Raw genomic sequence first — 53451 nt, forward strand, 5'->3', positions numbered from 1 at the left:
GCCCCCAGTCCTCCAAGCAGCTCAAGACATATTGGCCGTTGATTTGCACAGCTCCACGCTGCAACTGCTTGGAGGCATTTGCGGCAGTGCCATCAAAGTTCGGGACCTGGACCCCGTGGAGGCTGTCCAGAAACTCGCCAAACTCCACGCGGTCGCGGTACCGGAACGTCACGGGCAACAGTCCCTCCGTCCCGTCCAGCATGGTGATCTTGAGGGAATGAACGATGCCTTTGGGCCGCTGGCCCAGCACGATCTGGCGTGCAATCTGCTCGCTCATGATCAAGCTGCCTTGGCCAGGTTGGTGGGCGCACCGCGCAGCAGCACCGTGGACTTGGTGGTCATCTCGGCACCCTTTTCGGTACTCGGCGTGTCGTCATAGGCCAGCTCGCCCACGTAGTAGCTTGTAGAGCCGTCCTTGAACTGCAAACGGTGCACAGACTCCAGGCCATCGGAGGCCTGCAGTGCCGCGCGGGCCTCGCCGCCCTGCTTCCAGCTGATGGTGTATTCCAGGCGACGGGCATTGCGACCCAGGCTGAATTCCTGGTCATCAGGGACGTCCAGGTAAGAGCTGGTGCCGGTCTTGATGTCGCCGCCAGTCAGGCCAAAGGCAGGGACATAAGGCAGGCGCTGCCATTCGTCAGCCACTAATGGAATCAGCGCTACAGTGCCGCCGGGCGGGAATTTGGAGAGATCGAGGGTGTCGACGCCGTCCAGTGTGACGTTATCAGCGGTCACAGCTTTGGCGCGGGCGACACGACCTTCCAGCTCGGGGTAGTCTTCGCTGGTAATGACCACCACAGCGTTGGCCTCCAAGGTGTTGGCCACCGTCACCACCGCGTGCGCGGCATTGGACAATTCACCGGCGGCCAAGGCCGTCAGCGCTGCGGTGTACAGATAGAGTTTTGCCCCATCGGGCAGAGGAACTTTGCGCATGGTTGTGCCCCTTTCAGGCAAAGAAAAACCCGCCTGGTTTCCCATGGCGGGTGTGGAGCCCTTACGGGCAGATGAAAGCCGCACAAATGGCGGCGGAATCTATCGGTCGTACTTGTCGCGCAGTGCCGTGTAAATGCCACTGGCACCACCATCCAAAATCACATCACATAAGTCATGCTTTGGTCCAGGGTAGGAAGATCCGCAAACGGCTGGCCATTTAGCTACCACTTCGCACTTCTGACGGGTCTTCTCAAGGTCTTTATCGAAATCGTTCAAACGAATTCCAAGCCATATAGACCTGAAGTCGCCATCTTCAACAGGCGCCACGATGGCAACCGTCTGAGTTGCGCCTTCATAGAAGAACGGAGTCTTCCCTACATAGCCGCCCATGCGATTTTTTGCATTGAGGTAGCCGCAGACGTTATCTGGCTCGGACCCCTTGCGCAGGTCCGAAAACTCCGCGCTGCCCGGATCGTTAAGCAATTTCTTCGCTGCATTCTTGGCATCCATTTCGACACCACAACCAGCAAGTGCAGCCAAGCCTAGAACCATGAATATCAGACGCATATCCCTCTCCTGTAATTAAGGGAATGCTATCAAACTGCGCTGTCTAGTAAGACACGCGCAGATCCTGGTCGGCGGAATAGAGATCCATGTCGTGGTCGTAATCGTCGCGGAAGTTGCCTATCGGCCGTATGACCAGATCCGGGTGAGCGCGCAAAGCACTGAGCAGCTGCGGCATCAACTGCTTCGGCTCCAGGACGTTATCACTGAAGATTCGCAGCTGCACCTCAGCCGTCTCCAGCTGAGGATCTTCATTGTCGAGATAGTCGGATGCATCGCCTCCAAAGCGCTGCCAGATGACATAGGGCGTCTGCGTGTCTGGCGGGGCAACCGGGCAATGGCAGCGGGGAATCACTGCCTTGATGGCTGCTTCAAGAATCAGGTCCATCACCTCACCCCCTCCAGGGCTTGCCAAAGCACATCTGCCGAGGCAAGAACAGCGGCAGGTGCCGCTCGCATGGCACCGCGCATGAATGCATGACCAGGGATGTACACCGGGCCATCAGGACGTGGGACATAGTAGGCATCCTTCTCTGCCTGGCTTGCTCTGCGGCGAGGCTTTTTCTTCCCGACCTTATCTGGGCGCACCAACGTGACCCAACCCTTTGCCGTCATCACGACCTGGTAGCGCTGCCAGTGCCCGTACTCCACAAGCCCAGCATGAGGGGCCTTTCTAGCATTCCAACTGATGTGATATTCAGCGAAGCCGGGGCCACTGTTGTCCTGTGAGAACACCTGATAGAGCGCCTGCGACAACGAACCCGAAACCTTGGGAATCTTGGCGATGTTGGAGCTGGCTGCATCATAAAAAGCCTGCGCTGCCGCCTGAGCTGCTGGACGCGCAGCATCCTCTGCTGCATCGCCCAAGTCATCAAACAGCGATTGAAGGCCAGAGAGATCCACCGGCGCGATTAAGGAATTAGCTGCGACCGCCATTGATCACCTCGCATACCAAATCGACGTGCTCCCTTTGAATCAAGTCAGGAAGCACTGACTTGACTTCAAACACCACACCCGAACTGACAGCGCGCATCTCCGCAGTGATGTCAGTGCGCCAACGTAGACGGATGCTGGCAGATGCCCTGCTGGCCGTTTGACCTGCTTTGATGGTTTCACTGCCAGACAGGAACTTAATGTGACCCCAGGCCGGTGCGCCAAAGTCTTCCCAGATTGGAGAAGGTCTACCCATCGGACCATTCGGATCTCGCCACATAAACTGAATGCGGTGTCGTAGTCTTCCAGCGGATAGCATGGAGCCTCCTAAAAACGTGGCGGGACTTTGATGTCCGACAGCATGGAGTCGAGAAACTGGCCTGGCAGCGGAACCAGCCCCCCCTGCGCAATGACCTCGCGCTGTGCCCAGAGAGTGGCTGCATACATCAGCATCCAGGAGCGCACTGAAGGGTATGCAACCAGATCCAGGCCCGCCTTGTACGTGATACGCAAGGCGACGTCTGAGCGCACTGTAAGCACGCTGACTCGCTGACCGATCTGCAAGCAGTACTGATCCGGCGAGAGCAGAGCACCATCAGGCTGAAGGATCTGCACTTTGAGAATCTCTGTCGCCTGCCCTCTATCCAGGGCACGAGCGCGGATGCCAGCGGGCCAGTCTTCCTCATACTCAGCCTCTTGGATTGCTGCCCCGGTTTCAGCCTCGCACTGCGCAGTGACAGTAGGAATGATCAGCTTGGTGATCAGATCCGCTTGAGCTGTCGCCGGATCTTCCCGCACCCACTCCACCACCTCCGCCAGTGTTAGCACCGGCTCGCCGGTATAACGGATGCGGCGCGCCATGATCAGGGCCGGTCGTCGTCAGCGCCACCAGTGCCGGCGCCGTTGCCATCAGGCGACTTGTCGCCGCCATCGCCAGTAACTTTGCCATCGGCGGGCTTATTCGCGGAAGTCTTTTCGCCTCCGCCTTCTGTCGCATTCTGCTTTCCGCGCGCAGGCTTGGCTTGAGTCTGCGAATCGGCCAGACCGGCATCGACCAGGGATGCTGCCGTTTCTTCATCGAAACCAGCAACCTCGCCCTTGTTGTAGCCGCGCCATGGCTTCTTGAACGTCACAGCGACTTTTTTATCTTTGCTCATGATGAATATTCCTTGAGGTTGAACCTCCGCCCAGTTGCTACCAGGCGGGAGAGGGGAAGATGCTTAGGCCAGCATCTCCTTGCCCCACTTCACGCCGGTGCCCACGGCGACGGATTCGACGTGACGGGGACCGAAGTCGTTGTGATTGATCACGCGCACCAGAGTCTGGTCACGTTGGAAGGCGCTGACGGTGTCACCGTTGGCGTCCTTGTAAGAGGCCTCGGTGCTATAGGCCAGAGCGAGCTGCCCGGTTTCACCGATGTAGCAATCGGAGTAGTCACCGAAGTAGATTTCGGATTCGTCACCACCCGCCCCCAGGTTGATCGGGATCTGCGTGGACAGCTTGTAGGGGTAGCCCTTGAAGCGGCCTTCATTGATCTCGGGAAAGGCCAGGTTGCCGTTGCCATCCCGAACCGTCTGCAGGAAGCGGACAGTTCGCGGATTCATCATCCAGCCGCAGCTAGCCAGCTTGGCGTTTGCCAGCTCCACGCGCAGCATCAGGCTGCCACAGAAGGCATCAATGTCCGCCATGGTTGCACCCGCCGGAGCTGCCACCACGTTGAAGGCCGGCGCCCAGTAGCGCAGACCTTTAGGGGTGAGCCCGCCGTTGCCGTTGGAACGGATGAAGGTGATGTCTTCATACAAGCCAACGCTTGTAAAAAGGTCATCCACAACAATCGCGTCCACTTGCGGATTGACGCCCTGGAACTTGAGCAGGTCATTGCTGATTGGCACCAGAGCCGCCAGCTTCTTGGCCTGCAGCTTCAGATCTTCGAAGGTCATGCCAGTCACGGGAATGTCGGTATCCATGCCGATATAGCCCACCGAGGTGTTGCCCTTGACGCGAGGCAGCCCCATATTGCCGTTGATCAACGGCAATGTCTTCACACCGAAGCTGCGCAGGATGGATACCGGGCGCAGCGATTCAATGACCTCGCGGGCCATGTTTTCAGGGATGAGCACACCGCCAGCGCCGGGAGTGGTTGTAGACAGCGCCATGACCACGCCCTCGTCCAAACCGCCCTGACGTGCCAGCTCTGCAGCCTGCATCTGATTGCCTTGGGCCTGAGCGATCATGCGTGCCATCTGCGCAACGCGAGTGCCTGCCGGGGCGTTGTCGTGCACGGTGATGTGAGGAGCCGCGACCGGGGGGGATGTGATGCCACGGCCCGACTCAGTGACCGGCACCGCTGCAGAGGCTGCCAGGCGCTCTGCCGATTCGGCGCGGGTAATTTTTGCAGTCAGGTCAGCCATCTGGCTTTCCAGGGAGGTGAACTGTTGCAGCTCTTCGGCCGAGAGGGTTTCGCCGCCGGCTTCCTTCTTGGCCAGGGCCTGCAGCTGGGTATTGAGCTGGGCGCGTTCGCTGCGGAGTTGAGTCACGAGAGACATGGTTTGCTTCCTTGAGGCAATAAAAAAGCCCGCACGGCGAATGCCTGCGGGCCGGGAGATCTGCCGCGAACGCGTCAGAGTTGAACTTGTGCTGCAGCAGCTGCAGCGCGTACAGAGAGGCGACTGCCGTTAGGGCGGTTTGCCCGTGTCACGGCGATGGCGCGGGTGATGTTGTCGAGGGCGTCGGTCGGCGCTTCCAGACGGTCGGCCAGGCCCAGGCTGATGGCGGCTTGACCACGATAGACACCGGCCTCCGTGGCGCGCACAGCATCGGGGCTGAGCCCGCGATATTCCGCAATCGCATCGACGAACATTGCATAGCCCTCATTGACCAGGCCTTGCAGGTACTGCAGAGACTGCTCCGTGAGGGGTTCATGCGGCGAGAGGTCATTCTTGTGGGCGCCAGCGTAGACGGTGGTCACTTTGACGCCGGCCCGCTCCTCCATCACCGAACGGTCCATGTGCTTGGCAATCACGCCGATGCTGCCCACGCCGCTGGTGCGGCTGACCACCAGCTCCGAACAAGCCGCCCCGATCAGGTAGCCACCGCTGAAGGCCTGAAAGTTGACGATGCCCGTGATGGGCTTTTGCCGACTCATGGCCCTCAGATCCGAGGCCAGCTCGAAAGCGCCCGTGGCAGAACCGCCGGGGCTGTCGATGTCCAGGACGATGCGCTCCACCTTGGGGTCAGCCACCGCGCGGCGCAGTTCGCTGCGCAGCCCTTCATAGCTGGTCATGGTTTCGCAGACGTTCATGTGAGCGCCACGGCTGACCAGCAGGCCATGCACAGCGATCACTTCCACGCCCGTGGACTCAACGATGGCCCGGCGCTCGGCCTCCTGCCTGGCCAGCGCAGCTGAATAGTCGTCATCGTCGTGCCACATGCGCGGCTCGGCCGGGCCTGGCAGGTTGATGATGTTCAGGCCCATGGTCTGGTTGGCCCAGCGCACGGCCATTTCGACCGTATCGGGCGTGGCGAGAAGGGGCTGATTGAACAGCAGCCCGGCTGCACGTAGATAGCTCTTCATTGCGGTGCCAGTAGTTTTTCAATTTCACGCTGCTGGTTCACCAGCTGGGCGCGCACTTGAGGGTTGTTGAGATCCGGCGTGCCCTTGCTGGCATCCACCATGTTCAGCGGCTGCAGATAGGTATCGCCTCCACCAATGGGCGGCATGTTTTCCAGGCGCCGAATGTCGTTGACCGACAGCCAGCCCCACTGGCGCCCGATGGCATAGGCCTCGTAGCGGCTTTTCTGGTCGCCTCGCATGAGGCCGGACAGATTGAACTCGATGAAGTAGCGCCCCCGTTCCTTATCAAGCAGGAAGTCGCGCATCATTGCGCCCTCGTGCCGCTTGGCCCAGGGCAGCAGCGCGAACACCACGAAGTGGATCAGCAGCTGCTCAATGGTGTTGTAGTTGGCCTTCTCCAGGTCGTTGACCATGGGCAGCGGGATCTTGTAGATCCGCGCCACATCCACGCCCGAGACCTTGAGCATGGAGATCATCTCGGCATCGACGTTGGATAGTGAGACCGGTTTGAAGGTCATTCCCTCCTGCAGCAGCGCCACTTTCCGCGCATTGTCTGCACCGCTGAATTTAGCGCCCCACTGGTTGACGATCCCGTCGATGGTGGCCTGGTCAGTGATGGCCCTCATCTCTTTGGGCCGCTCAATGACGCCCGACAGACTGGCACCGTTGGCAAAGGACTTTCCAGCGAAAGTCCGCACCGTTTGCGCAAGGCCAATGGCATCGGCATGCAACTGGATAGGCGACAGCCCCACATAACCGTTATGGCTATGCCAGCGAACGTGGTGCACTAGGCGCATAGGCAGCGGTGCACCGGCACCGGCCACCTGGTAATAAGGCAGTAGATCCGGCCCCTTCAGCACTGTGACCTTGGAGGAATCCAGAGGCCATAGCGCCTTGACCTGGCCGTGATCGTCACGGTCAATGAAGGAGTAGCTGTTGCCGCGCAGACCGACAGCCATCTGCGACAGCTCCACCCGTTCATAGGGAGTCTGGAAGTCGTTGGGCTTGTTGCGCAGGACGTTGTAGAGCGGATGCTCAGTGGCAGCGACCCGTCCCCCATCGTCCAGGCGCTGGTACAACTCAGCCGGGCACGAGGCTAGGCTCTCGGCCAGCAAAGTGACGCAGTTCTGCAGAATGGGCAGGGCCAGGGCAGATTCTGGCGTGACCCGCACGCCGGATGCGCTCACGCCGACCGAGCCGAGGATGCCGCGCCAGAAGTCGCTTTTGCTGTCCACGAGGTCGCCCGTGCCACTACCGCCAAGCAGCGAGGAAAAAAACATGGCGATCCTTTACTTTTTGGCATCGCCCTTGGCGATCAATGCGGCTGCTGCCTTATCCAGCAGCAACGCATACAACAACAGACCGACCCCGGCCACGCACAGCGCAACCGGGACGCTCCACAGAGCCAGCCCACCAACCAGGAGGGCGAAGCCGAGCACTCCAAACACAAACGAAAGAATCCGCAGCTTCATATCCGCACTCCTGATTCGTAAATGGAAGGGCCGCTCAATTGAGAACCCTTACCGCTAATGCCGCAGGCCATGACCGATGCAACGATGCCGTCGACGCGAGCGGCAGCCTTGGACTTGTCGACCTTTCGGTTGTTGGCCGGGTCATGGGTCACGACGGCGTTGGCCGCATTCCATGTCAAAACGGGGTTGTCGTCGTGCCTGAGTTGCTCCACGACCTCGGCATGTTCAGTCGGCTCATCGCCCGGTATCGGAGCACCCAGCAGGCGGCGTTCAAATTCATCAACAGCCGGCCCCATGGACTCGTATCCCTGACCGAACTTCTCCATTAGCGGCAACGTGATGCCGTTTTCCGCCATGAGCTGCAGAAGATCCTCCACACGCCAGCGGTCGTAGGCGATTTTTTCCACACCCCCGAAGTAATCACAGATGGTCTGCATACGGCGCAACACAAACAGACGACTGACAGCACGCCCTGGTGTCGTCTCCAGCATGCGCTTTTCAATCCACTCCCGATACGGCACCCGGTCGCGCTTTTCACGCTCATCGATGTCGTGGTCAGGTATCCAGAAATAAGGCATCAATCGCCAATACGGATCTTCGACCGTAGGGAAAAAGAGCAACACGAAAGCCGTCAAGTCCGTGGTGCTGGACAAGTCCAGCCCGGCCACCGCCCTGCGATTGCGCAGCAAGCGCATCGGCACTTTGTCTGCGGCGCTGCTCCATATCTCCCAGTCGATCCAGGGCGACTCAGCCTGAGTCCATACGCAGAAGTTCAGGCGCAGCACCTTGGCCTGCTTCGATGGCATGCCTCTGGCACCTTGCACCTGTGCCCGCAGATATGCATATCCGGGGATGCCTTCACGCTGCCCAGGAAGGCGATACCGCAGCGAAGGGTTGACCTTCGGCCAGCAGCTCTCATCCTTGATGGGGTCATCGCCTTTATCCAAGGAGCAGATGAATCCGAAGAACCGATCATCCTTCGCCTTGCCTGTGCACACGTCTGCACCGTAGTCGTGGTACTGACCGCAGGGCGTGTTCTTATCGCTGCCACTGTTGGTGATCATGATCACCATGGCCCGGCGCCGACTCTTGGTCCCGGCGATCATCATGTCGATGACCGTCGCAGTCTTGTGCTCGTGCACCTCGTCAATCAGACCAACATGAGGGCGCGGGCCAGAGCCGCCCTCGTCTGCAGAGATGGTCTTGAAGAAGCTGTTCGTACTAGGGTAGAACAGGTTCCACACTTTCTCGTCGCGGCCTGACTGCACCAGGCGCGAAGCCAGACCTTTCGACTGATTGACCATCGCCACGGCATCACGAAACAGGATCTGGGCCTGCTCCTTCTTTGTCGCGGCAGCGTAGATTTCAGCGCGCTGCTCGCCGTCCGATGCCAGTCCATAGAGACCGATGCCTGCAACCAACGGACTCTTGCCCGATCCCTTGCCTGTCTCGATGTAGACCACACGAAAGCGTCTCTGGCCGTCTTCCAGAAACCAGCCGTACAGGCTACCAACAATGAAAGCCTGCCAGGGAGCCAACAAAAACGGCTTACCCTCGAAGTCGCCGCCGTTCAGCTTGAGCACATCCTCAAAATACCCAATGGCTTTATCTGCGGCTTCCTGGTTCCACACCAGGCCACGCTTGTGGCCTGACTTGAGATCACTTAGATGCCGCTTGCACGCAGCGCGTACATATGGGCCAGCGATGATGCGCCCTTGCAGCACGCGGCGCGCGAATTTGAGGACGCGGCAATCAGCTGAAGTAGCGGCTAACGGCGTCCTTTTCGTCATTCCCGAACAACTCCCCCTGCGGCAGCAGCGCAGTCTTCATGTTTCTCCGGGCCAGGGGCGACATGCCGAACAGCGCGCCAGCAGCGTTCGCGCGCTTTTCAGCATCGTTTGCCAACTGGCGCCAGACGCTGATCTGCCTCGCGCCCGTGGCGTAGGTCTGCACATCGCCGCTTTCTGGATCGGCCAAATTTTTCTTTGCGATCAATTCGCGGAATCGCCGCCAATCAGCCACGGCCTCGCAGTAGGAGGCAAGGGCCATCATGTCCAGCTGATGCACCCAGCCCAGCGTGAGCAGATCGACCACCACGCGGCGCCACTCACCCTGTGCGGCCGGGCTGAGGAATTCCGGCATCGGCGGCTCACTCGATGCGACGGTCTGGGCCTCCACTTCGCGAAGCAGGTCAGCCGCGTTTTTTTTGCTGGCATTTCCGCCCGCAAGGTGCAGAAAAGAGGGTTTGGCGCTGCGGCCAGAGTTTGCATTTCCAGCCATACAGGCCTCCTGACTTGATACCCCCCCTCCCCATATTTCCCGCATTTTGCGAACAGAGAGAACCGGTCGGTCTAGACGGCGAGGGGATGTAAATTTTTCACCCCCCCTCCCCCTCGGAGCGGCTGCGGTTCCATGGGTGAGACGGGTCAACGGGGCGCCCGGATGCATCGCAACCAGGAACGCGCCCCGACTTTTCCGCCCGTTGCTTCACCGAGTCATGGCAGAACTTGCACAGCGGCTGCCAGTTGGAACGACTCCAGAACAACGCATGGGCAGATGCCAAGCGAGCCGGATCTCCCGACTCCCTAGCCTCGCGCAGTCGTGGCGCCTCGATGTGGTCAACCACAGACGCCGGCTCCTTGCGTCCCTGCTTTGCATGCTCTGCACACAATGGGTTATCGCGCAGGAACTGATCACGGGCTTGCTGCCATGCGTAGTTGTAGCCACGCGAGTGCGAGCTGCCGCGCCGGTCGTCATGCGCCCGTCTTCCTGCATTGCTCATGGATGCTCCGAGGGGTCAACAAAAAGCAAACCCCGCACAGCGCAAACTGGCGGGGTTTCCGGGCAAGTACTCAGCGGTTAGGGGCACTGAGCACTAGCTTGCCGCAAATGTACTGCAACTCTCTATGGTGGAAAACTCACCGGATGCGCATCACGCGCATTGAAAGCGGCACGTTTGCGCTCTTTCTCCTGAGCGAGCGCCACCAACCAGGCATCAATAGCACGGTCTGCAGCATCCAGCTGCGCATGCACCGTTGACGGGGCGCGGCCTATCTGGCGGGCCGTACCCGTCACGCCCAGGTCACGGACATAGATGCAGTGCAGCGTCTCATACAGGTGGGACTTGCCGCCCTTCAACGACTCCACCGCCTTGTCCGTCTCCTCAGCCTCCAGGTGCAGCACCGGCATGACAGACTCGCGGTTCTTCTGCGGCTGCTCAACATTGGCACCCCAAACGGCCAGGATGTTCTGCGACGGGAAGCCCAGACCATTGTTGTCACGCCGCGCCCGCCACAGCGCCCAGTTATCCAGGCGGCGCTTGATGTGCTCGATCCGCGCCATGGTCAGGCACCTCCCAGATCACCGTGGCCGGCGATCATGCACACGTGTGCACAACCCATGCGGCCTATCAAGCGCGACACCTCGACCGCCCGAGCAAAGCGCGTGAAGGGCGCACCGACCACCTCACCACCCTCGCAAGCCCAAAAGTAGTCCGGGCGACCAGTCAGGCCCATGCGCACAATGCCCCACACAGACTTGTCCTTCTCGGCGTAGCGAAGAATCGTTTTATAGACCTCGGGCATCTTGGCCTTGATTCGATGCTGCCCCTGTGTGATCAACCAACGCTCATGTTCTGACCACTGACTGCTCACTTTCTGATCTGTTGTCCCTTTGTCCATTCTGTCCACCCTTTGTATATAGAGTTCAGAGAACCCGCCTGCAAGCCACGCGCACGCGCACCTGCACCCCTAACGCATCGGCCTGTGCCCGCCCGCCAGTCCAACTCCGCAGACACCAGGACACAGCAACCATTCGGCAATGCAGCGGCCTCAACCCTGGAAACCAGGAGAAGGGGTATCTGGTGAGGTCCATGCAAAACGCGTGGACATCGTGGACATGGACAGACATCAGTCGATAGGCACACCAAAGCAGGCCGTCCCCGCCACTGCACCGCAGGCCTGGCACACCATTGCCATAGCCACTACGTGGACGCGAATCACGCCTCCAGCCACGTAGGCAGTGCAGCGCGATTCAGGCGCTGCCCTCCATTGAAAAGATTGGTAATCAGAACGGCGCATCGTCCCCGTCCCACGGCTCGGCGTCGTGCGGTGCAAACTCGGGCGGCAGAGGCGGCGCCACAAACGTGACGTCTTCCACAGCCTCAGCCACGCCCGGAGCCAACGCTGGCGCCTGCTCATCCAAACCACCCACACGCTCTTGCGGCGGCCAGTTCTTCGGCCGCACATAGCCCCAAGGCCTGGGCGCCACACTGCTACGCTTACGCTCCCAGCCCTCATGCTTGAGCCAGCTGGTAATCTGCCCCTGCAGTCCTGGCGGCGCCTTGGCCGGGTCTGCACCCAAGGCCTGCACCAACTGCGGCAAGGTCACAAAGTCGGCCAACTCATTGACCACGCTCTGAATGCCGTTCTGCACAGGCACCCGAGTCAGCACATACAGCAGCTCGCCATCGACGGCGGTTTCCACCAGGCGGCTCTCCTGCATCGGCTTGAACAGGCGCTCTTCCTGGTCGCCCGTGGGCGTGTAAGCCTCACCCTGCAGATAGCGGGCAAAAGCCTCGGCCAGCAGCTGCTCGCGGTACTTGGCCACGAACTCGGTATTGATCTGGCGCTTGACCGGGATCGGCCAGAAGCGCCGGTTACCCGTGCGGTCGCGCAGGTACGTATCCTCATTGGTGGTGCCCACCAGCACACACTGGCGCGGGAAGGATTCCACCGTGCTGCCATAGGCCACCCGGTAGCGGTCCACCTTGGCCGAGATAAAGGCCTTGATCGCGCCCACCTCTGACTTGCTGAAATGGGTGAGCTCGGCAATCTCATACAGCCACAGGCCTTGCACCTGCTCCTGCGCTTCCTTGCCCTTGCCCACTTCAAACGGGGTATCGCTGAAGTATTCGCTGGTGGCCAGCGTCTCCACCAGGGTGGACTTGCGCAAGCCGCCGCTGCCCTCAAGCACCGGGCAATAGTCAAACTTGCAGCCTGGATCCATCACCCGGTAGACCATGCCCAGCAGCCAGAACCGGCCAACCAACCCCAGGTACTCAAACAGCGCGGGCTTGATGGTTTCGGGCTTCTCTCCCAGCACATGCACCAGCCAGTTATCTACGCGCGGCTTGCCGTCCCACTTCAAGCCCGTCAAATAGTCCCTGATCGGGTGATACCGGCGCGTGGCCGCGACCGTCAACATGCCCTCTTCCAGCGCAGCCTTGCTGATGCTCGGCAGCCCATAGGTATCGGTCAGCCACTTGCCCAGCAGCAAAGAGTCGGAATTGCGCACCTCGCCGGGCTTGGCATAGGGCCAGGGCCAGGCCTTGCGGCACTGCACCGTATTGCGCAGCTCGTCAAAGCCCAGCACTTCCTTAATGTCCGGCAGGCGCTCCAGGCAGCGAATCACGAACTTGCGCGAGACATTCCAGCGCTCCTTCTCGCCGTCGTAGTAGTACGACATCCAGCTCGGCACCAGATAGCCACCGACCTTGACCATGTCTTCGTCAAAATCGTCATCATCATTGCCGCCCGTGCCAACGGGATCATCGTTTTTTGGCGGCTTGCCACCGCTGCCACCGGCAGCTGCAGGAGCGTCAGCCTGAGCGGGCGCGTCTGCAAGCGCATCCACAACCGGCAAAGGCTGCGCCCGGCCAAAGAAGGCCAGCACATCCTCGCCCGTCCAGCCCTCATCTGCGATGGCGTCCTTGCAGTCCCAGCCGCTGGGCTTCTCGCCAGGGGCAGGAATGGGCAACAGTTGCACCTTGCAGCCATGGTCGGCCTGCAGCACCCCGCCAATGTCCAGCATCGCCTTCATGCCTGGCTGCTTCTCGGCAGGCAGCAAGGGTTTGCTGGCCTCCAGTGCAGCCTTGGCTTCGGGGTCATCCTTCACCGTGGCCTGCTCGGCCTTGGTCAGCTTCTCGCGGTGGGCGTCACAGTCAGGCCACAGCAGCACCGCACAGCCGGCCAGCCATTCCCACATGGCCTTGACCCAGGCCTTGCAGCCACCCGGCCAGGACACCACGCAATAGATGCTAGGGGCGCACGCATCTAGCAGGGCTTGCAGCACCTGGGCCTTGACCTCGCCCTCAACCAGAATCACCGTGCGCTCACCTGGGCGTGTGCCGCCAGGAAAGTACAGCGGCCGGGGTTCGTCCCAGGTGCGCCACTTCCAGGCCAGGCTGCCATCGCGGCCAGACTTCGCAAAGGTATAGGGCAGCGTATCTTTGCCGCCGTCGCTGGTGCCATAGCGCAGCACATAGCCCAGCAGATCTGCGCCGTCGCGGTACTCGGCCGTGTTCTGCAGATCCTCCGGCTTTCGGTGGAAATGAGAGAACGTGGGTTTGGGCGCGATGGAAGGCACAGGCCAGAAGGAAGTCCAGCGCTCTTTATCACTTTGGGGCTTTGGGGCCGGCGCGGGGCGTGGATTGGCCAGTGGTGCCACAGCAGCACCGCTAGCAGTCTTCACCACTCCAGCCACATCCTCCAGGCCCAACTCGCGAGCAAGCTGCAACGCGGCCTGCACTGGGGTCAAGCCATGAATCGCTGCATACAAACTCAGCAAGTCGCGGCCTGACTTATCCGAATTGAAGTCAGACCAATAGCCGGCCTTCTCGCCCTCCAGGCGCACACTGCAGCTGCGGCCTTTACCGCCGCCGAGGTTTGCGCACTTCCACTCGTGCCCGTCTCGCTTGCCGCCACGCAGCCATGCCTCGACCAGCGTATCTATCTGACCCAGCAATGCATCGGCCAGCGCCCGAAACTTGAGCGGCGGCAGTTCTTCGCGGTGCTCTTTCATGCGGCACCTCCAAGCATGAGAAAACAGAAGAACACGCCGGCGTCCCTAACACCGGCAGCGTGTGCCAAAACCATTCCTTACCCCCAGAGCTGCATGGCCTGCGACAGGCCGACGAAATCCGCCTCATTGGCGGCATTAATTTGATGTGGCAGCGCGTACTCGGCTGCCGGTCGATTACGTCCAGGCACCTTGCGGTCGCCGCAAATAAGAAGGCGCCCGTAGCGCTTCATGTCTTTAAGGGTCTGGCTTGCCAAGGCCTTCGGCCATCCTGTAGCCTCCGCCAGCTCGGCCAAGGTAGGCCCACGCTCCGGGGTCCACAGGCGCTCTACTGCTTGAAGCAGTGCCAGGCTGATTTCTCCTGCTGGTCTCATGGCTCGACCTCCAGGCCAGCGGCGCGGCGCACATTGCGGTGCAAGCGCAGGAGCAGTTCCACCTCGCCCATGATCTGGGCGCACATCTGTTCGGCCTCGGCCGGCTCCACGCGCTTGTCCTCGGTGACGCGCATGCCCAGGGCTGTCAGAGATCCACCCTCGACGCCCAGCTGCAGCAGCTTCTTCTGGATGGCTTCGGCCTCGCAGGGCCAACCACCAGGAGGGGCCGGTGGCAAGGTCATAGCCACCATGCCGTATTGCTGGTTCAGCATGCTCAGCCACTTGAGGGCGCCTGGCTCGCGGCATTCCTGCATCCATTCCGTCAGCAGCTCCAGCATCTCCAGGTTGATCCACTCGCCATCCACGCCACGCAGGCGGGCACGCAATGTCTCGGTGTGAATGCTGCGACCACGGCGCATGGTCAGAAAGGTGGCAGCGGCTGAGACGCCGCCGGGGGTGTTGCGCACCGCGTTGTAGAGCACATCGCGCCATGCATTTGGAGACAGATAGCAGGTCACAGAGCACCCCCTTGAAACAGAAAAATTCCAGGCTTTCGGCCCGCGACCGCAGCAACGACACTGCGTCCATGAACAAAAAAACCCACCGCCCGCAGCACAACAAGCTGCACACACCTGCCCGCGTGTGCAGCACCTTGATAGAGCGAGGAGACAAAACGCCCGGCAGCTGTGCAGCTCCGATCTGGGCGGTGGGTGAAGGTCAGGCAGTCAACCAAGGGCCGACTCCTGCGAAGGCTGTGCGCCGACATGGCTCATCGCAGCAACGTGCTTACGCCACAGTGCCGCTTGAACGCGGTCAACCTGATCCTTAGACAGCTCATCAGGCCATTGCGATACCGCAGACGGTGTAATCCGGCACTCGCGCGCGACTGACGCGGCTGTACCACCCAACAGTTCAAACGCATGAGACTTTTCCATGCGGCTGACTTTAGCACACTCAAGTCACAAACGAAAGCAGCCTAAAGTGTTTAGGTGGCTTAATTAATCCATGGCCCTTAAAGATCGCATCCAGGCACTCATAGACGCGGGGTTCACTCGCACAGAGATCGCTAAAGCCGCGAAAAAGTCCCAAAGCGCAGTGACGCAATGGCTCAGCGGCGATACCAAGGAGTTGAAGTCCGATTCAGCAGCCGGCATCCAAGCCGTTACCGGCTTCAGTGCCGTATGGCTTGCCACAGGCAATGGACCACGGCTCGCTGCAGAAGCTTCCAATGTGGCGCTAGGCCCCAACATGGGCGGCACCGTGCCCCTTCTTTCTAGCGTCCAAGCAGGCAACCCCAAAGAGTTAGTGAACAACTATTCCCCGATGGCAAGTGATGCAGAGCAGATCCCGACTGCCGTCCCAGTCAGGCAATACACATTCGCCCTGCGAGTTGAAGGCGACTCGATGGAGCCAGACTTCAAAGAAGGCATGGTCATCATCGTTGAGCCAGATCTAGAGCCTCTGCCCAACGATTTTGTGATCGCCAAGAACGGCAGTGAAGAATCCACATTCAAGCAACTTGTGAAGGACGGCGCGGATTGGTATCTCAAGCCTCTCAACGAACGTTATCCCATGAAGACCTTCACCTCGGACATGAAAATCGTTGGAGTAGTGAGAGCAGTTGAGCGTCGCTTTCGTTGAGCACACTTAAGAAATTATATTTAGCCAGCTTGCAAACTAAACTTTAGTGAGCTAAAGTCCACCCCGCAACTCGCGTGAGTTGTGGGCTCCACGGCATCGACCGGGCCAGCCCCGGTCGTTAACAACCTGCTGAGCACATACGGCACCCCTTGGTGCCCTGCCCTGCGCCGTGCAGGGCAAACCTAAGCGCTTTGCCAACCCGGCCAAAGCGCTTAGGTTTGTGCCGCGCCCGTGGTTCTTCTCCTCCCTCCCTCTCTTACTTGCCACGGGCTATGCGGCCTTTTCTTCGGGCACAAAAAAAACCGCCTCAAGGGCGGTTGGTGCATGTAGGCCAAGCTCACAGACTCGCTTGAACGCGTTTGGTCCAATCCGTACCGGACTGACCTGCGCAGCTGGTATTCCAGTCAACGGCCTTGCCTGCTGCGTTTGCTGCAACGCTCTCGGTCACCACTGCATTGAAGCTGTTGGTTGCCCGGAACACTAGGCATACGGTATCCGTCTTCTTGATATGAACGATGGAGACCAGCTCAAATGACTTTGGGTTCTTCGCTATCGAGCGCATGGCGTAGGCTGTGTTCAACATGCGAGAGAACATGGCTTTATCCACCGCCTCTGCGATGGCGCGATCCGCCAGACGCTTTGCGTCTTCGGCCTTTTGCTCAGGTGTCTTCTGCTCCTCTAGGCGCTGAATAGCCAACTGATTCAGACGCTCCTGCTCCTGCTTGCTGTCACCGCACGCAGCCAATGAGACAGCAACAGCCCCGGACGCAAACCAAGCAGCGATTCGATTCCTCAACATCTTTTCCCCTCAAGACCTCTACTCGGCCTGGATCCTACCAGCCACCCCGAGTGGTGCCGCATGTGCTCAGCAGGACCAACCCGCCCCGACCAGGCGGGTTTTTTCTTGCCAAAGGACTAGAGGATGAGCACTACAGAAGCCCGTGCACACGTGTGCACAACACCCAAAACCCCTATTGAGTACATCAACAGCCTGCCCGAGTGGGATGGCGTGCCGCGCCTGGACACCTGGCTGCCGCACGTGCTGGGCCAGTCACCGAAGAACGCAGGCATGTACCACATGGAGTACTTGGCCTTGGTCGGTCGCAACTGGCTGCTGGCGATGGTGCGCCGCGCGCAATACCCGGGCAGCAGGTTCGAGCAATGCCTCGTGCTGGAGGGCCATGCTGGCACAGGCAAGTCATCTTTACTCCAGGTGCTCGCCGGTCAAGATTTCTTCTCTGATGAAGCCGCAGACCTGAGCTGGGGCCGTGCCACCAAGGAGCAAATGCAGCGCGTCTGGCTCTATGAAATTGGCGAGCTGGCCGCTTTCAGCAAAGCAGACATTCACTCCATCAAGTCCTTCATCACCAGCCGAAACGACGCATACCGCCCCCCATTCAGCGCTGAAACCAAGTTCGCACCGCGCCAGTTCTTGGTCGCAGGAAGCACCAACAACGAATGCTGGCGCGAGCGTCAAAGCACCCGCCGATTCTGGCCAGTTCCAGTGCCTTTTGCGATCAATACACGCTGGGTATACCAACACAGGGACCAGCTCTTTGCAGAGGCAAAGGCCCGCATCGATGAGGCCGACTTCATGCAGGATCTGACCCTCCACCCCGGCATGCCCGGCCCAGTGCGTAGTGGGGCAGTCCCATGCTGACCCGCTACATCGTCACCAGCGGCGGCAAGCGCCGCACCACTCTGGCCACGGGCGGCTGCGATGCCATCGCGCGCGCCATGGCCCGCTTCGGCAACGCCCACCCCATCAGCGCACGGAGGGCTGAGGCATGAGCGCGCCCATCATTCAACTGGACGGGGCACCCACACCCCGCATGCTCAAACGCAACCGGCGGGCCTATATCCGCTGGATGGCTGTCTGCGCAGCGGCCCTGACCTTGGCCGCACTACGCGTGGCGATTGACGCTGGAGTGCTGTGATGGACACAGCCTATCCAGATGCCCAGATTGAGATCAGCGGCGAGCTGGTTACGGACGCAGAGGTGCGCACCGTGCTCATGGGCAACGATCAAACCCCCATGCCCGTGCTCTGCCTGCTGATCAAGGCCGACCGCTGTGGCTACCACCCGGTTCGTTCCGAGGTGGTCTACCCAGCCGCTCTGCGCCATGAAGCCGATAAAGCAGCGCGCAGCCTGAAGCGTGGCACCCGCGTGACCGCCACATCCCCTGTGGCTCATCTGCGAATGACGATGTCCATGACCTCAAACATCCAGGTCCACGGGCGCGCCAAGCAGCCAAAAACAACCCCACCCAAGGAGGCAGCACATGCCTGATCTGAATCGCATCACCCTGGTCATCGAAAACCTGCCTGATGGACACGCCCAAGTGCACGTGGACATCCCAAGCCCTCGCCCCGGCATGCACCTTGAGACAGCAGCCCACGCGCTGGCTATTGATGCCGTGGGATGGCTGGGCAAGCAGCCAGCAGTGAAAGGCTTCCTGTACGGCCTGGCCCCTGCGGCACAAGCAGCGGCACCAGTAATTCCACCCCTTACAGGCGAGCTGAAGAAGATCCTCGGATTGATGTGCTTTCAGTGCACCACTTTTGCTGAGGCCCTGCGCATGGGCGGTCACGACGTCCCACGCAAAGCGGAAGAGGAGCAGGCAGCCGTGATGCACTGGATGCTGACCCACTACCTGACACATGGCGACGACTGGCGCACCCATGCCACCCATGACGTGGACCGCATGCGCGCCCACTGGATGGCCCAGACCGCAGGAGCTGCAGCATGAAAACTGCAGCAATCCAGGTCAAGAAGAACGACCCGCTGAACCTAGGCAAGCAGCTTGCAGAAACGTTTGTCATGCAACCGCTGGCCAATACCTACACGCCCGGCGATGAGGCATTCGACAAAGCCCTGCAGGCAGCCATTGGCACGCTGATCGGAGCCTTTGCGGCGATCTATGGCCCTGACCACGCCACCGCACTCACCCAGAACTATCTGGAGCTGATTGCAGAACTCAAGCAAAAAGCCACAACACATTAAGGGAGGCCATAGAAATGACCGACACCAAGGACACCGTCACCCAGGCCCTGCCCACGCCAGGCGCTGGCGAGCGCATGGACCATGTGGCAATCGTCAGCATTGCCCGCAGCCTGACCAACCCGCGCAAGCGCTTCGACGCGACCAAGCTCCAGGAACTGGCGGACAGCATCGCGGCCAGCGGTGTGCATCAGCCTATCTTGATTCGCCCGCTCCCAGGCCACCGCCTGGAAGACACACACCGCGAAGCCCGCGCACTCAAGCAGCCCGCGCCCGAGTATGAGCTGGTGGCCGGCGAGCGCCGCTGGCGTGCCTGCCAGTTGGCGAAGGTTGCGCAGATCCCGGCCATGATCCGCCCAATGACCGACGAGCAGGCCCTGGAAGTCCAGGTCATCGAAAACCTGCAGCGTGAAGACGTCACCGAGCTGGAAGAGGCCGAGGGCTATGAGTCGCTGATGAAGCACAGCAAGCTCAACGCTGATCAAGTAGGCGCAAAAATCGGCAAGAGCCGGGGCTATGTCTATGGTCGGCTCAAGCTGCTGGACCTGTGCCAGCAGGCACGCGAGGCATTGCGCGAAGGCAAGATTGATTTCAGCAAGGCATTGCTGGTGGCTCGTATCCCCAACGAGCAGCTGCAGATCAAGGCCCTCGACTTCATGACTGATGATGACTGGCGCGGCGAGTTTCCGAGCTACCGCGCTTGCGCCCAGCATGTGCAAAACGAGTTCATGCTGCGGCTGGACACAGCGCGATTCAAGATCACCGATGCGAGCCTGCTGCCCGAAGCGGGCACCTGCACCGATTGCAAGAAGCGCACCGGTGCCGACCAAGAGCTGTGGAACGACATCAAGAGTGCAGACGTGTGCACAGACCCCAGCTGCTTCCACAAGAAGACCGATGCGCACACCGCCCAGATGGTGCGTGACGCCCAGGACAAGGGGCAGAACGTCATCACCGGCGCAGAAGCTGCAGAGCTGGCCTCTGACCACTGGGGCAACTCAAAGCTCAAGGGCTATCGTCGCCTGGACTCCACCGAAGACAGCCCGACCGACGTACCACTGCGCAAGATCATCGGCGCGCAGATGGAAGCCGAAGGCATCCAACCCACCAAGGTAGAGCACCCGCGCAAAAAGGGCGAGCTGATCGACGTGCTGCCCAATGAAACGGTGTTGCGCCTACTCAAGATCGTGGACGGCCAGGCCCAGGCTTCAAAGGAAGTAGCCAAGGAAGTTCGCGCCTTTGCCGATGACAAGAAGGCCAAGGCGAAAGCCAAGGCCGAAGCCAAGTTTGAACGTGCCTGGCGCGATGGCCTCATTGACCGCACCTGGACAGCCATCACCAGGAACATGGGCGGGCTTTTCACCACCGAGCTGCACCGCTATCTGGTGCTACGCACGGTCAGAAGCCTATCCGGCGACGATGCACTGGCCATTGCAGATGTGCTGGGTTTGGATCGGGTGGGCGCACACAGCGCATTGATTCAGCACGCAAAGGACACACTCGTCCCAGATCAGCTGCACATGCTCTGCATCATGCAGACAGACAGCCGCGTGAATGACCATAGCTACGGCGACCGCGTTGCTAATGAAGGTCTGATGCTGGTATCTGGCGCGGTGTTGAAAGAGCAGCTGCAGACAGTTATCAAGGAAACCAAAGCAGCAGCCGCAGACGAGCACCTACCCAAGCCCGAACCCGTCAAATCTGCCGCCCCGAAGGCCAATCTACCCCAACACCCCGCTGCGCGCGCTGGCGATGATGGCGGGCGAGGCAATGCCAAAAAAGGCAAGAAGCCCGCTGCGCAGGCCAGCGAAAAGCCGAAAACCAGCGCTGCGCATGCGTCTGCCCAAATCGCTGAGGCGTTGCAGGAGTTGGAAGGTTCAGGCGCGGCCGCAGCCGCGCAGGGCATCGATGGGGCGCCTGTGGCTGTCGCCCAGGCACCCATATCAGGCGCTAAAGCGCAAGGCGACAAAGCAGCCCCTGTAGCCGCCAAAGCGGCTCATGGTCTGCCGCCCGCCTCCGAGATCGAGGACGACTTCCCCTACCCGGACGATGACGCCCAGCAGCCTGCTGTTGCGCAGGCTGCGGCCGCTGAAGATGGCCAAGGCAATGCAGGCGCGAAGACAGGGGCTGCAGCGAAGCAATGGACGGCCGAGGAGCTGGTGGCCGAGCGCGTGCAGATCCGGGAGAACGCTACCGGCAAGCAGCAGAAGCCCTGGATTGGCTACGAGGGCACGGTCGTGGCCCAGATCGGCCCCGAGTCCGTAGACGTCTCCATCGTGCGCGCTCCGCGCTGCAAGCCCATTCGCGTGGCTTTCCATATTACTGAAGTTGAGGTGATTCAATGACTTTGCCGTCCGTTTCCCCATTACATGAGCCGTTTAGCGGCCAGGATGATGTGATCGGCCACCTGCTGATGCGCGGACAGCAGCAAATCGCGGACTTCGACACCCTGAAAGAGGCCAAGGCCGCGCTGATCAAGGATCTGAAGCAGCGTGCAGACGCATGCACAGCAGCATCTGGCCTCACCGAAGCCGAGGCACTGGAACACCGGCGCAAGGAGTACGGGCTGACCAAGGGCCAGTTTGCGGCCGTGCTCGGCCTGGACGCAACCAACTATGGTGCAGTGACTTTTGGCAAGCGCCGGCTGCCCGCTGCCGGCATTGGTCGTGCGGCCGCTATCGGCGTGCCACTGCAGCCATTGCTTGCCGGTCGAAAAATCAAGGGAGCCAAGCCATGAGCAGCCTGGTCACGCAAATGATCGTCACCGAGAAATACGGCCTGCGCCTGAATACAGCCCAGATCGCGGAAGTGCTGGGCATCACCAAAGCCGCTGTACTCAACAAGGTCAGCGACGGGACCATGCCCATCAAGACCTACATGGATGCCGGCAAGCGCTGGGCCGACTACCGAGATGTAGCCGAGCACATTGACTCCTGCAGGCAGCGCGCGGCCCTGGCCAGCGGGTGAGCAGGCCTCGCTGCTCACTGCTGGGAGACGGCCCCAGCTGCAGACAACATCTCAGCACTGCGCTTGGCAATTTCCCTTCTTTGCGCATCGACCTGCTCGATCACATTCTCCAAAGCAAACTCACGCTGCCATCCACCATGCGAGAACGCCTCGCGGGGCATGTCAGCATGAACACGCAGCCTACGCGCGATGTCCGACACATCCAATCCCAACTGGGCGTATTCGCGCTGCCGAGTCAAAAAATAATCGGAGTATTCAGGTGGATCGTCATATTCCCAAAGACCCGAAAGCCGATTCTGGATTCCCTCTCGCTTATCAGGAATCTGCAGGATGTCGTACATCAGATCTTTTGGGAGAACCTTCCATTCGACATCAATATCGAGCGGCAAGAACTCCGGCGCTGTCACAGTCGGCTGGTGATACTCGCCCCCTCCTCCTGCTGGCCGCCCCTCAGACGTTCCGTCATCCCGTGCAACTTGCCAACACCCGTTCACAAACCGTTCCAAATGGGAGACGACAAGGACGGCAAGGTAAGTCCTGTCTCGCTCATCCTTCCTTTTGTCGCTCAAGGACTCCTTGATGGCAACGAACAAGTTACCCAGGATGACGCCGCTAATACCTGCCCCTGCGGTGATAATTGCGGCAATGTGAGCATCATTCATGCTCTGCCTCCCTCGAAGAAAATTTATCGGTCTACCCGAAGGCAAGACACGTCGATCGACCTAGATGTCCGCCTGAATGCTTTCTAGAGATGTGACCCTCGACATAAGAACTTTGGTATCAGCGCCCGGATAGCGGTCCAACCCCACCTGGATGAAGTTAATCAAATCAGGAATGTCTGCATCCGACTTAACAAAGATGTACTTCACATCTTTGGGGGTGAACTTCAAGCTGCAATGGACTTTGGATGACTGATTGTGTCTTTCTAGCGCATCCGGATTTTCAAAGGCATTCGCATGCAAATAGTCTCGAATATCTGTCGATCGAGGCACATGGCGCCACTCGGACTCTAGATAGAAGTCCTTTTCAACCGGAGATCCGTCGACCGTCATGATGCCTTGCGAAGGCTTGACATGAGCGTACACATAACGAAGAGTGTGGTTCGCTTTGGCTAGCTCTTCATCCTTAAGGCGGTTGGCAAGGACCCCGAGCCTGCGCAGCTCAGCACTGACCGGGTTCTCACCAGCCAAATAAAAGACTGGATTCAGGGCGTTTGCAGTAGCCCACTCACGGGTCATCCCAAGACCGTATTGACCATAAAAGTTGACGTGATCCGAGATTCGGGATAGCGGAATATCACAGAAGCAAACCATCGGAAAAGCGATGGCCTTAGCACCTTCTTGACCCAGCCAGCGCATGTCTTCAGTGCAGTACCGAGGCCAGAATCCGCCATCAAGGATGAGTTTCAATGTTTCGCGGCTTTTAGTGAAATGGAAAAGAGTGCTAGATCGCGGCGTCATTGAGCTACTTTAGATTGAAGTGGATTGCTAGGTGATTTCGACACACCGCTATTGACTCAGCGCCATGCACGAATTTGTAACGTGCACTATATCTGCTCGTTACATGACTACCGTTTGCTGGCCGGCCCTTCATGCAAATCCTCTGGCCTCAGGTTTGTGTACCGCTTCAAGTTTTCCCACTTCTTGTGGCCTGTGACTAGGGCCACTTCGGGGATCTGATAGCCAGCCTCAAACAGCAAGCTGGTGCTCTCGTGTCTCATGTCGTGCAGCCTCAGGTCGTCGATGCCCAGCTCCTTGCAGGCTTCACGAAAATACTTGCTCACGGTCTGCGGGTGCAAGGGGAAGATCCTGCCCAACACATCATCACGCGGCTGCGCCTGGACGATCTCCCAAGCCCTGCCCAGCAGCGGCACCCACATATCGTTGCCGATCTTCTTGCGTGGATCTTTGCGATTGCGCACCAGCACCATGCGCTTAGCCTCATCCAGCTCGCTAAACAGCAGCTTGCAGACCTCGCCACGGCGCATGGCGGAGTAAGAAGCGAACTCCACAAAGTCCGCATAGCCCTGCCCCCTGCGCTTGACCAGGTATGCAAGGATCTCGCCCAACTCCTCGCTTTCAGGTCGACGTGCACGCACACCACCTGGTGATATCAGCTTGAGGTGATTGAGCAATGGCCGGGCCTCGGCCACGACGTTGGGGATCTTGACCTTGAGATACGGGCCGGCATATCGCATCACCGTGCTCAGCTTGGTCAGATCCATGCTGATGGTGTAGCCGCCTGCTCCTTCCTCTGCCCGCATCTGGCAGAACCCGACCAGCATCTGCGGAGTCAATGCCATCACATCCAGTGTGCCTAGTTCGCGCTTTAGCCTCAGCAGTGTGTAGTACTCATTAGACGTATCACGCACCGAGCGCCCTGAGGCCTCGCGCATGGACACGTACGCATCGATCACAGTGCCAACCAGCAGCTTTTTCCCCATCACGCTCTCAGCGCGCGGAGCCATCCCGTCCTCGATGTCGGACTCGATACGGCGCGCCCAATTTTCCGCCTGAGCCTTGGTCCCAAACGTCTTGCAATATGATGGGAACCCTTTGCGACGGATCAGTGCCCGCCACCTGTCGCCGATCTTTGTGATGCTTGCCACCGCTGTATCTCCGAATGAAGTGATACACCGTATCACTCCGTATCACTGACCAAATGAGACGGAATGATATTGGATTAGCAGCACAGAGAGAAAGCCAGGAAAATTCGCGGATACAATCTCTAGTCACTCCTCGTAGTTCAATGGATAGAACGGTCGCCTCCTAAGCGACAGATACAGGTTCGATTCCTGTCGGGGGGACCAGTAAAGCATTGAATTTCAATGGTTTTTGGTGGAAGTGGGGCATAAGTGGGACATTTTCCCGCTTTGACGCTCAGACTTTGATAAACGCAGGCCGTGTTGAACGGCGCTGCGTTTTTTTTCGTCTCAACTTCGGCCCAGTTCTGGCAGTCATGCCGCCATCCGGCGACGCCTTCCTATGGCCTTGATACAAAAAAGATAGCGTTTGCTTACACAGTAAACTGCGGAATATACTGTACACACATACAGTGTCTGTTAGGTAGCTATGGCGGCAAACAACTCAGCAAGCGAGCAATTTCAGAATGAGATTGATGATGTGAGCGCATCTGTTCAGGCGCTTTGCGAACTGCTGGCCGCTGCTCAGAACACGAAGGTAAGCGCCGCCTGCGTGCATGCAATCCTCAAGCCCATGGCTCGCAGGCTGGATGTCGTCGCAAGCACTGCGGCAGATGCGCGGCTTGTGCTGAAAACCTCGTAATTTCCCGTAATACAAAATGCAGCCCAAATGCCATGCATTGCGTGCATTGGTGTGGCTTTGAAGTAGGCCGACCGGGTAGTAATTTGCGCCCCACGAAGCGGGCAGGCGCGGCGGGGGCGTCATGGCGCGCCGCCGGGTTGAGGGGCGGCTTCTGGCCTTGCTTGACGGCACAGGTCATGGGTGAAACAGTGACTGGAAGGGGCAAGCTCCGGCCTTGGCGTGCGCGTCTGGCTGCGCTAAGGGGTGGCGTAGTGCAGACGCAAAAAAGGGCGCAAATGCGCCCTGATACTTTTGGTGCATATTCCGGTCGAATTAACCGCCTGTGCCAGTTGTGGCTGACCCGACTGCTGGTCGTGACCGTCTGAGTTCGGCCAGCAGCAGTCACTCGATGTTGCCCCTCGACACTCATCGTAGGCAGCGGAGTTGACGTCTTTAGGTTTGCCTAAGTCCGCTGGGACACGGCATCATTAAGGCTTAATTTTATCTAAGCGACAACCGAGAAATCTAGTTGAATGTATGAGCACCGACGTCCAAAAAACCTTTAAACCACTCGCAGTTTGCTTTGGGCTGGGGCTACTGTCTCCCTTTCTAGCTAGTTTCCTTGGCCGAGGGGCCCTTGCTACTGGTGTCTCTGTGATTGGCTGGACGTGTTTTCTGCTCCTTGCCATCCTTTATCCAATTTTTTCAATTAGGCATGGATTTATACGAACGCGGACGTCTACTACGTACAGAAACGAAGAACCAGTACGTTTTTGGGTAGGCCTGGCTACTCTGGAGGCACTGATGCTGCTGTCTCTATTGCTCGCATCCCTCGCACTTTATTCGTACCTAAATAGCCCAATTTAACTGTTAGGACTGAACGACGGCTCAGGGTCGTTTGCTGCCGGTGGTCAGGCCGGCCATCGCGTATCGGAATGATGGTCAAGTCAGGCCTGCGCCCGCATTTCTTTAAGCTTCGCTGCCCGTCCGAGGTGCGAACCTCACAATGTCCATGCCTGCCCACTCGTTGAATGTCTCAAACAACCCCTGCAGCGGGACTATTTCGTTCGCGTGGAACACCTCCAGGGACTGGCTGGCATTGCCGAAGCCGCCTGTGTTGTTGGGGATGATGCCCAGCAGTCCAGGCGGAACACGATGCGCGGCCAGCACATCGTCCTTGCTCGCGTTCTTGATAGCGCTGAAATCATCCTTGGCCGCAATCTCGCTGACGGGAATCAACTTGAGGCCTTCGGGCTTGCCGCCTGGGGCATGGACAAACAGATTGCGGAAGTTGCCCGGCCCCTTGGACTTGCGCAGCTGCTCGCGTAGCTTCTCCACATCCCCATTGCTCACTGCGCTGTCGCTCAGGTACATGATGAAACCGGCGTGGCTGCCGTTCTCGTAGTAGCGGCGCCGGAAGATAGTGGCCGACTCATTCAGCAGCGCCGACTGCAGCGCGCTCAGATACTCAGGCAGGCCGTACAGCTCCTGATTGATGTCTGGCTCGCGCAGATGGAAGACGGAGCCAGGCACAAACTCATGTTCTTCGCGCCAGTTGGGCACGTAGAAATAGCGCATCTCCTGACCCCGGCGCATGTACCGGCTCAGCGAATGTTCAAAGCGCATGGTGCGGCCGGACAAAGCGCGGCGGGCTTCAAGGTAGCCATTGCCGAACACCAGAAAGTCGGTGGCCCAGGCTTTGAAGGTTTCGCGCGACATCATCGGATGTGGGATAAAACTCGATGTCAACAGATTGCGTTTCAGGTAGATGGCAGAGCTGTGGTGCGGCGATGCCCGGAAAGCATCGGCCAACCCATCAAGCGGAAACGGTGGCTCATACCAGCGGCCGTTAAACATCGCTTCCACATAGTCCAGCAGGCGCAGGCGGCTGACCGTCTCGGGGTCCCCGAAGGTGAAAACCTCTACCTGCCCTCCCTGTGTTTCTGCCTTGGCCATGGGGGTGGGGTTCTTTCTGGTCATTCGTAAACCTCTACAGATGAGTTGCCGCCGTGGACATCCCCGGCGAGTGATTCGTTATCCAGTGCGTGCATGACCGCCCAAGCCAGATCGGCGTGGCCGATATCGTCCGAGCGGCCGGACTGATAGGTGACATGGCGCTGGCTCGGCGTAAGCACCTTCTTGATGGCCATGAACGCGGCGGCCACATCGGTGCAGTCGGCGTCCATTTCCAGGCGGCCCTTGCTGATGACCTGCTTGGCCTTGAGCACCAGCCGCGCCTTTAGCGCCAAGTCATAGTGATAGGCACGCGCCTGCGGGTAGAACTTGATGACGTTCTGATAAACGCCTTGGCCCAAGCCCGTGGTGTCGATGCCCATGAACGTCACGTTGTATTGCACGGTGATGCTGCGGATGTACTCGGCCTGGGCCTCAAAGTCAGCGCCCCGGAACTGCTGGCGATGCAGCAGGCGGAACTTGCCGCCCGGCACCTTGGGCGGCGCAATAACCACCAGGGCCGCCGTGTCGCCGGTAAACGAGGGGTCATAGCCAACCCACACCGGCTGCCACGCAAATGGACGCATGGCGAGAGGCTTGAAGTCGTCGGCCCATGCCTCCCACGAATCCACCATGCACGCCTGCATCATCTGCAGCGTGAACTGTGAATTGCTGTCGTCGATGAACTCGCAACGGAAGAGATTGGCAAACTCGTCGTCCGGGTACTCGTCCAGCAGCTCGGCCAAGTCAAACAGATTGCAGCCCAGGCGCAGCGCGTCATCAATGGTCACGATGTGGCGGAATCGACCATCAGCGCAGCGCAGGCCGTTGGCCAGCGCCTTGTGGCTCAGGTCAATCTGCACATGCTTGGCTTTGTCTCGGCCCCGGTTGCGGTCCTCCCCAGTCCAGAACGAGTAGGCCTCATGACTCTTTGCCGATGGCGTGCTGAAATAGGTCTTGCGCCAATGCTTATGTGTGGCCATGGCGCTGGCCACCTTGTTGAGTTCCTTGAAGTTGCCCGTCCAAAAGAACTCATCGAAATAGAAATCCCCGCTGCGGCCTTGGGCCGTCTTGGCATTGGTGCCCAAGAAATGCAGCTCGGCGCCATTCCACAGTACCATGGGATCACCGCCCAGGTCTACCCCCACTTCATTGGCGAACGCCACCATGTAATTCTTGAACTGGTGCGCCTGGGCCTTGGATGCGGACAGAAAAATCTGATTGCGCCCCTCTGTCACCGCACGAATCAAGGCCTCTCGGGCGAAGTAGAACGTTGCGCCAATCTGGCGCGACTTGAGCAGAATGCGCGTGCGCTCCTTCTGGGCCTCAAACCATCGGTTCTGATACCCAAAATTTCCCGCGTGGAATATCTCAAGCAGCTGCTCTGTCTGCTCGGGCGTGAACTCGTTGCGCTTGGGTTTGCGCTTCGGGGCGGCATTGCGGCGGGCAATGTTGGGGTTTAGGTCCCCTTCCTTGCCGGTTTCTTGGTAGCGCTCCACCCGTGCGGTGCGCTCCAGCTGGCGGCCGAGCAGGTCGATTTCCTTGAAGTCTCCGCCTGTCTTTTCGTCCTTCATGATGAGCTGCACCATGCGCAGCTCAAGCGCTCCGTTCACGCGATCGAGCGGCGTGAACTTGTCCCACTCTTCCGCATCGCGCCAGCCGTAAAGCGTGGTTGCCGGAACGCCCAGCTTTTCCGCTATCAGCTTGGGCCGCCAGCCCTGCCAGTACAGATACCGCGCCACCTGTTTGGGCTGCGAACTATTGGCCAGCACGGCCGCCTGCATGGCGCTGCCCTGCTCCTGGGCCTGGGCGAGCACGAGCGCACCGAAATCAGCGTCCTTCTTTTTGGCGGCTTTGGCCTGTGGCTGCTCGCCTGCAGCAAATGGGGCGCAGTCATCCCCGGTCGGTTTCTTTCGTGCCATGGCAGGCAGTTTTCCGGGCGGGCTCCATCTAAACCAGCGCGCGATTACGTCCACCGCGCCGCCACAACGACACCCGCGTGACGCGGCGCAGGCCGCTGGACACCATGAGAACTCACCGCGAACTCATCGCCGGACACCGGCAAACCCATCAGCGAGGCTCATCCACTCATGTCCAAGAAATCCCGCTTCTTCCGCGTCGCCGTCGAAGGCGCCACCTCTGACGGCCGCACCATTGACCGTGACTGGCTGCTGCAGATCGCCAAGCACTACAACCCCAAGGTGTACGGCGCCCGCGTCAACATGGAGCACATCCGGGGCTATGGCCCTAATAGCGACTTCCGCGCCTATGGCGATGTGCTGGCCGTCAAGACCGAAGAGGTGGACATCGGCGGCCAGAAAAAGCTGGCTCTGCTCGCCCAGATCGACGCCACCGATGAACTGGTTGAGCTCAACAAGCGCCGCCAAAAGCTCTACACCTCTATCGAGGTCCGCCCCAGCTTCGCTGATTCCGGCGAGGCCTATCTCGTCGGTCTGGCCGTCACCGACAACCCTGCCAGCCTGGGCACCGAAATGCTGGAGTTCGCTGCCAAGAACCCGGACGCCAACCCCTTCAAGCTGCGCAAGGAACAACCCGACGATGTGTTTTCCGTGGCCGAGCCTCTGGCTCTGGAGCTGGAAGATGAAAGTGCCGGCATCGTGGCCAGCTTCAAGGCCAGCATTGCCGCCGCCGTGGCCAAGTTCACCGGCAAGGAAGTCACCGACGACGCCCGCTTTGCAGCTGTGGCCGATGGCTTCGGCGAGCTGGGTGAAAACTTCTCCAAGCATGTCCAGGCCGCACAAGCCTCTCAGGCCAAAACCGACCAGTCTTTGCAGACCATGGGCGCGGACATCGACAAGCTCAAGCAGCAGTTCGCCAAGCTGGACAACACCGAAGCCCCCAACCGCCGCCCCGTGGCCAGCGGTGGAGCCGGTCAGCAACAAACCGATTTCTGACCCCCCGCCCAATCCGTCCCACTTCAAGGAACCATTCATGCGCAACGAAAGCCGCCAAAGCTATAACGAATTCCTCGGCCGTGTGGCCCAACTCAATGGCGTCAGCACTGCCGACACCGACAAGGCCTTTGCCGTCGCCCCCAGCGTCCAGCAAAAGCTGGAAAACGCAATGCAGGAGTCCAGCGAATTCCTGCAGCGCATCAACATCGTCCCCGTGGATGAGATGCAAGGCGAAAAGCTCGGGCTGTCCCTGTCCGGCCCCATCGCCAGCCGCACCAACACCGCCGACAAGGACCGCCAGACCCGCGACCTGACCGGCATCAGCGCGCGCGGCTACCACTGCCAGCAGACGAACTATGACTCGCACCTGAAATACTCCCTGATTGACGCCTGGGCGAAGTTCCCCGACTTCCAGGTCCGTGTGGCACGCATGCTCGCCCACCGTCAGGCGCTGGATCGCATGTGCATCGGCTTCAACGGTGTATCCATCTCGCCGGATACCAACCTTGCGGCAAATCCCTTGCTGCAGGATGTGAACAAGGGCTGGCTGCAGAAGCTGCGCGAAGAAGCACCCGAGAACGTCATGCGCGAGGGCAAGGTGGCGGGCAAGGTCGTCATCGGCCCTGATGGCGACTTCAAGAATCTGGACGCGGCAGTCTTTGATGCCAAGCAGTTGCTGTCTCCCTGGCATCGCAACAATCCCCAACTGGTCTGCATCCTGGGTGACAAGCTGCTGCACGACAAGTATTTCCCGCTGGTCAATACCACCCAGGCACCCAGCGAAACCCTGGCGGCAGACATCGTTATCAGCCAGAAGCGCGTCGGCGGCCTGCAGGCCGTGCAAGTGCCGTTCTTCCCCGAAAACGGCCTGCTCATCACCACGCTGGACAACCTGTCCGTGTACTGGCAGCGCGGCGGCCGTCGCCGCTACATCGTGGAGAACCCCAAGCGCAACCGCGTGGAGGACTACCAGTCCAGCAATGACGACTACGTGGTGGAAGACATCGGCCTCGCGTCCATGGTCGAGCACATCGAAATCGTCGAGGCCTAAGCCCAGCCGGGCCGCCGTCAGTCCGCATCCGGCGGCGGCCACTCTCCGCAACTACCGGAAAACGCATCATGCAACTCACCCCCGCACAGCGTCACCGCGCCCGCGTGCTGGCTGCGAAAGCCCAGGCCGAAAGTCCTTTCGGCATCGAGGTACAGGGCAGCGAATACGAGCTGATGATGGCCAAGCTGGCCACCGACAAGCGCACGCTCAAAAACATGGAATCGGTGCAGCTCAAGCGCCAAGCCAAGGCCGCCATGCTGCCCGACTACCTTCCCTGGATCGATGGCGCATTGACCAACGGCAAGGGCGCCAAGGATTTGGTTCTCACCACCACCATGGTCTGGGCCATTGACGCCGGGGCTTACGGCCTGGCATTGCGCATGGCTGCCTATGCGGTGCAGCACAATCTGCCCCTTCCCGACCAGTACCACCGCAGCACTGCCGCCCTGCTCATGGATGAGTTCGCAGGCGCCTACCTGGGCGGCCAGTGGAACCCCATCAAGCCAGACGCCAGCGGCATGGTGCCTGATGACACCCACCCGGCTGAGCACCTGACGGCCGTGGATGGCATCACGCAAAGCCTGGATGCCCCCGACCAAGCCCGCGCCAAGCTCTACAAGGCCACGGCCTATGCCATGTTGGGCAAGGTCCAGACCGCCGAGGAACCGGCGCTGGACGACATCCCCCAGGAAACCCTGGGCGGCGTCCAGGCGCTGCTGGCCCAGGCGCTCAAGCTGGACGCGCAGAGCGGCGTCAAAAAGGACATGGAGCGCATCGAGCGCAAGCTGCGCGCCCTGGCGGCGCCACCTCAGACCGATGGCGCGACGGCACCCGCTGCACCGGCAGCTGCAACTGCCACCACTGCACCACGCAAGCGAGCCACCCCGGCCAAGTCTGCAGCCAAAGGCAAGCGCTAAACCCACCGAGCACAGCCCCCGTGCTGGGCGGCTCGCAGGGCCGCGCGAAGGCTTCGGCCTACCGCAACGCCCTGCGACCACCGCCCACTACGTTGGCACCACACCAGCCCAGCACCATGACCATGATTGCCAACGCGCCGCCCATCATCGTGACCGACCCGCCCAGCAAACCGCCCATCACGGGCGTGCTGGACGCTGGCAGCTTCTGGCCTCATATCGACCTCGCCAAGCTGCGCGACAGCGTGGACGTGGACGGCTCCGTTACTGCCGCCCGCCTCACCCACGCTGCTGCCAATGCCTTGGCCAGCGTCATAAAGGACCTGAGCAGCTGGGCAGCTGGGCAAGCCGCTGCCGGGTTCGATGCGCTTTCCTCTGTCCCGGCCATCGCCATCAACGGCACTAGCGTCAACGTGTTGTGCTTTGAGCGTGCTGTCTACGCCTATGCCAAGGCCGACCTCATCGAGCGCTACGCCGGCGCAGACGCCACCGGCCGCACCGAGCCTGGCGATGAGCGCCGCGAGCTGCAGGCCAGTGACTACCGCGCGGACGCCTTGCGCGCCGTGCGCGACATCCTGGGCGTGGCCCGCATGGAATCGGAGCTGATCTAGCCATGACCATCACCGTTCAGGCACAGCAAGGGGACACCGTGGACATGCTTTGTCTGCGCCACCTGGGCACCACTGCAGGGGTGACAGAAGCCACCTATGCATTGAACCCAGGCCTTGCTGCGCTTGGCGCTGTTCTGCCCCTGGGTCGGCGGGTCATCCTGCCCGACCCGCCCACCGCCCCCACCGCCCCGAAAACCATTTCCCTGTGGGACTGACGCCTGCTCAACCTAACCACTTCACTGCCATGTCTGAACCCACCTCTGCTGTCGGCACCTTCGCGGGCTACAAGCTCGCCCTCTTCTCCCTGCCGGTCATCGCCAGCCTCATCGCCTTCTGGCTGGGCCTGCGTTTCGTACCGCTTCGCAGCACCGACCCGCGCGGCGACCTGCTCAATCGCGTCCTGGCCTGCTTGGTCAGCGGCTTTGTGCTCGGCGTGCCTGCGCTGGTGCTGCTCATGCAGCACTGGCCAGGGGTCTTTGAGGCTGGGATGCGACTTGCCACCATGGCCGCTGTGCCATCCATTGCGGGCTTTTTCATCATTACCGGCTGCGTGCTGGTGGTCTGCTCCATCCCTGGCCCGTGGATCGTTGCGGGCGTCTTCCTCTGGCTCAAGCGCAGCGAAGGCCAGACCATCACTGAAATGGCCGACCAGCTGCGTGGCGACCTTGCGGGCCATGGCGCTGCGGGCCGCAAGGGAGGTGCCGAATGAGCGCCGTTACCTACATCAATGATTTGATCGAACGCGAAGGCGGCCACTCCAACGATCCCACGGACTCGGGCAAGGAAACCAAATACGGCATCACCATCGCCACTGCTCGCGCCTACGACTACACCGGCCCCATGCGAGACCTGCCTTATGCCACGGCACAAACCATCTACCTGCGCCGCTACTGGATCGAGCCCAACTTCCACCGCGTCGATGAAATCTACCCGGCGCTGGCCGAAGCGCTGCTCGACTTCGGTGTGCTGGCTGGGCAGCAAACAGCCGCCATGCAGCTGCAGCAGGCGCTGAACGTGCTAAACCGCAACGGCACCGACTATCCCGACATCGCAGCGGATGGGCGCATTGGCACCCTCACCCTGGCCGCCCTGCGCACCTTCCTCAAAAAGCGCGGGCGTGAAGGCGGTGGAGTGCTTTTCGGCATGGTTTGCGCTCGCCAGTCGGTCTATCTGCAGGAGCTGGCCGAGCGCCGTCCCAAGGATGAAAAGTATCAATACGGCTGGCAGCTCAATCGCGCGCTGGGCCAGATACTGGGCGGCAAGGACTTCCTGCCAGCATGACGCCCGCCAGCATCATGACCACCCTCGCCCGGCTGGTCGTACTCATCGCCCTGCTGCTCCTGCTCAACGCCGTGGACCAGCGCGCGGAGGAACGAGGCATGCAAAAAGCCCAGGCCCAGCACAGCGCCGCCGCTGTCCAGCGCCTGGAGTTCTCCATCGAACGCAGCGGCCAACTCGCTGGGCAGCTCGGCCAGCTTCTGGACCGCAACCAACTGGAAAAAGCTGATGCAAAGATTGCCTTTGATCGCCTTGACTCTGACCTGCGCAGTGGCGCTCTGCGCCTGTCAGTCCGCACCACCGCCCAGCCGGGAGGCAATCACAGTGCCGCCGCTGGGCCTGTCCAAGCGAGAGCCGACATTGACCCAGCGGATGCTGCAGCTCTTGTCCGCATCACCGAAGACGGCGACAACGCAATCAGGGACCTCAACACCTGCATTGACGGATACGCCCAAGTAATGCGCCAAGCCAACGGGGGGCACCCATGAAGAAGCCGCAATCATTGCGCAACTTCCTTGCAGGCGCCATCCCTGAGCTGCAGACCGACCCGCAGCGGCTCAAGATGTTTGTGGAGTCCGGCAACATGGTGGCGCGCAGCGGCGAAACGCTTTCCTTTGAATACCGCTTCACGGTGCGCCTCATCATGCTGGACTTCGCGGGCAATATGGATCTGTTCGCCGTTCCCATCCTGGCCTGGCTCAGCACCTACCAGCCTGACCTGCTGCAGAACAAGGAAAGGGCCGCCAAGGGTCTGCGCTTTGATGTGGAAGTCCTGGCCAACGACAAGGTGGACCTTGTGATTGAGGTGGACTTGACCGAGACAGTCATCGTCAAGGAAGACCAGGACGAACAGGGCCGCCAGCGCCTGACCGCAGAACACAGGGGCGAGATATACAACCCCAAGCCCTACGCAACCGGCGACTACAGCCTTTACCTGGGCGGCAAGATCGGTGCAGAGTGGCACCAGACACAAGGGCTTGACTGATGGCCGACGCCCTGGAGCAGCTCGCAGAGTGGGCCACGCCACTGCTGCAGCGCATGGAGCCGGCAGGCCGCAAGGCCGCCATGCTGGAGGTGGCAACCTATCTGCGCAAAAGTCAGGCCCAGCGCATTGCTGACCAGCGCAACCCGGACGGCTCCCCCTATGAGCCACGCCGCCCGCGCGAGCAGTTGGCCAAGCGCCAGGGCGCCATTCGTGGGCAAATGTTCATGGGGCTGCGCAAGGCTCGCAACCTGCAGCGCAAGGCCACCGCAGACATGGCCAGCGTGGCCATGAATCCCCGCGTGTCCTACGTGGCCCGCGTCCATCACTACGGCCTGCGCGACAAGGTAGACCGCCGCGACCGCAACAGCCCTGTGGTGAAGTATGCGAGCCGCGAGCTGCTGGGCTACACGCAGCAGGAAGTAAAAGACATAGAGGACATCTTGATCAATCATGCGACCTAGAGGCAATGCAGCGCAACTGCACAGAATCTCACTCGCTTGTGGACCTGCTAGCGGTCATTTAACTATCCAGAAATCACTAGTCGATCCAAGGTAATATGCCCGCCCTAGACATCAGTGGCATAAATGCGATGGGGAGAATAATGAAGAACGAGCGTCTTGCCTGGGTTGACACACTGCGCTTTCTGGGGATGCTAGCCATTTATGCAGGTCATCTTGGTACTGCTGGTGGGCAATTTCACAAGTTTGTCTGGATCTATCACGTACCGCTTTTTTTCTTCGTTTCGGGATTCTTTGCAAAAGCAGATGACTCTCTTCCGAAGATGGCATGGCGTTTGACTCGCACGTTGTTGGCGCCGTATGTCTTTTTTGCACTGTTGTCCATGACAACATTGACGCTGTTCAACAACTGGCAGTTTTCTAACCTTAAAGAAGCCGTCGCTGCATTCAGCCTGGGAACTCGCAACGTGAGTCCTGTAGGCTCTCTGTGGTTCTTCCCATGCCTCTTTGTGGCTGCGCTAGGCTTCGGAGTTGTGCTGCGTTTTACTCGTAGTGCGCTCGCAGGCTTGGCATTTGGGGCAGCATGCCTATTTCTTGCATTACATGGGCTTCCCTTCAATCCGCTTAACACCCCTAAATGGCCGCTGAATGTGGACAGTGCTCTGTACTATGTTTGGTGGTACGCATTGGGGTATGCAGCGTTCCCGCATCTAAAAACATTGGTGCAGCAGCCATGGTTTTCTGTTGCAGGAGCAATATTTTTGCTGGTCACGATCTTGGTGTACTTCGATGGGGGTGCACATATCTACTCGGTGACCTACCTTCTACCGCAGGGACGTATACAGAGCCTGTCTCAAACTGCAATCGGCGTAGTTATTGTCTCGATACCAATCCTGGGAAATATTTTCCTAGCCCGGTGCATCGAAGGGGTGCAAATCTTAGGAGAAATGGGACGCCGTACATTGGTCATGTGTGGCACAGAGGAGGTCACCAAAATTTTGCTAAGCCAAGTCTTGTTGATGATCGGCCTGAAATACCAGCTTGGTAACCCTCTGCAGGTCATCATGTATTCCTTTGTATGCATGCTTTTTTCCGCACTTGTTATTGGTCGTGCGCTGGACAAACATGCGCCGAAATGGTCCTCGCTGCGCACCGGCAGCAAGATCAAAGTCGTCTCAGAATAGAAACTCAGATTGTGCAGTAGCAGGGAGGGCTGGCTACGTCACAAGCATGGTGCCGAAGCCCTCTAGGGCTCTCATATACACGGCCGCCGAAAGCAGCTGACGTATTCGAGACCGCCACAACGCCCATAGCTCGCAGACTTGCACCCGGCCCGGCACAGTCGGCTGCATGAATTCTGATCCGGCCCTCGTCATTGGCGATATGCAGCGCTTGCTGCACAACATGATCCGCGTGGGGACCATCCATTCCGTGGACCACGGCGGCTCTGGCAAGCCTGCGCTTGTGCGTGTCTCGCTAGGTGAACTGGTCACGGACTGGCGCCCCTATCACGAGGCCCGTGCAGGCGGCACCACCACATGGAACCCGCCCACCGCGGGAGAACAAGCCACCGTGCTGTCCCCCAGCGGCGACCTGGGCGCGGCCGTGGTCATCGTCGGGCTCAACAGCACCGGCAAGCCAGCGCCCAGCAGCGACCCCAATAAGACCATCACCAAATACCCGGACGGCGCCGTGATCGAGTACGACCACGCGGCCCATGCTCTCGTGGTCACTCTGCCCGGCGGTGGCACCGCCAAGCTGGTGGCACCGGGCAGCGTCACCATCGACAGCCCCCAGGTCACGATGACCGGCCACTGCCTTGTCAAAGGCTCTTTGACTTATCAGGGCGGCATGCGCGGCAGTGGGACTGCCGAGGGCGCCAACGGTGCGGCCGAAATCCAGGGTACGCTGCGCACGACTCAGGATGTGATTGCAAGCGGTGTCAGCCTGCGTTACCACCCGCATGGTGGCGTGCAGACGGGTAGCGGCAACAGCGGCGGACCCATCGGGGGCGCAGCATGATGAACGTCAACACCGGCCGCCGCATCGACTACGCCGCGCACATCAGCCAGTCCATCACGGACATTCTCACCACGCCCATCGGCTCGCGCGTCATGCGCCGGGGCTATGGCAGCTTCATCCCGCAGCTCGTCGACCAGCCCATGACGCCCGCCAACATCCTGCGGCTGCAGGCGGCCACAGCGCAGGCAATCATGAAGCACGAGCCCCGCACGCGCCTGCGCCGTGCATTTCTCGGCTTTGATTCCAGCGGCCGGGCAGTCATGCAACTGGAGCGCCAAGACCGTGGGCAGGCATCCACACGCCGCCAAGCCGTGAGCATTCAGCCCGCCCAAGGTGCCAGCACATGAGCAATGCCCAAATCATTGACATGAGCAAGCTGCCGGCGCCCGCCGTGGTGGTGGTGCCGGAGTTTGAAACCATTCTTGCCGCGCTCAAGGCCGACCTTGTGGCGGCCATGCCCGCAGAGGCCCGTTCTGCCTTCAGCGACACCCTTGCCCTGGAGTCCGAGCCACTGACCAAGTGGCTGGAGCGCCTGGCAATGCAGCTAGTGATCGAGCGCAGCGACAGAAACGACAGCGCGCACGCCGTCATGCTGGCCTATGCCGGTGGCAGCGACCTGGACCAGCTCGGCGCCTTCTTTGGCGTCGTGCGCCTTGTCATCGTTCCTGCCCAGCCTGCAGCCATTCCACCCGTGGCGGCCGTCTATGAGGATGACGACACATTCCGCGCCCGCATCCAGCTGGCACCGCGCGGCTACAGCGTGGCCGGGCCTGTGGGCGCCTATGTCTTCCATGCCAAGACCGCAGACGGACAAGTCTTGGACGCAGCGGCCACCAGCCCCACGCCGGGCCGTGTCGTCGTTTCCGTGCTCTCCCGAGTAGGTAGCGGCGTGCCCAGTCAAGCCCTGCTCAATGCCGTGTCGGCCGCCGTCAATGCGGACGACATCCGCCCGCTCACGGATGAGGTGATCGTCCAGGCGGCCACCATCGTCAACTACCAGATTGCCGCCAAGATTTACACCTTGCCGGGGCCGGACTCGTCCAGCGTCCTGACCACCGCTCAGCAGCGTGTCATTGCCTATGCCGAATCCATGCACCGCATCGGCCGGCGCCCCACCCTGTCCGGCATCTATGCCGCCCTGCACATCGAGGGCGTGGACCGTGTGGAGCTGACCAGCCCGACCGCGGATGTGGTTGTCGGTGAAACGCAGGCCAGCTGGTGTACCGCCATCAACGTGACGCACGGGGGCATCGTTGGCTGATTCACTGCTTCCACCCAATGCCACGCCGCTGGACCGGGCCGCCGAGTCGGTCATGGTCAAGCACTTTGACGCTATCGACCAGCCGCACCGCGCGCTATGGAACCCAGACACCTGCCCGCTGGAATATCTGCCCTGGCTCGCCTGGGCCATGGGTGTAGAGGCTTGGCGCAGCGAATGGCCCGAGGCAATCAAGCGGGCGCTGGTTCGCAATGCCATCCAGGTCCAGCGGCAGCGCGGCACCCTCAAGAGCGTGCGCGACACCGTTGCCAGCTTCGGCGGCGCCATCAGCATCCGTGAATGGTGGCAAACCGCCCCCAAAGGCGCGCCGCACACCTTTGAGCTGGTTTTCACCATGACCGGCCAGGACGGCGAGCAAGCCAGTGCCGCATTCGTGCAGGACGTTATGGCCGAAGTCTCGCGCGTCAAGCCGCTGCGCTCCCATTTCACCTTCATCCAGGGACTCAGTGCCCAAGCATCTATCCAGCTCGCATGTGTGGGCAGGCCCGTTGCATACACGCGGCTTGACATGGATGTGGGCTGACCTCAAGGCAACCTCAACCGCACCCTATGGCCATCATCTTCAAACTCACCACTGCAGGGCGGCAGGCGCTTGTCAACGCCGCCCAGAATGGGACCTTGGCGCGCACCTTGGTCAGCGTCGGCGTGACCGCCACTGCCTTCACGCCCACCGAGGCATTGACCACCATCCCCAACGAAATCAAGCGCATCACCACCATTGCCGGGGATGTCGTGGCAAAAGACACCATCCACGTCACCATCCGCGACGATGGCAACCAGACCTATACCGTGCGCGGCCTGGGCCTGTACCTCGACAACGGCGTGCTGCTGGGCACCTATAGCCAAGCCGCTGTGATTCTGGAAAAGTCGGCGGCGTCCATCTTCCTGCTGTCCACCGATTTGCGCGTGCTGGACGGCTCCGTGAACATCAGCACGCTGCAGTTCGGGGAAACCAATTTCATCAACCCACCGGCGACCACTGACCGCCAGGGCGTGGTGGAGCTGGCCACCGAAGCCGAGGCCAACGGCCTGACAGATGCTGTCCGAGCGCTCACGGCGGCCAGCGTCAAGACGCTTTTCAACGCGCGAGCCTTGGCCGCCACAGTCATCACGGCAGGCGTGGGCCTTACAGGCGGCGGCAGCCTAGCCGCCAATCGCACCCTCACCCTGGCCAACACGGCAGTAGCGGCAGGCAGCTACGGCAGCGCCACGGCAGTGCCCACCTTCACCGTCGATGCGCAGGGGCGGCTGACGGCGGCCGGTAGCGCCACCGTCACCCCGGCCTGGGCCAGCGTCACCGGCAAGCCCACCACCTTGGCAGGTTATGGCATCACGGACGCCGCCCTGGCCGCTCGCACCATCACGGCCGGCACCGGCCTCACAGGTGGCGGCAACCTGACTGCAAACCGCACCATTGCCTTGGCCAACACCACCGTGACGGCGGGCAGCTATGGCAGCGCCACGACAGTACCCACCTTCACGGTCGATGCTCAAGGCCGATTGACTGCTGCAGATAGCGCCACCGTCACCCCGGCCTGGGCCGATGTCACAGGCAAGCCCACCACCCTGGCGGGCTACGGCATCACGGACGCGGCTCTGGCTGCTCGCACCATCACCGCAGGCACAGGCCTCACGGGCGGCGGCGACCTCTCTGCCAATCGCACCATTACGCTGGCCAACACCGCTGTGACGGCGGGCAGCTACGGCAGCGCCACGGCCGCCCCCACCTTCACCGTCGATGCCCAGGGGCGGCTGACGGCTGCCGGTAGCGTCGCCGTCACCCCTGCCTGGGGCAGCATCACCGGCAAGCCCACCACGCTGGCGGGCTACGGCATCACGGACGGCGCCCTGGCGGCGCGCACCATCACCGCAGGCACTGGACTGAGCGGCGGCGGCAACCTGACTGCAGACCGCACCATTGCCCTGGCCAACACCGCAGTGGCAGCGGGCAGCTACGGCAGCGCCACAGCGGCCCCCACCTTCACCGTCGATGCCCAGGGGCGGCTGACGGCGGCCGGGTCCGCCACTGTCACCCCGGCATGGGGCAGCATCACCGGCAAGCCCACCACGCTGGCAGGCTACGGCATTACGGACGGTGCCCTGGCCGCGCGCAACATCGTGGCGGGCAATGGCCTGACGGGCGGCGGCAACCTCACGGCAGACCGCACCCTCACCATGGGCACGCCCGGTACGTTAACTGGCGCAAGCACCAACGCAGTCAGCACCACCAGCCACACCCATCTGGTCAGCCTGAACGTGGCCGACCTGGGCGATGGTGCTGCCGTCACCATGGCATCGGCCCTGGGTAGCGGCGTGGACCTCAACACGGTGACGAGCCGAGGCATCTACACGCAGAGCACCAATGCAAACGCCACGGGCGGCAGCAACTACCCGGTGGCGGCAGCTGGCACGCTTCTGGTGATTGGGGACGGTGCGTCCATCAGCACGCAGACCTACACCCATTACAACAACGGCGACCAGTGGACCCGCTCCCGCTATAACACCGGCTGGAGTGCATGGCGCAAGAGTCTGACGGACGAGCGCACCATCACCGCAGGCACAGGCCTTACGGGTGGCGGTGACCTATCTGCCAATCGCACCATTGCGCTGGCCAACACCGCTGTGACGGCGGGCAGCTATGGCAGCGCCACGGCCGCCCCCACCTTCACCGTCGATGCCCAGGGGCGGCTGACGGCGGCCGGGTCCGCCACCGTCACTCCGGCCTGGGGCAGCATCACCGGCAAGCCCACCACGCTGGCAGGCTACGGCATCACGGACGGTGCCCTGGCGGCGCGCAACATCGTGGCGGGCAATGGCCTGACGGGCGGCGGCAATCTCACCGCAGACCGCACGCTCACCATGGGCACGCCCGGCACACTGAACGGCGCGACCACCAACGCGGTCAGCACCACCAGCCACACCCACAAGGTGGATGCAGCTACAGAAACTGTCGCGGGCGTTGTCGAGCTGGCCACTACGGTAGAAGTCAAAGCGGGCACCGATCTTGCGCGGGCGGTGACGCCGAAAGGCTTGGCGGACACCTTGAGCGACCACGTTCCCACAGGGACGGTCATCATGTTTTCCACCTCTGCGCTGCCTGCCGGGTATCTGAAATGCGATGGCTCTGCGGTCAGCCGCACCACCTACGCCAAGCTGTTTGCAGTGCTTGGAACCTTGTACGGCGCGGGCAATGGCAGCACCACATTCAACTTGCCCGATTTGCGTGGCGAGTTCCCGCGCTTCTGGGATGACGCTCGCGGTATCGACCCTAGCCGGGCATGCGGCTCATGGCAATCCGGCTCCCCTGTCGTGCATGACGACTCGGGCGGCATTGCAGGCTTCAACCTCGTGACCCCTGGCGACAACAGCTATCTGTACTGGTCTGAAATCTCGGACCGATGGGTGGGAACCTATCCGCTGGTTATGTATGCGTCCAACCTGACATCAGGCGGCCATGCGTTGCAGTTTGTCGAGGCGTCATCCATTGGATTCGTCAACATGTCACGCCCCCGAAACGTGGCCCTGTTCGGCGTTATCAAATACCTCTAAGGATCGACATGAAAATCAAACCTGTCTTTCAAACCAACGAACTGGGTTACTTCATCGGCATCACCGAGGCCTATGAAAGCCCGCTTGAGCCAGGCGTCTTCCTCATCCCAAGAGGCGCTTATGAAGATGAGCCGCCCTATCGCAATGAACCGGGCGTAACCTGCTGGCGGCGCGTCGATGGAGCCTGGAAGCTCGAAGACATCCCTAGGCCACCCGAAATCCCGCCACCAGAAAAGCCCAAGGTCTGCAGCCCTGCGCAGGGTCTGGTGGCACTCTTCGCCATCAAGCGCATCACCGAGGACGATGTGCTGGCCGCAATCGCCCACATCCCCGATGAGGTGCAGCGCTACACCGTAAAAATCGGCTACCAACACGCGACTACCTGGGAGCGGGGCAGCCCGGCAATGCAGACCATGGCCGAACTGCTGCAGCTCTCGGAAAGTGATCTGGATGAGTTGTTTGTCTATGCCGTAGGCGTAGCGGTGTAGCGAAATCAGGCCCAGGGTGCGGGCCGGTTACGTGCAAGTCACCGCCACAACGGGCCGCGCTGGCTCATTCGGGCACCGGGCGCAACCATAGGGGACCAGCAACCCACCCCTATGCAAAGCCCATGTCTCAATCGACAAACCCCAACATCGTGACGCTGACCGTCACGGAAGAAGCCGCCCACTTCATCCTGAGCTGCGTGGCAGATCGTCCCTACAAGCAAGTGGCCCCTCTCTTCAATGAGCTGCAGGCCCAGGTGCAAGTCCAGGCCAACACCCGAGGCGCCGAGAGCGCCGATTCCCCCGCTGAGGCTGACGCGAATGCCAGCCAGGACGCCTCCGGCCAGCCCAAGGGCAAGCGCGGCAAGGCCTCTGCCAACGCTGCCGCCTGAGCACCTTCCCCCCTTCCATCCCCTTCATTCAAAGGAAGCCACATGGCTGCAACTGAATATCACCATGGCGTCCGCGTCATCGAGACTACGGGCACGGGCGCGGCCATCCGCGTGGTGTCCACGGCCGTCATCGGTCTGGTGGCCACGGCGCCGGACGCCGACGACGAGGCATTCCCCATCAACACCCCTGTGCTGCTCACCAATCCTGCGGGCGGCATTGGCAAGGCTGGCAAAGGTGGCACCCTTGCCAAAGCGTTGACGGCCATTAGCGGCCAATCCCGCGCCCTGACCATCGTGGTGCGTGTGGAAGAAGGTGCCGACATCGCAGCCACCACATCCAACGTCATCGGCTCCGTGACTGCCACCGGCCAACGCACCGGCATCCAGGCACTGCTGGCGGCGGAATCCGAGCTGGGCGTAAAGCCCCGCATCATCGGCGCCCCCGAGCTGGACACCAAGGCCGTGGCCAATGCCCTGGCCACCGCTGCGCAGTCCCTGCGTGCCTTCACCTATGTGGCGGCGCGCGATGCCACGGGCGGCTATGCCAAAACCAAGGAAGAGGCCACCAACTACCGCAAGGAATTCGGCCAGCGCGAAGTCATGGTGTTGTGGCCCAACTTCATGGCCTGGGACAACACAGGCGGCGCCGAGGCCACAGGCGCGGCCGTCACCCTGGCAGCCCCCGCCTACGCCCTGGGCCTGCGCGCCAAGCTGGACCAGGAAGTGGGCTGGCACAAGAACATCAGCAATGCCGTCATCAACGGCCCCGAGGGCATCACCGTGCCCGTGTTCTTCGACCTGCAGAACCCTGCCAGCGATGCGGGCTACCTCAACGCCCTGGAAGTCACCACCATCATCCGCCGCAGCGGCTACCGCTTCTGGGGCTCGCGTACCTGCGAGGAACAAGGCGGCAAGTTCTCCTTTGAAAACTACACCCGCACGGCCCAGGTGCTGGCCGACACGATTGCCGAGGCGCACTTTGCATTCGTGGACAAGCCAATGCACCCCAGCTTGGTGCGCGACATGCTGGGCTACATCAATAGCCGCTTCCGCGACCTCGTGGGCGGTGGCTACCTGATCGGCGCCGAGGCCTACTTTGACCCCGACCGCAACAGCAAGGAAGACCTCGCTGCGGGCCGCCTGCTCATCAGCTACCGCTACACGCCCGTGCCGCCGCTGGAAAACCTCATCTTCGAGCAATCCATCACGGACGACTTTCTGGCCGAGTTTGCGGCTGCCATCCAGGCCTGAGCCTGAAACCATAGGAGCACCCATCAATGGCACTGCCTTTCAAACTCAAAAACTTCAACCTCTTTGGCGACGGCAACGTGTGGCGTGCGCTCATCGACAGCGTGACGCTGCCCAAACTCGTGCGCAAGGTCGAGGAATGGCGCGGCGGCGGCATGCATGGCCCCATCGAGGTAGACCTCGGCCTGGAAAAGCTGGAGCTGTCTTTCAAGGCGGGCGGCTTCCTGCTGGACGGCTACCGCGCTTTCGGCGGCAAAACCCACAACGCCAACCAGTGGCGCTTTGCAGGCGCCTATGAAGACGACGGCACCGCTGTGGTCACTGCAGTGGAAATTCTGGTCAGCGGGCGTGTGCGCGAAATCGACCCCGGCGACGCCAAGGCAGGCGACGACACCGAACACACCCACACCATCAGCATCAGCTACTACAAGCTGACCGTGGACGGGCGCGATGTGATCGAGATTGACATGCCCGGCATGGTCTTCAACGTCGATGGCCAGGACGTGCTTTCCAAGATCCGCCGCGCTATCGGTATGTGACCCGGCGCCCTGCATTCCCCTTTATTTGAGAACCCATCACCATGAACGAAAACGACACCAAAGACCTGAGCGCAGGCGCCACTCCCGTGGTCGAAGGCGTGGAAGTTGTCACGCTGGACTATCCCATCAAGCGCGGCGACACCGAAGTCAAGGAAATCACCCTGCGCAAGCCGATGGCCGGCCAGCTGCGCGGCGTCAAGCTCACCGAGCTGCTGTCGCTCGATGTGGGCGCCGTGCAGATGATCCTGCCCCGCATCACAACCCCCACCCTGCTGCCCCACGAAATCGCGCAGCTCGACCCTGCCGACATCACCGAGCTGGGCACCAAGGTGGCGGGTTTTTTCGTGCGCAAGAGTATCCGCGCGGAGTATCTGACTGCGTAGAGGACGCCATGGCCGACTTGGCCATGGTCTTTCACTGGCGGCCGGCGGATGTGGATGACATGACGCTGGCCGACCTCATGGAATGGCGTGAACGAGCCCGCATTCGCGCCCAACATCAGGGTGTGTAATATATGGGCCATGTCTCCCGACTTCTTCCTCTACGCGCTGTTTGCACTGGCCGCCCTGGTCGTGCTGGGCTTTGCCCTGGCGCCCATCATGGCTGCCACTGGCCTTTGGGCGCACACCAGCGCCGAGGAGCACCGCGCCCAGGCCCGCGAAATCGAGCGCCTGCTGGCCGAAAAGGACTAACTCCGCCTCTGCACTCCCGCGCCCAGGCGCAAGGGGGTGCCCATGTCTGACACTCGCCTGCGCCTCATTCTGGAGCTGCGCGATAAGGTCCTGGCTCCACTGCGCGGCATTCAGTCCGGCAGCAAGGATGCCGCCGCAGCACTCAAGGCCACCCGCGACCAACTGCGCGGCCTCGAAAAAGCCCAGCAGGACATTGACGGCCTGCGCAAAACGCGCGTCCAGCTGCGTGGCCAGCAACGCGACCTGCAAGACCTGCAGGGCAAGCTGGCAGGCAGCAATGCCAGCCTTGTGGAGCACCGCGAACGGCACAAGAACATTGCCGCATCGCTCAAGACCGCGCGAGAGTCACACAGCAAGCTCACCAGGGCATTGCAGGATGGAGCCACGGCAACGCCCGAATTCAGCCGCCAGCTGGAGATGGCCCGCATCCGGCTGCTGAGCAGTCAGACTGCCTATGAGCGCTCAAACTCCACGCTGAGCAAATACCGCACCCAGATCAAAACCGCCGAGGCAGGCATTGCCCAGCTCAGCAGCAAGATCGACAACGGCAAGGACCGCTTGATCGGCTACCAGCAGCGCCTGGAGCGCGCGGGCATCAGCACTGAAAAGCTCGGCCAGCAATCGCGCAATCAGAAAATCCAGATCGAGGCAGCCACTGCAGCTATGGAGCGCCAAAAGCAGGCACTGGCCCAGCTCAAGGCCCAACAGGAACGCATGGCAGCCCTCAAGGCCAACCACGGCAAAGCCATGATGCACACCGGCATGGCCGTGGGCGCTGGCGTGGGATTGGTGGCCGAGGGCCGCACCCTGGCCAAGCCGGTGCAGGCCACGCTGGGCGCTTTCTCCAAGCAGGAAGATGCCACCACCCAGCTGAGCGCCAGCATGATGCAATCCGACGGCAGTGTGTCGGCAGAGTTCACCCAGATCGATGCACTGGCAAAACGCCTTGGGGATCGCTTGCCGGGTACGACTGCTGACTTCATCGAAATGATGACCATGCTGCGACGGCAGGGTCTGTCTGCGCAGTCCATTCTGGGCGGCACGGGAGAGGCCGCCGCACTGCTGGGCGTGCAGTTGCGCATGCCTGTGACCGCAGCTGCCGAGTTCGCGGCCAAGATGCAGGACGCCACGCGCACCACCGAGAAAGACATGCTGGGCCTGATGGACATGATCCAGCGCACCTTCTACCTGGGCGTGGACTCTGGGAACATGCTGCAGGGCTTTACCAAGATGTCGCCCATCATGAACGTCATTCGCAAGGACGGGCTAGAAGCCAGCAAGATGCTGGCCCCTCTGCTGGTCATGATGGATCAGACGGGCATGAAAGGCGAAGCCGCAGGCAACGCCTTCCGCAAAATCTTTCAGTCGGCCATGAACACCGACAAGATCAAGAAAGTCACTGACGGGCTGAAGATAGAAAAAGGCATCAGCCTGAAACTGGACTTCACCAATGGCAAGGGTGAGTTTGGCTCGATCGAGCAGATGTATAAAGAGCTGAGCAAGCTCAACGGACTTACCACGGAAAAGCGGCTTTCTGTCATCAAAGACTTGTTTGGTGATGACAGCGAGACTATGCAGGCGCTGGACACAATGATCAGCAAGGGCAAGGCTGGCTACGATGAAGTTGTGGCCAAAATGCAAGCCCAGGCCGACCTTCAAAAGCGTGTGGATCAGCAACTGGCAACGCTGACCAATGTATTGGACTCCGCACAAGGCGGCTTCACCAATGTCATGGCGGCGGTCGGCGACACCATCAAGGACGATGCCAAAGACATCATCAAAGCCATTGGCGACATCACCAGCAGCGTGGGCGGCTGGATCAAGCAACACCCGGCATTGACCGCAGGCATTGCCCGCACCATGGCCGTGCTGGCCGGTCTGATGGTGGTGCTGGGCACGCTGCTGGTGCCGCTGGCTCTGATCGCTGGCAAGTTCCTGCTGATGCGCTTTCTGTTCCGCATGATGGGCATGCAGACCATGGGGCTCACCATAGCGCTGCGCGGCCTTTCGTCGGTTCTGTCGGGCTCGCTGGGCAGTGCGTTCCGAGGCATGGGCGGTGCAGCGGGCATCTTTATGCGGCTGCGCGCGTCCTTCACCACAGCGTCGGGGGCCCTGGGCTTGCTGCGCGGCACTGCGGCCGGTGCTTTGCGTCTGCTCACGCTGCCGATGCGTGCTTTCCCCATCACCGCTGCGCTGCTGGGTTTTGGCACAGTCATCTACAACGTGGCCCGGCGCTGGGAAGAGTTCAAGGGCTATTTCAATGCAGGCCAGTGGGGTGCACTGTTTGCAGGCATCTGGCAAACCGCTGAATCCGGGCTGAACGCTGTCACCTTCGGCATGTATGGACTGCTGCGCAATGCGGTGCTGTCCATCGGCGGCACGCTGAAAGACTTGTTCCTGAGCGCCATCAACACCATGGTGGAGGGTGCCCGCGCGGCCTGGGCTGCTCTGGGTGGGTCCTTCCCTGCGGTGCTGCAGAATATCGGTGCGGCCATCATGAACTGGAGCCCGCTGGCCCTCTTCTATCAAGCCTTCGCGGGCGTCATGAGCTACTTCGGCTTTGAGTTGCCCGCGCGCTTTAGCGAGTTCGGCTCCAACATCATCCAGGGGCTTGTCAACGGCATCACCAGCAAGCTGGCCATGGTGCGCGAAGCCGTGGGCGGTGCCGCGGATTCGGCCATTGGCTGGTTCAAGGAAAAGCTGGGCATTCACAGTCCTAGCCGCGTGTTCATGGCGGCGGGCGTCAACGTGGGTGAGGGTGCAGCAATCGGCATTGATCGCACTGTGGGCATGGTGCGTCAATCGGCTGCAGCCATGGCCATGGCAGCCGGTGTTTCTCTGGCGGCTCCGGTCATCGCGGCGCCACAATGGGAACAAGCCACACCGCCCGCAATTTCTCAGGAGTTGCCGCGCGCGTCCCGGCCATTGCCAGCCGTCCTGCCGCCGATCACCCAGCCGGTGGTGGCCCAGGCTCAACCCATGCTGCAGCAGCCAATGGCTTTGCAGGCCACGGTGGCCCAGGTTGCCCCTGTGGCGCCACAGCCGGTTCCGTTGCAGGCCATAGCGCCCCAGGTTCCACCACTGCCACGGCAGCCCATGCCGCTGCAGCCGGTGCTGCCCCAGGCGCTGCCTGCACTCACCCAGCCGGTGGAGCCCTTGATGCAACAACTGCAGCCCATGCTGCAGCAGCGCATGCCTGTGCAGCCGGTCCTGGCGCAAGCCTTACCGGCAATCACGCAGCAGCTGGCGCCTGTGCTGCAGCAACTGCCGCCCGTCGCACGGCAGGCCATGCCTCTGCGGCCTGTGCTGGAGCAAGCGCTGCCTGCCGTCACCCAGCCACTGCTGCCCGCTCTGCAGCAACTGCCAGCGATTGCACAGCAAGCGCTGCCGATCCAGGCAGACCCCGTGCAGATTGACCGCCGCCCGGTGCTGGCCACCCCGGCGCCGGCAGTTGCGCGTCCTGCCACGGTGATCCACGGCGACACCATCACCATCCAGATTCATGCCGCCCCCGGGATGGACCTGCAGGCCATTGGCAGGGAAGTGGAGCGGGTCATCGAGCAGCGCGACCGCGCCAAGGCCGCACGCCTGCAAAGCAGCTTTACAGATTGGAATTGACCGCCATGCAAATGTGTCTCGGCCTCTTTGTTTTCAGCCTCGATACCCTCTCGTATCAAGAGCTGCAGCGCCGTACCTCTTGGAAGCACCCAACGCAAAGCATTGTGGGCGGGCGCGATACCTCGCAATACCTGGGCTATGGCGAGGACATCATCACCATGAGCGGCAGCATGGTCCCCGAGTTCAAGGGCAAACCCGCCAGCCTGGACGAGCTGCGCCGCATGGGTAACACCGGCTTGGCCTGGGCCTTGGTAGAAGGTAGCGGCACCATTTACGGCGCCTATGTCATCACCGAAATGCAGGAAACCAAAACCTTCTTTGAGGTGGACGGCACCGCCCGCAAGATTGAATTCAGCCTGACCTTGCGCCGCATCGACCAGGACGATGAGGGTCAAGACGGTTATTCCGATGAAATGGGCGACTTGGAAACATCCGACGCCGTGAGCATGAGTTAAAGGCAAGGCCATGAGCGATATTTCCGACATCCGCGCCACCCTGCCCACGGCCAGCACCACGGGCAGCAACAACCGCCGCCTGTTCCTGCAGCTCACGCCCATCTGGCGTGTGACGGTCAAGGGTCAGGACGTTTCTGACCGCTTCGCACCGCGTCTGGTCAGCCTCAACATCACCGACAACCGCGACGGTGAAGCCGATGAGGTGGAAATCGTCATCAGCGACCATGACGGCGCCGTGGAGCTGCCCGAAACCGGCGACCCCATGACCGTGGCCATAGGCTGGCAGCTCAGTCCTGGCAGCGGCCCCTACCGGGCGCCAACAGCCGACGAAATGGGCGGCTTTCCCCTGGGGCTGGTGGATAAGGGCAGCTACACCATCCAGGCCGTGGAATACAGCGGCGCACCCGACACCATCACCCTGCGCGGCCGTGCGGCCAATATGCTGGACGAGCTGCGCACCCTCAAGGACCGCAGCTGGCACAAGACCACCGTGGGCACCATCGTGCAGAGCATCGGTGCGCAGAACAAACTCAAGGTCAGCATTGATAAGGAGATTGCCGCGCGCAAGATTGGCCACGCCGATCAGGCGCAGGAGTCCGACGCGTCGTTTCTGCGCCGCCTGGGCAGGCAGATGGATTGCCTGTGCAACATCAAAAACGGCACGCTGCTTTTTAGCCAGGCACGCAAGGCCCGCACGCCCAGCGGTAGAGAGCTGCCGCCCGTCACCATCACCCGCGATGCAGGCGACCAGCACCGCTGGGCACGCTCAGACCGTGACTCGTACAGCGGCGTCAAAGCCTTCTATAACAACATCAAGCGCGGAACCCGCTCCAGCGTGGTGGCAGGCATCAGCGGCCGGGCCAAGACTCTTCGCCAGACTTATGCCAATGAGGCGGACGCCCTGGCCGCAGCCCGCGCCGAATGGCTACGCATCCAGCGCGGCATTTACTCCTTTGACATCACCCTGGCCTATGGCCGTGCCGATGTCATGCCCCAGCGGCCGGTGATCGTCAGCGGCTGGAAAAAGCAAATCGATGAAACCGTATGGATGGTCACTGCCGTGCGCCACAGTCTGAGCAACAGCGGCTACATCAGCCAGCTAACGCTGGAGACTCAGCAGAGTGAAGGTGTGGATGGGGGTGATGAGGCGAACTAGGGCTGAAAAAATCCAGTCATTTTTTGTAGTGGTGCAAGCTTGCCACTAGACATCGACATGCCTCTGTTTTTTGCCTAAACTTTCGCCCTATGAGAATCGAAGCAATAGATCTGTTCTGCGGAGCAGGAGGCCTCACCAGAGGCCTCATTGACGCGGGCATTGAGGTGAAGGCAGGCTTCGACATTGAAGAGTCCTGTCGCTATGCCTATGAAAAAAATAACGAAGGCGCAAAGTTTTTCCACGAAAACATTGTCAATGTCAAAGCGGATGATTTGAACAAGCTGTGGAGTAAGGGGGCAGTTCGTCTGCTGGCTGGCTGTGCCCCATGCCAACCGTTCTCCACCGCAGCATCCGCAGCCAAAAAAGAGAAGGTTGAAAAGGAGCCTGGAGCAGCTGACCCACGCTACTTTCTGTTGAATCATTTCGAGCGCCTTGTCAAATCAACGCGCCCTGAGCTGGTCACCATGGAAAACGTGCCTCGCGTGCGCATGCATACGCCTTTTCAGGCCTTTGTTGGCACACTTAGAGCAGAAGGCTATGAGGTTTGGTTTGATGTAGTGAATTGCAAAGAGCTTGGTGTCCCTCAGACACGAAAGCGCTTGGTTCTTATGGCATCTCGCATTGGAGCCGTCCCCACGGCAAAGGATTTTCCGAAATCTGAAGTTGTCACTGTGCGCCAAGCACTCAAGGACATGGCAAAGCTCGAAGCTGGTCAGCAAGATCCCAATGACCGTATTCACATTGCCCGCAATCTGACACCGATCAACATGAAAAGAATGCGAGCATCTAAACCAGGGGGTAGCTGGCTTGATTGGCCTGAGGATCTACGTGTGAATTGCCACACAAAGGAGTCCGGAGAGAGTTATCGCAGTGTCTACTCAAGAATGGAGCTCGACAAACCTGCTCCAACAATGACAACGCAGTTTTTCAACTTTGGAACTGGCCGATTTGGGCACCCCACAGAAGATCGCACCATAACGCCACGGGAAGCTGCCATCATCCAATCCTTTCCTGCTGATTACAAATTTATTGCTGACGATGAGAAAATTTATCAAATGCAACTAGGCAAGATGATTGGAAATGCAGTACCCCCGAAATTAGGCTATTGCATCGGGAAGGCCTTTCTGAGCGGCGTAAAATGATAAAACCGGCAAAAGCCGGTTTTATCATTTTAACTCTTTAAGAATTGCATCAATTGAGTCCACTTTCTCCGAGCGGCTCAAATATTCCCCATAAGACTGCTGTGCTGAATCAATTAATTGTTGATAATAAACTATCCGACCATTGATAGGCGCAAGAAATCCTTTTATTCGATCCAAATTAGGCATTTCCTTGACTTCTTGACCCAAGACAAAAACAACAGCAATATTGGTATTGTAATCCGGCCCATGCTGCTTTTTCAAGCAGGTTTCCAAACCATCGCGATAAAGCATACCTTGAGCAACGAGCTCCAAAGTTGATAATTTTCTTCCTGCACGTTTGAGTTCGACAATAATATGTTGACCAGCATTATTTTTATATCTAATATCAATACGACCTTTACTCTCTTCTTCCGTGAGTGATGAAGAAAATATATCAAACTCTTTCTTTAGTGTTTGTTCCATTTTCTCGCTATCCGTCGCTCTCTCCCATCCTGGATCGAGCAACCACATATGCTTAAAGAGACACTCTTGCAAGACTTTCTCTTTTTCGTCATCATTTACGAGGCCATTGAACTTCGCAATAACACCTAAACGCTGCTTAACAATATCACGATACATTGATCCTTCCAGAGCAGATAGATCGGATAGCAGAGGGAGTAGATTCCTCGCTGTCAGTTCTTCAAGATTTGCTAACTGATGACTTGCCTCCTTCAGACGCAAACGCTCGAACGCTAAAACTCCGGCTTTATAGAGATCCTTGCGCTCCTCTTCGTTCTCAATCTCAATGCCTTGAATAACCCCGAGCATTGATTTAGCAGGAGTTCTTTGCCCCTCTGGCAAAGACTCAATCCAGTTCGCAAGAGGTGGAACCTTCTCCTGCACTTCTTGACCACGCACTTCATTTCTTTTTTGAGTCCAAGTTTCTGAAATACTCAATAAGGACTGCCTCAAGAAAGATACCAATGAGAGATAACGAACATCATCTTCAATTAAACGCTGCCGATCGCTTGTAGCAATATCCTCCTTGGTATCTATATCAAGAAAGTCGGCTTCTACTTGACCAACCAAATAATTAACAAGCAGTCGATTGAAACCCAGCCTATCAAGAATGTTTTCTTGAATCAGACGGCCGCGCGCTATAACTACCACGCCGTTCATCGAACCAGACTCGTCAGTTCGCAAATCTTTG

General features: G+C 60.3%; 64 protein-coding genes and 1 tRNA gene (2 of these 65 cut by a window edge). 39 read left to right on the forward strand and 26 right to left on the reverse strand.

Annotation, left to right across the window (positions count from 1 at the left end; all coding sequences use genetic code 11):
• The 19 genes from DJFAAGMI_RS09360 to DJFAAGMI_RS09450 form a co-directional block, all read right to left on the reverse strand.
• On the reverse strand, nucleotides 1–277 hold the 5' portion of the coding sequence (locus tag DJFAAGMI_RS09360; protein ID WP_211456927.1) for a phage tail assembly chaperone. Its footprint begins 119 nt before the window's first position; 277 of the gene's 396 nt are visible here — the first part of the coding sequence; it begins with the start codon at nucleotides 275–277; its stop codon lies beyond the left edge, outside the window.
• A gap of 2 nt (nucleotides 278–279) precedes the next feature.
• Complete coding sequence (locus DJFAAGMI_RS09365) at nucleotides 280–933, reverse strand: phage tail tube protein (protein ID WP_211456928.1); 654 nt, start codon at nucleotides 931–933, stop codon at nucleotides 280–282.
• 99 nt (nucleotides 934–1032) lie between these two features.
• On the reverse strand, nucleotides 1033–1500 hold the full coding sequence (locus DJFAAGMI_RS09370; protein WP_211456929.1) for a hypothetical protein: 468 nt from the start codon (nucleotides 1498–1500) through the stop codon (nucleotides 1033–1035).
• Nucleotides 1501–1543: 43 nt separating this feature from the next.
• Complete coding sequence (gene gp17, locus DJFAAGMI_RS09375; protein WP_211457404.1) at nucleotides 1544–1885, reverse strand: tail completion protein gp17; 342 nt, start codon at nucleotides 1883–1885, stop codon at nucleotides 1544–1546.
• Complete coding sequence (locus DJFAAGMI_RS09380; RefSeq protein WP_211456930.1) at nucleotides 1885–2433, reverse strand: HK97 gp10 family phage protein; 549 nt, start codon at nucleotides 2431–2433, stop codon at nucleotides 1885–1887. The genes gp17 and DJFAAGMI_RS09380 overlap by 1 nt, the downstream gene beginning before the upstream one ends.
• Nucleotides 2417–2749: a phage head closure protein gene (locus DJFAAGMI_RS09385; RefSeq protein WP_211456931.1), complete on the reverse strand. Its 333-nt coding sequence runs from the start codon at nucleotides 2747–2749 to the stop codon at nucleotides 2417–2419. Before DJFAAGMI_RS09385 ends, DJFAAGMI_RS09380 begins: the two co-directional genes overlap by 17 nt.
• Nucleotides 2750–2757: 8 nt before the next feature.
• On the reverse strand, nucleotides 2758–3291 hold the full coding sequence (locus DJFAAGMI_RS09390; RefSeq protein ID WP_211456932.1) for a hypothetical protein: 534 nt from the start codon (nucleotides 3289–3291) through the stop codon (nucleotides 2758–2760).
• Between the two features lie 2 nt (nucleotides 3292–3293).
• Nucleotides 3294–3587 (reverse strand): hypothetical protein, encoded by a 294-nt coding sequence (locus DJFAAGMI_RS09395; protein ID WP_211456933.1) that lies wholly within the window; start codon nucleotides 3585–3587, stop codon nucleotides 3294–3296.
• Nucleotides 3588–3650: 63 nt separating this feature from the next.
• A complete protein-coding gene (locus DJFAAGMI_RS09400) occupies nucleotides 3651–4976 on the reverse strand; it encodes a phage major capsid protein (protein WP_211456934.1) in 1326 nt (441 codons plus the stop codon).
• Nucleotides 4977–5050: 74 nt separating this feature from the next.
• Nucleotides 5051–6004 carry a S49 family peptidase gene (locus tag DJFAAGMI_RS09405; RefSeq protein ID WP_211456935.1) on the reverse strand — a complete coding sequence of 318 codons (954 nt, stop codon included), beginning with the start codon at nucleotides 6002–6004 and terminating at the stop codon, nucleotides 5051–5053.
• Nucleotides 6001–7284, reverse strand: a complete 1284-nt coding sequence (locus DJFAAGMI_RS09410) for a phage portal protein (RefSeq protein WP_211456936.1) — start codon at nucleotides 7282–7284, stop codon at nucleotides 6001–6003. Before DJFAAGMI_RS09410 ends, DJFAAGMI_RS09405 begins: the two co-directional genes overlap by 4 nt.
• A gap of 9 nt (nucleotides 7285–7293) precedes the next feature.
• Entirely contained in the window at nucleotides 7294–7476 is a 183-nt protein-coding gene (locus DJFAAGMI_RS09415; protein ID WP_197577423.1) for a hypothetical protein, read from the reverse strand.
• Nucleotides 7473–9266 (reverse strand): terminase large subunit, encoded by a 1794-nt coding sequence (locus DJFAAGMI_RS09420; RefSeq protein WP_211456937.1) that lies wholly within the window; start codon nucleotides 9264–9266, stop codon nucleotides 7473–7475. The genes DJFAAGMI_RS09415 and DJFAAGMI_RS09420 overlap by 4 nt, the downstream gene beginning before the upstream one ends.
• On the reverse strand, nucleotides 9229–9756 hold the full coding sequence (locus tag DJFAAGMI_RS09425) for a P27 family phage terminase small subunit (RefSeq protein ID WP_211456938.1): 528 nt from the start codon (nucleotides 9754–9756) through the stop codon (nucleotides 9229–9231). The genes DJFAAGMI_RS09420 and DJFAAGMI_RS09425 overlap by 38 nt, the downstream gene beginning before the upstream one ends.
• A gap of 624 nt (nucleotides 9757–10380) precedes the next feature.
• Entirely contained in the window at nucleotides 10381–10818 is a 438-nt protein-coding gene (locus DJFAAGMI_RS09430; protein ID WP_211456939.1) for a hypothetical protein, read from the reverse strand.
• Between the two features lie 2 nt (nucleotides 10819–10820).
• Nucleotides 10821–11096 carry a hypothetical protein gene (locus DJFAAGMI_RS09435; protein ID WP_211456940.1) on the reverse strand — a complete coding sequence of 92 codons (276 nt, stop codon included), beginning with the start codon at nucleotides 11094–11096 and terminating at the stop codon, nucleotides 10821–10823.
• A 445-nt stretch (nucleotides 11097–11541) separates the two neighbouring features.
• The gene (locus DJFAAGMI_RS09440) at nucleotides 11542–14277 is read right to left on the reverse strand and encodes a VapE domain-containing protein (protein WP_211456941.1); all 2736 of its coding nucleotides are present in this window, start codon (nucleotides 14275–14277) and stop codon (nucleotides 11542–11544) included.
• Between the two features lie 77 nt (nucleotides 14278–14354).
• A complete protein-coding gene (locus tag DJFAAGMI_RS09445) occupies nucleotides 14355–14648 on the reverse strand; it encodes a hypothetical protein (RefSeq protein ID WP_211456942.1) in 294 nt (97 codons plus the stop codon).
• Entirely contained in the window at nucleotides 14645–15166 is a 522-nt protein-coding gene (locus DJFAAGMI_RS09450) for a hypothetical protein (RefSeq protein WP_211456943.1), read from the reverse strand. Before DJFAAGMI_RS09450 ends, DJFAAGMI_RS09445 begins: the two co-directional genes overlap by 4 nt.
• Before the next feature lie 487 nt (nucleotides 15167–15653).
• On the opposite strand from DJFAAGMI_RS09450, the gene DJFAAGMI_RS25030 reads away from it, so the two are divergent.
• Nucleotides 15654–16289: a LexA family protein gene (locus tag DJFAAGMI_RS25030; protein WP_045839884.1), complete on the forward strand. Its 636-nt coding sequence runs from the start codon at nucleotides 15654–15656 to the stop codon at nucleotides 16287–16289.
• A gap of 337 nt (nucleotides 16290–16626) precedes the next feature.
• Here the strand turns inward: DJFAAGMI_RS25030 and DJFAAGMI_RS09460 are convergent, their stop codons facing one another.
• Nucleotides 16627–17088, reverse strand: a complete 462-nt coding sequence (locus DJFAAGMI_RS09460) for a hypothetical protein (RefSeq protein WP_211456944.1) — start codon at nucleotides 17086–17088, stop codon at nucleotides 16627–16629.
• 123 nt (nucleotides 17089–17211) lie between these two features.
• On the opposite strand from DJFAAGMI_RS09460, the gene DJFAAGMI_RS09465 reads away from it, so the two are divergent.
• The 9 genes from DJFAAGMI_RS09465 to DJFAAGMI_RS09505 are packed head-to-tail and all read left to right on the forward strand — an operon-like array spanning nucleotide 17212 to nucleotide 22257.
• Complete coding sequence (locus DJFAAGMI_RS09465; protein ID WP_211456945.1) at nucleotides 17212–17949, forward strand: VapE domain-containing protein; 738 nt, start codon at nucleotides 17212–17214, stop codon at nucleotides 17947–17949.
• Nucleotides 17943–18080: a hypothetical protein gene (locus DJFAAGMI_RS09470; RefSeq protein ID WP_211456946.1), complete on the forward strand. Its 138-nt coding sequence runs from the start codon at nucleotides 17943–17945 to the stop codon at nucleotides 18078–18080. The genes DJFAAGMI_RS09465 and DJFAAGMI_RS09470 overlap by 7 nt, the downstream gene beginning before the upstream one ends.
• The gene (locus tag DJFAAGMI_RS09475) at nucleotides 18077–18226 is read left to right on the forward strand and encodes a hypothetical protein (protein ID WP_211456947.1); all 150 of its coding nucleotides are present in this window, start codon (nucleotides 18077–18079) and stop codon (nucleotides 18224–18226) included. The genes DJFAAGMI_RS09470 and DJFAAGMI_RS09475 overlap by 4 nt, the downstream gene beginning before the upstream one ends.
• On the forward strand, nucleotides 18226–18579 hold the full coding sequence (locus tag DJFAAGMI_RS09480) for a hypothetical protein (RefSeq protein WP_211456948.1): 354 nt from the start codon (nucleotides 18226–18228) through the stop codon (nucleotides 18577–18579). The genes DJFAAGMI_RS09475 and DJFAAGMI_RS09480 overlap by 1 nt, the downstream gene beginning before the upstream one ends.
• Nucleotides 18572–19039 (forward strand): hypothetical protein, encoded by a 468-nt coding sequence (locus tag DJFAAGMI_RS09485; RefSeq protein WP_211456949.1) that lies wholly within the window; start codon nucleotides 18572–18574, stop codon nucleotides 19037–19039. Before DJFAAGMI_RS09480 ends, DJFAAGMI_RS09485 begins: the two co-directional genes overlap by 8 nt.
• Entirely contained in the window at nucleotides 19036–19293 is a 258-nt protein-coding gene (locus tag DJFAAGMI_RS09490; RefSeq protein ID WP_211456950.1) for a hypothetical protein, read from the forward strand. Before DJFAAGMI_RS09485 ends, DJFAAGMI_RS09490 begins: the two co-directional genes overlap by 4 nt.
• Nucleotides 19294–19307: 14 nt before the next feature.
• Nucleotides 19308–21635, forward strand: coding sequence for a ParB/RepB/Spo0J family partition protein (locus tag DJFAAGMI_RS09495; RefSeq protein WP_211456951.1), 2328 nt, complete (start codon nucleotides 19308–19310; stop codon nucleotides 21633–21635).
• Nucleotides 21632–22027, forward strand: a complete 396-nt coding sequence (locus DJFAAGMI_RS09500; protein WP_211456952.1) for a hypothetical protein — start codon at nucleotides 21632–21634, stop codon at nucleotides 22025–22027. Before DJFAAGMI_RS09495 ends, DJFAAGMI_RS09500 begins: the two co-directional genes overlap by 4 nt.
• The gene (locus tag DJFAAGMI_RS09505) at nucleotides 22024–22257 is read left to right on the forward strand and encodes a hypothetical protein (RefSeq protein ID WP_211456953.1); all 234 of its coding nucleotides are present in this window, start codon (nucleotides 22024–22026) and stop codon (nucleotides 22255–22257) included. Before DJFAAGMI_RS09500 ends, DJFAAGMI_RS09505 begins: the two co-directional genes overlap by 4 nt.
• A 14-nt stretch (nucleotides 22258–22271) precedes the next feature.
• Here DJFAAGMI_RS09505 and DJFAAGMI_RS09510 read toward each other — a convergent pair whose 3' ends face one another.
• From DJFAAGMI_RS09510 to DJFAAGMI_RS09520, 3 genes are all read right to left on the reverse strand, one after another.
• Nucleotides 22272–22919, reverse strand: coding sequence for a hypothetical protein (locus tag DJFAAGMI_RS09510; RefSeq protein ID WP_211456954.1), 648 nt, complete (start codon nucleotides 22917–22919; stop codon nucleotides 22272–22274).
• A 60-nt stretch (nucleotides 22920–22979) separates the two neighbouring features.
• Nucleotides 22980–23717: an abortive infection system antitoxin AbiGi family protein gene (locus DJFAAGMI_RS09515; protein ID WP_211456955.1), complete on the reverse strand. Its 738-nt coding sequence runs from the start codon at nucleotides 23715–23717 to the stop codon at nucleotides 22980–22982.
• 107 nt (nucleotides 23718–23824) lie between these two features.
• Entirely contained in the window at nucleotides 23825–24865 is a 1041-nt protein-coding gene (locus DJFAAGMI_RS09520) for a tyrosine-type recombinase/integrase (RefSeq protein WP_211456956.1), read from the reverse strand.
• Nucleotides 24866–24991: 126 nt separating this feature from the next.
• Here DJFAAGMI_RS09520 and DJFAAGMI_RS09525 point away from each other — a divergent pair.
• Both DJFAAGMI_RS09525 and DJFAAGMI_RS09530 read left to right on the forward strand, forming a co-directional pair.
• Nucleotides 24992–25066, forward strand: a tRNA-Arg gene (locus tag DJFAAGMI_RS09525).
• 262 nt (nucleotides 25067–25328) lie between these two features.
• The gene (locus DJFAAGMI_RS09530; protein WP_043008408.1) at nucleotides 25329–25541 is read left to right on the forward strand and encodes a hypothetical protein; all 213 of its coding nucleotides are present in this window, start codon (nucleotides 25329–25331) and stop codon (nucleotides 25539–25541) included.
• A 948-nt stretch (nucleotides 25542–26489) separates the two neighbouring features.
• Here the strand turns inward: DJFAAGMI_RS09530 and DJFAAGMI_RS09535 are convergent.
• Both DJFAAGMI_RS09535 and DJFAAGMI_RS09540 read right to left on the reverse strand, forming a co-directional pair.
• A complete protein-coding gene (locus DJFAAGMI_RS09535) occupies nucleotides 26490–27500 on the reverse strand; it encodes a phage portal protein (protein ID WP_211456957.1) in 1011 nt (336 codons plus the stop codon).
• Nucleotides 27497–29257 (reverse strand): terminase large subunit domain-containing protein, encoded by a 1761-nt coding sequence (locus DJFAAGMI_RS09540; protein ID WP_419095612.1) that lies wholly within the window; start codon nucleotides 29255–29257, stop codon nucleotides 27497–27499. The genes DJFAAGMI_RS09535 and DJFAAGMI_RS09540 overlap by 4 nt, the downstream gene beginning before the upstream one ends.
• Before the next feature lie 306 nt (nucleotides 29258–29563).
• Here DJFAAGMI_RS09540 and DJFAAGMI_RS09545 point away from each other — a divergent pair, with 306 nt between their 5' ends.
• The 27 genes from DJFAAGMI_RS09545 to DJFAAGMI_RS09675 all read left to right on the forward strand — a co-directional run bounded on the left by DJFAAGMI_RS09545 (nucleotide 29564) and on the right by DJFAAGMI_RS09675 (nucleotide 52262).
• Nucleotides 29564–30388 carry a GPO family capsid scaffolding protein gene (locus tag DJFAAGMI_RS09545; protein WP_211456959.1) on the forward strand — a complete coding sequence of 275 codons (825 nt, stop codon included), beginning with the start codon at nucleotides 29564–29566 and terminating at the stop codon, nucleotides 30386–30388.
• A 37-nt stretch (nucleotides 30389–30425) separates the two neighbouring features.
• Nucleotides 30426–31439: a phage major capsid protein, P2 family gene (locus DJFAAGMI_RS09550; protein ID WP_211456960.1), complete on the forward strand. Its 1014-nt coding sequence runs from the start codon at nucleotides 30426–30428 to the stop codon at nucleotides 31437–31439.
• Nucleotides 31440–31507: 68 nt separating this feature from the next.
• The gene (gpM, locus tag DJFAAGMI_RS09555) at nucleotides 31508–32356 is read left to right on the forward strand and encodes a phage terminase small subunit (RefSeq protein WP_211456961.1); all 849 of its coding nucleotides are present in this window, start codon (nucleotides 31508–31510) and stop codon (nucleotides 32354–32356) included.
• A 116-nt stretch (nucleotides 32357–32472) separates the two neighbouring features.
• Nucleotides 32473–32964 carry a head completion/stabilization protein gene (locus tag DJFAAGMI_RS09560; protein WP_211456962.1) on the forward strand — a complete coding sequence of 164 codons (492 nt, stop codon included), beginning with the start codon at nucleotides 32473–32475 and terminating at the stop codon, nucleotides 32962–32964.
• 2 nt (nucleotides 32965–32966) lie between these two features.
• Nucleotides 32967–33179, forward strand: a complete 213-nt coding sequence (locus tag DJFAAGMI_RS09565) for a tail protein X (RefSeq protein ID WP_249334116.1) — start codon at nucleotides 32967–32969, stop codon at nucleotides 33177–33179.
• Nucleotides 33180–33208: 29 nt separating this feature from the next.
• Nucleotides 33209–33673: a hypothetical protein gene (locus DJFAAGMI_RS09570; protein WP_211456963.1), complete on the forward strand. Its 465-nt coding sequence runs from the start codon at nucleotides 33209–33211 to the stop codon at nucleotides 33671–33673.
• Entirely contained in the window at nucleotides 33670–34245 is a 576-nt protein-coding gene (locus DJFAAGMI_RS09575) for a glycoside hydrolase family 108 protein (RefSeq protein WP_211456964.1), read from the forward strand. Before DJFAAGMI_RS09570 ends, DJFAAGMI_RS09575 begins: the two co-directional genes overlap by 4 nt.
• The gene (locus DJFAAGMI_RS09580; protein WP_211456965.1) at nucleotides 34242–34730 is read left to right on the forward strand and encodes a lysis system spanin subunit; all 489 of its coding nucleotides are present in this window, start codon (nucleotides 34242–34244) and stop codon (nucleotides 34728–34730) included. Before DJFAAGMI_RS09575 ends, DJFAAGMI_RS09580 begins: the two co-directional genes overlap by 4 nt.
• Nucleotides 34727–35227: a phage tail protein gene (locus DJFAAGMI_RS09585; RefSeq protein ID WP_211456966.1), complete on the forward strand. Its 501-nt coding sequence runs from the start codon at nucleotides 34727–34729 to the stop codon at nucleotides 35225–35227. Before DJFAAGMI_RS09580 ends, DJFAAGMI_RS09585 begins: the two co-directional genes overlap by 4 nt.
• Entirely contained in the window at nucleotides 35227–35688 is a 462-nt protein-coding gene (locus DJFAAGMI_RS09590; RefSeq protein ID WP_211456967.1) for a phage virion morphogenesis protein, read from the forward strand. Before DJFAAGMI_RS09585 ends, DJFAAGMI_RS09590 begins: the two co-directional genes overlap by 1 nt.
• A 140-nt stretch (nucleotides 35689–35828) precedes the next feature.
• On the forward strand, nucleotides 35829–36869 hold the full coding sequence (locus tag DJFAAGMI_RS09595) for an acyltransferase family protein (RefSeq protein WP_211456968.1): 1041 nt from the start codon (nucleotides 35829–35831) through the stop codon (nucleotides 36867–36869).
• Between the two features lie 166 nt (nucleotides 36870–37035).
• Nucleotides 37036–37707 carry a phage baseplate assembly protein V gene (locus tag DJFAAGMI_RS09600; protein WP_211456969.1) on the forward strand — a complete coding sequence of 224 codons (672 nt, stop codon included), beginning with the start codon at nucleotides 37036–37038 and terminating at the stop codon, nucleotides 37705–37707.
• Nucleotides 37704–38054, forward strand: a complete 351-nt coding sequence (locus DJFAAGMI_RS09605; protein ID WP_211456970.1) for a GPW/gp25 family protein — start codon at nucleotides 37704–37706, stop codon at nucleotides 38052–38054. The genes DJFAAGMI_RS09600 and DJFAAGMI_RS09605 overlap by 4 nt, the downstream gene beginning before the upstream one ends.
• Nucleotides 38051–38968 (forward strand): baseplate assembly protein, encoded by a 918-nt coding sequence (locus DJFAAGMI_RS09610; RefSeq protein ID WP_211456971.1) that lies wholly within the window; start codon nucleotides 38051–38053, stop codon nucleotides 38966–38968. The genes DJFAAGMI_RS09605 and DJFAAGMI_RS09610 overlap by 4 nt, the downstream gene beginning before the upstream one ends.
• The gene (locus DJFAAGMI_RS09615) at nucleotides 38961–39509 is read left to right on the forward strand and encodes a phage tail protein I (protein WP_211456972.1); all 549 of its coding nucleotides are present in this window, start codon (nucleotides 38961–38963) and stop codon (nucleotides 39507–39509) included. Before DJFAAGMI_RS09610 ends, DJFAAGMI_RS09615 begins: the two co-directional genes overlap by 8 nt.
• A 95-nt stretch (nucleotides 39510–39604) precedes the next feature.
• Nucleotides 39605–42535 carry a tail fiber protein gene (locus DJFAAGMI_RS25035; protein ID WP_249334118.1) on the forward strand — a complete coding sequence of 977 codons (2931 nt, stop codon included), beginning with the start codon at nucleotides 39605–39607 and terminating at the stop codon, nucleotides 42533–42535.
• 8 nt (nucleotides 42536–42543) lie between these two features.
• Entirely contained in the window at nucleotides 42544–43023 is a 480-nt protein-coding gene (locus DJFAAGMI_RS25040; protein ID WP_249334120.1) for a hypothetical protein, read from the forward strand.
• Between the two features lie 122 nt (nucleotides 43024–43145).
• Nucleotides 43146–43412 (forward strand): hypothetical protein, encoded by a 267-nt coding sequence (locus DJFAAGMI_RS09630; protein ID WP_211456973.1) that lies wholly within the window; start codon nucleotides 43146–43148, stop codon nucleotides 43410–43412.
• Nucleotides 43413–43454: 42 nt separating this feature from the next.
• Nucleotides 43455–44663: a phage tail sheath subtilisin-like domain-containing protein gene (locus DJFAAGMI_RS09635; protein ID WP_211456974.1), complete on the forward strand. Its 1209-nt coding sequence runs from the start codon at nucleotides 43455–43457 to the stop codon at nucleotides 44661–44663.
• A 26-nt stretch (nucleotides 44664–44689) separates the two neighbouring features.
• Nucleotides 44690–45199 carry a phage major tail tube protein gene (locus DJFAAGMI_RS09640; protein ID WP_211456975.1) on the forward strand — a complete coding sequence of 170 codons (510 nt, stop codon included), beginning with the start codon at nucleotides 44690–44692 and terminating at the stop codon, nucleotides 45197–45199.
• A 41-nt stretch (nucleotides 45200–45240) separates the two neighbouring features.
• The gene (locus DJFAAGMI_RS09645; protein WP_249334121.1) at nucleotides 45241–45582 is read left to right on the forward strand and encodes a phage tail assembly protein; all 342 of its coding nucleotides are present in this window, start codon (nucleotides 45241–45243) and stop codon (nucleotides 45580–45582) included.
• Nucleotides 45583–45590: 8 nt separating this feature from the next.
• On the forward strand, nucleotides 45591–45710 hold the full coding sequence (locus DJFAAGMI_RS09650; protein WP_003051665.1) for a GpE family phage tail protein: 120 nt from the start codon (nucleotides 45591–45593) through the stop codon (nucleotides 45708–45710).
• Between the two features lie 10 nt (nucleotides 45711–45720).
• Nucleotides 45721–45891: a hypothetical protein gene (locus DJFAAGMI_RS09655; RefSeq protein ID WP_211456976.1), complete on the forward strand. Its 171-nt coding sequence runs from the start codon at nucleotides 45721–45723 to the stop codon at nucleotides 45889–45891.
• Between the two features lie 42 nt (nucleotides 45892–45933).
• Nucleotides 45934–49509: a phage tail tape measure protein gene (locus DJFAAGMI_RS09660; RefSeq protein ID WP_211456977.1), complete on the forward strand. Its 3576-nt coding sequence runs from the start codon at nucleotides 45934–45936 to the stop codon at nucleotides 49507–49509.
• Between the two features lie 5 nt (nucleotides 49510–49514).
• Entirely contained in the window at nucleotides 49515–49964 is a 450-nt protein-coding gene (locus tag DJFAAGMI_RS09665; RefSeq protein WP_019044047.1) for a phage tail protein, read from the forward strand.
• Nucleotides 49965–49974: 10 nt separating this feature from the next.
• Complete coding sequence (locus DJFAAGMI_RS09670; RefSeq protein ID WP_211456978.1) at nucleotides 49975–51120, forward strand: contractile injection system protein, VgrG/Pvc8 family; 1146 nt, start codon at nucleotides 49975–49977, stop codon at nucleotides 51118–51120.
• Nucleotides 51121–51209: 89 nt separating this feature from the next.
• Nucleotides 51210–52262, forward strand: a complete 1053-nt coding sequence (locus DJFAAGMI_RS09675) for a DNA cytosine methyltransferase (protein WP_211456979.1) — start codon at nucleotides 51210–51212, stop codon at nucleotides 52260–52262.
• Between the two features lie 24 nt (nucleotides 52263–52286).
• On the opposite strand, the gene DJFAAGMI_RS09680 is transcribed toward DJFAAGMI_RS09675, so the two are convergent.
• A protein-coding gene (locus DJFAAGMI_RS09680) for a BbrUII/HgiDII family restriction enzyme (RefSeq protein ID WP_211456980.1) crosses the window boundary here: on the reverse strand, nucleotides 52287–53451 show its 3' portion. Its footprint extends 866 nt past the window's final position; the window shows 1165 of its 2031 coding nt (coding positions 867–2031); the start codon falls outside the window, past its right edge — the gene reads right to left on this strand; it ends in the stop codon at nucleotides 52287–52289.

Source organism: Comamonas brasiliensis (assembly GCF_018292285.1).
In the GTDB taxonomy this organism is placed as follows: domain Bacteria; phylum Pseudomonadota; class Gammaproteobacteria; order Burkholderiales; family Burkholderiaceae_C; genus Comamonas; species Comamonas brasiliensis.

What these genes read in the sequence shown, in the direction of transcription:
- DJFAAGMI_RS09365 (WP_211456928.1), bottom strand. Translation starts at nt 933, where the DNA reads ATGCGCAAAGTTCCTCTGCCCGATGGGGCAAAACTCTATCTGTACACC.
- DJFAAGMI_RS09370 (WP_211456929.1), bottom strand. Translation starts at nt 1,500, where the DNA reads ATGCGTCTGATATTCATGGTTCTAGGCTTGGCTGCACTTGCTGGTTGT.
- gp17 (WP_211457404.1), bottom strand. Translation starts at nt 1,885, where the DNA reads ATGGACCTGATTCTTGAAGCAGCCATCAAGGCAGTGATTCCCCGCTGC.
- DJFAAGMI_RS09380 (WP_211456930.1), bottom strand. Translation starts at nt 2,433, where the DNA reads ATGGCGGTCGCAGCTAATTCCTTAATCGCGCCGGTGGATCTCTCTGGC.
- DJFAAGMI_RS09385 (WP_211456931.1), bottom strand. Translation starts at nt 2,749, where the DNA reads ATGCTATCCGCTGGAAGACTACGACACCGCATTCAGTTTATGTGGCGA.
- DJFAAGMI_RS09390 (WP_211456932.1), bottom strand. Translation starts at nt 3,291, where the DNA reads ATGGCGCGCCGCATCCGTTATACCGGCGAGCCGGTGCTAACACTGGCG.
- DJFAAGMI_RS09395 (WP_211456933.1), bottom strand. Translation starts at nt 3,587, where the DNA reads ATGAGCAAAGATAAAAAAGTCGCTGTGACGTTCAAGAAGCCATGGCGC.
- DJFAAGMI_RS09400 (WP_211456934.1), bottom strand. Translation starts at nt 4,976, where the DNA reads ATGTCTCTCGTGACTCAACTCCGCAGCGAACGCGCCCAGCTCAATACC.
- DJFAAGMI_RS09405 (WP_211456935.1), bottom strand. Translation starts at nt 6,004, where the DNA reads ATGAAGAGCTATCTACGTGCAGCCGGGCTGCTGTTCAATCAGCCCCTT.
- DJFAAGMI_RS09410 (WP_211456936.1), bottom strand. Translation starts at nt 7,284, where the DNA reads ATGTTTTTTTCCTCGCTGCTTGGCGGTAGTGGCACGGGCGACCTCGTG.
- DJFAAGMI_RS09415 (WP_197577423.1), bottom strand. Translation starts at nt 7,476, where the DNA reads ATGAAGCTGCGGATTCTTTCGTTTGTGTTTGGAGTGCTCGGCTTCGCC.
- DJFAAGMI_RS09420 (WP_211456937.1), bottom strand. Translation starts at nt 9,266, where the DNA reads ATGACGAAAAGGACGCCGTTAGCCGCTACTTCAGCTGATTGCCGCGTC.
- DJFAAGMI_RS09425 (WP_211456938.1), bottom strand. Translation starts at nt 9,756, where the DNA reads ATGGCTGGAAATGCAAACTCTGGCCGCAGCGCCAAACCCTCTTTTCTG.
- DJFAAGMI_RS09430 (WP_211456939.1), bottom strand. Translation starts at nt 10,818, where the DNA reads ATGGCGCGGATCGAGCACATCAAGCGCCGCCTGGATAACTGGGCGCTG.
- DJFAAGMI_RS09440 (WP_211456941.1), bottom strand. Translation starts at nt 14,277, where the DNA reads ATGAAAGAGCACCGCGAAGAACTGCCGCCGCTCAAGTTTCGGGCGCTG.
- DJFAAGMI_RS09445 (WP_211456942.1), bottom strand. Translation starts at nt 14,648, where the DNA reads ATGAGACCAGCAGGAGAAATCAGCCTGGCACTGCTTCAAGCAGTAGAG.
- DJFAAGMI_RS25030 (WP_045839884.1), top strand. Translation starts at nt 15,654, where the DNA reads ATGGCCCTTAAAGATCGCATCCAGGCACTCATAGACGCGGGGTTCACT.
- DJFAAGMI_RS09460 (WP_211456944.1), bottom strand. Translation starts at nt 17,088, where the DNA reads ATGTTGAGGAATCGAATCGCTGCTTGGTTTGCGTCCGGGGCTGTTGCT.
- DJFAAGMI_RS09465 (WP_211456945.1), top strand. Translation starts at nt 17,212, where the DNA reads ATGAGCACTACAGAAGCCCGTGCACACGTGTGCACAACACCCAAAACC.
- DJFAAGMI_RS09470 (WP_211456946.1), top strand. Translation starts at nt 17,943, where the DNA reads ATGCTGACCCGCTACATCGTCACCAGCGGCGGCAAGCGCCGCACCACT.
- DJFAAGMI_RS09475 (WP_211456947.1), top strand. Translation starts at nt 18,077, where the DNA reads ATGAGCGCGCCCATCATTCAACTGGACGGGGCACCCACACCCCGCATG.
- DJFAAGMI_RS09480 (WP_211456948.1), top strand. Translation starts at nt 18,226, where the DNA reads ATGGACACAGCCTATCCAGATGCCCAGATTGAGATCAGCGGCGAGCTG.
- DJFAAGMI_RS09485 (WP_211456949.1), top strand. Translation starts at nt 18,572, where the DNA reads ATGCCTGATCTGAATCGCATCACCCTGGTCATCGAAAACCTGCCTGAT.
- DJFAAGMI_RS09490 (WP_211456950.1), top strand. Translation starts at nt 19,036, where the DNA reads ATGAAAACTGCAGCAATCCAGGTCAAGAAGAACGACCCGCTGAACCTA.
- DJFAAGMI_RS09495 (WP_211456951.1), top strand. Translation starts at nt 19,308, where the DNA reads ATGACCGACACCAAGGACACCGTCACCCAGGCCCTGCCCACGCCAGGC.
- DJFAAGMI_RS09500 (WP_211456952.1), top strand. Translation starts at nt 21,632, where the DNA reads ATGACTTTGCCGTCCGTTTCCCCATTACATGAGCCGTTTAGCGGCCAG.
- DJFAAGMI_RS09505 (WP_211456953.1), top strand. Translation starts at nt 22,024, where the DNA reads ATGAGCAGCCTGGTCACGCAAATGATCGTCACCGAGAAATACGGCCTG.
- DJFAAGMI_RS09510 (WP_211456954.1), bottom strand. Translation starts at nt 22,919, where the DNA reads ATGAATGATGCTCACATTGCCGCAATTATCACCGCAGGGGCAGGTATT.
- DJFAAGMI_RS09515 (WP_211456955.1), bottom strand. Translation starts at nt 23,717, where the DNA reads ATGACGCCGCGATCTAGCACTCTTTTCCATTTCACTAAAAGCCGCGAA.
- DJFAAGMI_RS09530 (WP_043008408.1), top strand. Translation starts at nt 25,329, where the DNA reads ATGGCGGCAAACAACTCAGCAAGCGAGCAATTTCAGAATGAGATTGAT.
- DJFAAGMI_RS09535 (WP_211456957.1), bottom strand. Translation starts at nt 27,500, where the DNA reads ATGACCAGAAAGAACCCCACCCCCATGGCCAAGGCAGAAACACAGGGA.
- DJFAAGMI_RS09540 (WP_419095612.1), bottom strand. Translation starts at nt 29,257, where the DNA reads ATGCAGGCGGCCGTGCTGGCCAATAGTTCGCAGCCCAAACAGGTGGCG.
- DJFAAGMI_RS09545 (WP_211456959.1), top strand. Translation starts at nt 29,564, where the DNA reads ATGTCCAAGAAATCCCGCTTCTTCCGCGTCGCCGTCGAAGGCGCCACC.
- DJFAAGMI_RS09550 (WP_211456960.1), top strand. Translation starts at nt 30,426, where the DNA reads ATGCGCAACGAAAGCCGCCAAAGCTATAACGAATTCCTCGGCCGTGTG.
- gpM (WP_211456961.1), top strand. Translation starts at nt 31,508, where the DNA reads ATGCAACTCACCCCCGCACAGCGTCACCGCGCCCGCGTGCTGGCTGCG.
- DJFAAGMI_RS09560 (WP_211456962.1), top strand. Translation starts at nt 32,473, where the DNA reads ATGACCATGATTGCCAACGCGCCGCCCATCATCGTGACCGACCCGCCC.
- DJFAAGMI_RS09565 (WP_249334116.1), top strand. Translation starts at nt 32,967, where the DNA reads ATGACCATCACCGTTCAGGCACAGCAAGGGGACACCGTGGACATGCTT.
- DJFAAGMI_RS09570 (WP_211456963.1), top strand. Translation starts at nt 33,209, where the DNA reads ATGTCTGAACCCACCTCTGCTGTCGGCACCTTCGCGGGCTACAAGCTC.
- DJFAAGMI_RS09575 (WP_211456964.1), top strand. Translation starts at nt 33,670, where the DNA reads ATGAGCGCCGTTACCTACATCAATGATTTGATCGAACGCGAAGGCGGC.
- DJFAAGMI_RS09580 (WP_211456965.1), top strand. Translation starts at nt 34,242, where the DNA reads ATGACGCCCGCCAGCATCATGACCACCCTCGCCCGGCTGGTCGTACTC.
- DJFAAGMI_RS09585 (WP_211456966.1), top strand. Translation starts at nt 34,727, where the DNA reads ATGAAGAAGCCGCAATCATTGCGCAACTTCCTTGCAGGCGCCATCCCT.
- DJFAAGMI_RS09590 (WP_211456967.1), top strand. Translation starts at nt 35,227, where the DNA reads ATGGCCGACGCCCTGGAGCAGCTCGCAGAGTGGGCCACGCCACTGCTG.
- DJFAAGMI_RS09595 (WP_211456968.1), top strand. Translation starts at nt 35,829, where the DNA reads ATGAAGAACGAGCGTCTTGCCTGGGTTGACACACTGCGCTTTCTGGGG.
- DJFAAGMI_RS09600 (WP_211456969.1), top strand. Translation starts at nt 37,036, where the DNA reads ATGAATTCTGATCCGGCCCTCGTCATTGGCGATATGCAGCGCTTGCTG.
- DJFAAGMI_RS09605 (WP_211456970.1), top strand. Translation starts at nt 37,704, where the DNA reads ATGATGAACGTCAACACCGGCCGCCGCATCGACTACGCCGCGCACATC.
- DJFAAGMI_RS09610 (WP_211456971.1), top strand. Translation starts at nt 38,051, where the DNA reads ATGAGCAATGCCCAAATCATTGACATGAGCAAGCTGCCGGCGCCCGCC.
- DJFAAGMI_RS25040 (WP_249334120.1), top strand. Translation starts at nt 42,544, where the DNA reads ATGAAAATCAAACCTGTCTTTCAAACCAACGAACTGGGTTACTTCATC.
- DJFAAGMI_RS09630 (WP_211456973.1), top strand. Translation starts at nt 43,146, where the DNA reads ATGTCTCAATCGACAAACCCCAACATCGTGACGCTGACCGTCACGGAA.
- DJFAAGMI_RS09635 (WP_211456974.1), top strand. Translation starts at nt 43,455, where the DNA reads ATGGCTGCAACTGAATATCACCATGGCGTCCGCGTCATCGAGACTACG.
- DJFAAGMI_RS09640 (WP_211456975.1), top strand. Translation starts at nt 44,690, where the DNA reads ATGGCACTGCCTTTCAAACTCAAAAACTTCAACCTCTTTGGCGACGGC.
- DJFAAGMI_RS09645 (WP_249334121.1), top strand. Translation starts at nt 45,241, where the DNA reads ATGAACGAAAACGACACCAAAGACCTGAGCGCAGGCGCCACTCCCGTG.
- DJFAAGMI_RS09650 (WP_003051665.1), top strand. Translation starts at nt 45,591, where the DNA reads ATGGCCGACTTGGCCATGGTCTTTCACTGGCGGCCGGCGGATGTGGAT.
- DJFAAGMI_RS09655 (WP_211456976.1), top strand. Translation starts at nt 45,721, where the DNA reads ATGTCTCCCGACTTCTTCCTCTACGCGCTGTTTGCACTGGCCGCCCTG.
- DJFAAGMI_RS09660 (WP_211456977.1), top strand. Translation starts at nt 45,934, where the DNA reads ATGTCTGACACTCGCCTGCGCCTCATTCTGGAGCTGCGCGATAAGGTC.
- DJFAAGMI_RS09665 (WP_019044047.1), top strand. Translation starts at nt 49,515, where the DNA reads ATGCAAATGTGTCTCGGCCTCTTTGTTTTCAGCCTCGATACCCTCTCG.
- DJFAAGMI_RS09670 (WP_211456978.1), top strand. Translation starts at nt 49,975, where the DNA reads ATGAGCGATATTTCCGACATCCGCGCCACCCTGCCCACGGCCAGCACC.
- DJFAAGMI_RS09675 (WP_211456979.1), top strand. Translation starts at nt 51,210, where the DNA reads ATGAGAATCGAAGCAATAGATCTGTTCTGCGGAGCAGGAGGCCTCACC.